Origin of the sequence: Amycolatopsis sp. NPDC001319 (assembly GCF_042896185.1) — a bacterium.
In the GTDB taxonomy this organism is placed as follows: Bacteria; Actinomycetota; Actinomycetes; order Mycobacteriales; family Pseudonocardiaceae; genus Amycolatopsis.
Map to the genome: position 1 here is coordinate 66,492 of NZ_JBIAWY010000020.1, position 56,728 is coordinate 123,219.

Here is a 56,728-nt window from a genome sequence, read left to right on the forward strand (position 1 = left end):
CTGGTGGAGAACAGCCACGCGTCCACCGCGCTGTCCTATGTGGACGGCCTGGCGAAGGCGTTCGAGCTGTCCGGCGGCGCCCCGCGCCACGCCGTGGCGGTGGTCGGCGACGGCGCGCTGACCGGCGGCATGTGCTGGGAGGCGCTCAACAACATCGCGGCGAACCGGGACCGGCCGGTCGTGATCGTGATCAACGACAACGGCCGTTCCTACTCGCCGACCATCGGCGGGCTCGCCGACCACCTCGCGGCGCTGCGGCTGCAGCCCGGCTACGAGCGCCTGCTCGACGGCGGGCGCGAGATCCTGCGCAACACCCCCGTGGTGGGCAAGCCGATCTACGCCGCGTTGCACGCAGCGAAGGCCGGCATCAAGGACGCGCTGAGCCCGCAGGTGATGTTCTCCGACCTGGGCCTGAAGTACCTCGGCCCGGTCGACGGCCACGACCTGGTGGCGCTGGAGAAGGCGTTGCAGAGCGCCCGCGCGTTCGGCGGCGCGGTGATCGTGCACGTCGTCACCGAGAAGGGCCACGGCTACGCGCCCGCGGTGAACCACCAGGCCGACCAGATGCACCAGACCGACCCGATCGACCCGGAGACCGGCCTGCCGCCGGTGAAGGGCCCCAGCTGGACCGGCGTGTTCGGCGACGAGCTGGCGAAGATCGGCGCCGAACACGAGGACGTGGTGGCGATCACCGCGGCGATGCTGCGGTCCACCGGCCTGGAGAAGTTCTCCGAGAAGTTCCCGGACCGCTGGTTCGACGTCGGCATCGCCGAGCAGCACGCCGTGACGTCGGCGGCGGGCCTGGCGATGGGCGGCTTCCACCCGGTGGTGGCGGTCTACTCCACGTTCCTCAACCGCGCGTTCGACCAGGTCCTGATGGACGTCGCCCTGCACCGCCAGCCGGTGACGTTCGTGCTCGACCGCGCCGGCATCACCGGCCCCGACGGCCCCAGCCACCACGGCATGTGGGACCTGTCGCTGCTCGGCATGGTGCCCGGCATGCGCGTGGCCGCGCCCCGCGACCCGGGCACGCTGCGCGAGGAGCTGCGCGAGGCCGTGGCCATCTCCGACGGCCCCACCGCCCTGCGCTTCTCGAAGGGCACCGTCGGCGCCGACCTGCCCGCCGTCGAACGCCTCGGCACGGTCGACGTGCTGCGCCGCCCACGCGAGTCCTGCACCCCGGACGTGCTGCTGGTCGCCGTCGGCTCGTTCGGCAAGCTGGGCCTCGCGGCCGCCGACCGCCTGGCCGACCAGGGCATCGGCGTCACGGTCGTCGACCCGCGCTGGGTCGTCCCCGTCCCGGCCGAACTGGTCGCCCTCGCGGACCAGCACAAGCTCGTGGTGACCGTCGAAGACAGCGGCCGCCACGGCGGCTTCGGCTCCGCCCTGGCCGCAGTCCTCCGCGACGCCGACTGCGACGTCCCGCTGCGCGACCTGGCCGTCCCGCAGACCTTCCACGAACACGGCTCGCGCGACGAGGTCCTGGACCGCGTCGGACTCACCGCGCAGGACGTGGCGCGCCGGATCACGGAGTGGGCGTCGGGCCGGTTGGGCGTGGCGCAGGATGTACCGGCGGAGAATCCGCGGGGCTGAGTTTCTCGTTTTCACCACGGCGGGTCTCTTTGTGAAGAGGCCCGCCGTTTTGTTGTCGTCATGACAAACGGTTCGCCTCCCGGTCGCGCGAAACCCAAGCCGCCCGGGCGACGTCGCGCGTCCACACCGAGGACGCGAGCCCGTACGGCACGCCGTTGGCCAGCTCCACAGCCTGCTCTTCGGAATCGAACGCCTGCACGGTGATCACCGGCGCGAACACCTCCTCCTGCACCAGTGAGCTGCGCGCGGCTGTCGAGCGGGCCGTAGTCCACCCCGGACACCCGCGCGGCGGCCACCTTGGTCAGCCCGGCGACGAACTCGTCGTGCACGTCCGCGTGCAGCAGCACCCGGCTGCCATCGCTTTGTCGACTTCGGACTGTCCGGAGAGGACGCTCGTGCCGAGCGCCTCCCCGGTGGCCGGGTCGGTGAGGGTGAGCGTGTCCTAGGCCGCACCAAAAGCGCCGTCGGCGAAGTTCAGGACGTGGGTCACCGCTTCTCCAGGTGGGTCGGGGCGAACATCTTCAGCACGGCCGGCAGCACGACCACCGACGGTCCCGGCGTGCGCAGGGCCTTCGCCACGTCCGCGCCCACCGAACCGAGCGTGGACCGCACGGCCGGAACCCCGAACGACTCCGCCAGCGCCACGAAGTCGGGCCGCGCCAGTTCGGTCGCGGTGGTCTCGCCGAACGCGCCGGTGAGGTACTCGCGCAGGATGCCGTAGCCGCCGTCGTCGATCACGAGCCATGTGACGTCGAGACCGTGCTGTTTGGCGGTGGCCAGCTCGGCCAGGCCGTACATCGCGCCGCCGTCGCCGGAGACGGCCAGCGTGGGGATGCCGGTCGCGGCCGCGCCGAGCGCGCCGGGCAGCCCGTAACCGAGGCCGCCCGCACCCTGCGCGGTGTGGATCGGCGCGCCGTCCGGCTGCCACGCCGACCACGCCCAGTAGGCGGCGATCGTCATGTCCCAGAACGTCTGCGCACCCTGCGGCACCGCAGCGCGGAGATCGTCGACGAGCTTGCGTTCCGTGGCCAGGTCCTGACTGTCCAATCGCGACTCGACGCGCGCGAGCAAATCGGCCACGGCGGCTTCGGCACGCCCGTCCGCGGTCCGCGCCGGAAGGTCCAGCGCCCCCAGGAACAGCCGCACGTCGGCGTGGAGGCCCAGCGCGGGATAGTTCGACTCCAGCTTCCCGAGGTCGGCCTCCACCTGGATCACGCGCCCGCGCGGCGCGAACTCGCGGTAGTTGCTCGACAGCTCGCCGAGCCCCGACCCGAGCACCAGCAGCACGTCCGCGCCGGCCAGGAACTCGGTGGTGTGCCAGTCCTCCAGCCACGAGCGCGCGGACAGCTCGTGATCCCACGGGAACACGCCCTTGCCGCCGAACGTCGACACCACCGGCGCCCGCAGCGCTTCGGCCACCGCAAGAAGCTCCGCCTGCGCACCCGACCGCAGCGCTCCGCCGCCGGCGAGAATCACGGGGTTCTCCGCCGCGGCCAGCAGCTTCGACGCTTCCGCCGCCAGCTCCGGCAACGGTTCCAGCAGCACCGGCGTCGCGGTCACGTCGCGCAGGGGCGGCAAGGAGGCCGGCGCCATCAGCACGTCCTGCGGGATCTCCACCCACACCGGCCCGTACGGCGCGGTCGCCGCCGACGTCCACGCTTCCCGCAGCGCCGTCGGGATCTGGCTGACGCTCCGCACCACGTGCACTGATTTCACGACGTCGCGGAAACTCGCCTGCTGGTCGGGCAGCTCGTGCAGGTATCCGTGCCGCCCGCCGCCGAGCCCGGCGGCGGGGATCTGGCTGGAGATCCCGAGCACCGGCACCGACGCGGCCCGCGACTCCTGCAGCGAAGCCAGCGTCAGCAAGGCACCCGGGCCCGTCGACACGATCATCGGCGTGACCGGAACCGGGCCTCCCGAAACGGCGGCCAGCCGGGCGCGGGCGAACCCGTCGGCGGCGAACGCGAGGTTGTTCTCCACCCGCGAGCTCACCACGCGCACGTCGTCCGCGCGCCGCAGCGCCTCGAACAGCCCCAGCGCGTGCTGGCCCGGCAGCCCGAACACCGTGTCCGCGCCGAGCGCGCGCAGCGTCTCGACGACGACGTCGCCCCCGATGCGCGTCATTCGCACTTCCCCAGCGCCAGCAGGCTCACGAGGTCGTAGGCCACGTGCGAGGCGGCGATGGCCGTGATCTCGGCGTGGTCGTAGGCCGGGGACAGCTCGACGACGTCGGCGCCCACCAGGTGCAGGTCGCGCAGCCCGCGCAGGATCTCCAGCAGCTCGCGGCTCGTCATCCCGCCCGCCTCGGGCGTGCCGGTGCCGGGCGCGTGCGCGGGGTCGAGCACGTCGATGTCCACCGAGACGTACAGCGGCCGGTCGCCGATCCGCTGGCGCAGCGCGTCGACGGTCTCGTCGATGCCCCGGCGCAGCACGTCGCCGGAGGTGACGATGCCGAAGCCGAGCCGGCGGTCCTCCTCCAGGTCGCGCTTGCCGTACAGCGGTCCGCGCGTGCCGACGTGCGAAAGCGCTGCGGTGTCGAGGATTCCTTCCTCGACGGCGCGGCGGAACGGCGTGCCGTGCGTGTAGGGCTCGCCGAAGTAGGTGTCCCACGTGTCGAGGTGCGCGTCGAAGTGCAGCAGCGCGACGGGGCCGTGCTTCTTCGCCGTGGCGCGCAGCAGCGGCAACGCGATGGTGTGGTCGCCGCCGACCGTCACCAGCCTCGTGCCGCCGGCCATGAGCGCTTCGGCGTCCTGCTGCACCTTCTCGATGGCTTCGCCGATGTGGAACGGGTTCGCCGCGATGTCCCCCGCGTCCACGACCTGCCGCTCGGCGAACGGCGACACGTCCAGCGCCGGGTGGTACGGCCGCAGCAGCCGGCTCGCCTCGCGCACGGCGGCGGGGCCGAAGCGCGCGCCCGGCCGGTAGGACACGCCGGAGTCGAACGGGACGCCGACCACGGCGACGTCGGCGTGGTCCACCTCGTCGATCCGCGGCAGCCGCGCGAAGGTCGCGAAGCCGGCGAAGCGCGGGACGCGCGACGAGTCGAGCGGGCCGATCGGGGGCAGGTCACTCACTGCGGTGTGCTCCTCGTGGTTGGGGTGTTCAGGCCTGCGCGGCGGCCGGGGTCTCCGGCACCGCTTTCTCTTCCTCTGCCGCGGACCCGTTCAGGCGCCGCGTCCACACGGAAAGGATGCTTTCGGGGGTGCGCGGCGTCGCGAGGCTCACCGCGACGTACACGACCAGGCTCGCGCCGAGGCCCCAGTAGATCGGGCTGTTGGCCGCGACGCCGTCGATGATCATGAACGCGACCACGAACACCGTGCCGGCCACCATCGACGCGTAGGCGCCCTGGCGCGTGCCGCGCTTCCAGAACAACGCGCCGAGGATCGTCACCAGCAGGCCGCCGACCAGGATGTCGTAGGCGATGGTGAGCGCGTTGACGACGTCGTCCACGACCATCGCGATGCCGATGGCGACGACGCCCAGGACCAGCGTGGTCACGCGGTTGCGCAGCACCTCGCCGCCCTTGAGGCCGATCTTGCGCAGCAGGTCCGACGTCGTGGTGGTGGCGCACGCGATCAGCGCGCCGCTGGAGGTCGACATGAGCGCCGACAGCGCGGCGGCCAGCACCAGCCCGCGCACCCCGGTGGGCAGCAGGCGTTCGGCGATCGTGGCGAACGCGTCCTGCGCGCTGCCGAGGTCGGGGTAGAGCACCTTCGCGGCCGTGCCGATGAGCGCGCCGGCCACGCCGTAGACGAGGCAGTAGACACCGGAGATGATGCCGCCGCCGGTCGCGACGCGCGGGGTGCGGGCGGTGAACACGCGCTGCCAGATGTCCTGCCCGATGAGCAGGCCGAAGGTGTAGATCAGGAAGTACGTGAGGATCGTTTCGCCGCCGATCGAGGTGAACTCGAAGTAGGTGGCGTCGAGCTTCTCGGCCATCCCGCCGAAGCCGCCGGCGGACACGAGCGCGATCGGCAGCAGCACGAACAGGATGCCGATCGTCTTGATCACGAACTGCGCGATGTCGGTGAGCGTGATCGACCACATGCCGCCCAGCACCGAGTAGAGCACCACGATCGAGCCGCCGATCGCGATGCCGGCCCAGCTCGGGATCGAGAACAGGACCTTGAAGATCGACGCGAACGCCAGCGTCGAGGTCACGGTGAGCATGAGCGTGTAGCCCCACATGACGACCCCGGACACGGCGCTGGTGCGGCCGCCGTAGCGCAGGTCCAGCATCTCGCCGACGGTGTACACGCGCAGCTTCACCAGCCGCCGCGCGAACACCGCGTGCAGCACGAGGATGCCGACGCCGATGGTGACCACGAGCCACGCGCCCGAGACGCCGTAGGTGTAGCCGAGCTTCACGCCGCCGACGGTCGACGCGCCGCCGAGCACGACGGCCGACATCGTGCCGGAGTACATGAACCAGCCCAGCCGCCGGCCCGCCACGAGGTAGTCGGACTTGGTCTTCGCGAGGCGCAAGCCGATCCAGCCCACTCCGATCATGCCCGCGATGTACAGCGCGATCACCGCGTAGTCGCCGCCCACGGGGTCCTCCTCGGTTCTCTGCGGGGTTGTTCGGGCCACCGTAGGTTCGTGCGCCACCACTGCGGCATGGGACGATCCGTCCAGGAACCGTCGAAAGCCGGGATGGAATGACCCAGAACCTCGAGCACGAGTCCGCGGAAGTGAATGTTCCGTTACGGACGGTCGTCGGCAACCCGGAGCTCGCGCTCGACCTCGTGCGGGAGACGCTGCGGCCGGGCGCGCTCGACGCGCCTGTGCGCTGGGCCCACGTGAGCGAGCTCGATGATCCCGCGCCCTACCTGCTCGGTGCCGAGCTGGTGCTCACCGCCGGGGTCAACCTGCCGCGCGAACCGGAGCACTACGTCCGCCGCCTGCGCGACGCCGGCGTGACCGCGCTGGGTTTCGGCCTCACCCCGACGGTGTCGGAGACCCTGCCCGAGCCGCTGCGCGACGCGTGCGTGCGCCACGGATTGCCGCTCCTGGTCGTGCCGCCGCGCACGCCGTTCCTCGCGATCAGCCGGGCCGTCGCCGTCGCGCTCGCCGAGGCGGGGCAACGCGAACAGCGCCGGACGGCGGCCGCGCGGGAGGCCCTCACGCGCGCCGCGGGCGACGGCATGGGGGCGCTCGTGACGGCGCTGGCCGAGCGGCTGCGGGGCTGGGTGGCGCTCGTCGGGCCCGCCGACGCGCTCGTGGCCGGGCACGACGCGCCGCAGCCGTTGCCGCCGGAAGTCGCCGACCTGCTCACGACGGTGCGTGCGGGCACCGGCATCCGCAGCGCGACCACCGAGCTGCCGGACGGGACGTACGTGGTGGCGCAGCCGGTGTACCCGCAGGCGACGGCGGCGCACCTGCTCGTGCTCGGGCGTCGCCGCCGGTTCGACGGCGGGGACCGCGCGATCCTCGCCGTCGGCGCGGCTTTGCTCGGGCTCGTCGGCCGCGCCGGCTCCGACACGGCGGAGCTCGGCGCGGCGGCCACCGGTCTGCTGCTGGGCCGGGGTGGCGCGGGCGTGCTGACGACGTTGCTGGGCACGGCGGAGGGCCGGCTCGTGGCCGGGGTCGCGCACCGCCGGGGCCCGGACGAGGTCGCCGTGCGCCACGACTGGCTGCGCGCACGGCTCGACACTCCGCTCGTGCAGGTGCTGCCCGGCCCGCGGTTCCTCGCGGTGGTGGGTGCGCCGCCGGAGCTCGACGGGCTGCGCGAACACGGCTGGCTCGCGGTGGCCGGCTCGCCCGTGACCGCGGACGGGCTGCCGGGCGCGCTCGCGGAGGCGGAGCTGCTGCTGGCCCGCGCCCAGGCCCTCGGACGACCGGTGGTGGCCGCGGACCCGCTGGGTTTCGACGCGCTCGTCGCGCCCGGTGCCGCGGCGGGGTTCGCCGAGCGGGTGCTGGCGCCGTTGCGGGAGCTGGACCGCGCGCACGACCGGGAGCTGGTGCCGACGCTGCGGACCTGGCTCGCGCACCACGGCGGCTGGGACCGCACGGCCGCCGAGCTCGGGGTGCACCGCAACAGCGTGCGGCACCGGATCGGGCAGGCCGAACGGGCGCTGGGCGTGGATCTTTCGGACCCCGAGACGCGGATGCGGCTGTGGTTCGCGCTGCGCTGGTCGTGAGCTGCGCGTGAGGTGGCCCGGAGTGTCCATTCAGGTCTCTCAGGTGCTCTCAGGAAACTGTGGGATTGTGGTCTGGTGCGTGTTCTGGTAGTCGAAGACGAAGAGCCCTTGGCCGACGCGATCGCCCGCGGCCTGCGCCGCGAGGGCATGGCGGTGGACGTCGCGTTGACCGGTGACGACGGGCACGAGAAGTCGTCCGTCACCCGGTACGACGTGGTGCTGCTCGACCGCGACCTGCCCGGGATGTCGGGCGATGAGCTGTGCCGCGAGATCGTCGCGTCGGGCGAGCTCACGCGGGTGCTCATGCTCACCGCGAGCAGTTCCGTCTCCGACCGGGTCGACGGGCTGTCGCTCGGTGCGGACGACTACCTCGCGAAGCCGTTCGCGTTCCCCGAGCTGGTCGCCCGCGTGCGTGCCCTCGGCCGCCGCGCGACGCCGGCCGCGCCGCCGCTGCTCACGGCGGGCGACGTGGAGCTGGACCCGGCGAAGCGCATCGTGCGCCGCGCGAGCGGGCCGATCGACCTGACGCGCAAGGAGTTCGGCGTGCTCGAGGTCCTGCTGTCGGCCTCGGGTTCCGTGGTCAGCAGCGAGGAGCTGCTGGAGCGCGTGTGGGACGAGAACGCCGACCCGTTCACCACGACGGTGCGGGTGACCGTGATGACCTTGCGCAAGAAGCTGGGTGAACCGGGGATCATCGAGACCGTGGTGGGCTCGGGCTACCGGGTGCCGGTCGCGGAGGCCGGCGCGTAGTGAACCTGCCCGGCACACGCAGCCTGCGGGCCCGGGTCACGATCCTCGCGACCGTGCTGGTGGCCGCGGCCGGGCTCCTCCTGCTGTGGCTGGCGTGGTCGCTCGTGGGCGACGCGGTGGACGCCGTGCCGCACATGCCGCCCGGCACGATCGTGCGCGTGGACGGGGTCGACGTCGACGCGTCCACGCTCGCGCAGCACCTGCGGACGCACGCGGTGAACCGGGTGCTGATCTTCGGCTCGCTGGCGTTCTGCTTCGTCGTGGCCGCGGCGGCGATCCTCGCGTGGACCTTCACCTCGCGCGTGCTGCTGCCGCTGCGCGAGATCACCGGCACCGCGCGGCGGCTCTCGGTGGAGTCGATGGGCGAGCGCATCGGCGAGGTCCGCTCGCGCGACGAGCTGGCCGAGCTTGCCCAGACCTTCGACGACATGCTCGACCGCCTGCAGGCCGCGTTCGACGCGCAGCGCCACTTCGTCGCCAACGCGAGCCACGAGCTGCGCACGCCCCTTTCGGTCATCCGCACCGAGCTCGATGTCACGCTGTCCGACGAGGAGGCCGACGAGGCCGAGCTGCGGCGCATGGGCGGTGTGGTCCGCGACGCGACGGAACGCGCCGGCCAGCTCGTGAACTCCCTGCTGCTCCTGGCCCGCACCGACGGCGCCGGCCTGGTGCTGCGCGAGCCGGTGGACCTGGCGGTGCTCGTCGGGCGCGCGTGGGCGGCCGTGCGCGCGGAGGCTTCGGCGCGGGGCCTGCGCGCCGAGTTCGCCACCGTCGCCGCGCCCGCGTTCGGTGACCCCGCGCTGCTCGAACGCATCGCCGGCAACCTCGTCGAGAACGCCGTGCGCCACAACGTCGACGGCGGCTGGGTCGAGGTCACCACGACACCGGGCCCCCAGTGGTCCACGCTGCGCGTGCGCTCGTCGGGCGGCCTGCTCGACCCGGCGGCCGTGCCGGAGCTGTTCGAGCCCTTCCGCCGCGCCGGCGTCGCCCGCACCGCCCGCTCGGGAGCGGGCCTGGGGTTGTCGATCGTGCGCGCCGCGGTCCAGGCCCACGGCGGTGCCATCTCCGCGGAGCCGGTGGTGGGCGGCGGGTTGACCGTCACGGTTCATCTGCCGGCCGGACCGCACGGCGTCCCCACCCGGTAACGTTCCCGCCCCGCCGGATGATGATCGTGCGTGGGGATGCGAATGTGGCGCTGGCTCGCGCCGGTCCTGGTGGTCGCGCTCGGTGTGGGCGCCGGATTGGCCTTCGTGGTCGGGACGGCCGTGCGGCCGGCCCCGTTGCCGGTCGACCGCACGCCGGTGCCGCTGGCCGCGCACCAGCCGTGCCGGGACGTGCAGGCGTATTTCGACACCGACGAGCAGATGCGGCGCGCCGCCGCCACGTTCCACGACGACCCCGACGCGCGGCTCGTCTTCGTCGAGACCAAACACGAGTCCTTCCTTTCGCTGCGCGACGGCTTCAAGGACCACCCGGAGATGCTGAACGGCCTGGGCGGCGAGGAGAGCTCGCCCGCGGTGGTCACCGTCGTACCGCCGCCCACCACCGACCTCGTGGCTTACACCGCCCGGCTGAAGACCCGCTTCCCGGACGCGCAGGAGATCTACTCCATGGACGTCAACGCCTTCAACAAGCTGTTCGGCAAACCCCGCGACGGCCGGACGTGCCCGCGTGCGGGCGAGTACTGAGCGCGTGATGGGGATTCGCTTGTGGCGCTGGCTCGCCCCGGTGCTGGTCGTCGCGCTGAGCGCGGGGGCCGGGCCGGCGTTGCTCGCCGGGGCTGCGGTGCGGCCGGCCCGCTGCCGGTCGACCGGACACCCGTGCCGCTGGCCGGGCACAAGCCGTGCGCGGCCGTGCAGGTGTTCTTCGACGCCGGGGTCGGGCGCGATCTCGATGGCGAAATGCGCCGGGTGGCCGCGGCGCTCGCTGACGACCCGAAGGCGCGGCGGGTGTACACCCAGACCCAGGCTGAGGCGTGGGTGCAGTTCAAGGAGCTCTTCAGGGACGACCCGAACCTCGTCGCACAGGCGAAGCCGACGGACATGCCGGCGGTGATCACCGTGATCCCGGTTCCGCGCACCGACTTGAGCGCGTATGCCGCCGAACTGAAACAGCGGTTCCCGAGCGCAGCCGACGCAAACCGGTTCGACGTCGACTCGTTCGCGAAAACCCTGCCGGGGGACCAACGCGGGCCCGCCTGCCCTCCGGCCGGCGAACGTTGACCCCGGCATCCGGGGTGAGAGGAAAGACCGTGGGGATTCGCTTGTGGCGCTGGCTCGCGCCGGTTCTGGTGGTCGCGCTCGGGGTGGGCGCCGGGGCCGCCTTCCTGGTCGCCGGGTCGGTGCGGGCTGTGGCGTCGTCGGCGGCTCGGACGCCGGCGCCGTCGGCCGGGCACCAGCCGTGTGTGGTTGTGCAGGTCTTCTTCCGTGACGACGATTCGATGCGCCGCGCCGCCGCCGCGCTGGGTGAGGACCCGCGGGCTCGTCGGGTCTTCCTCGACACCCAGGCGATGACCTGGATGGAGTTCAAGAAGATCTACAAGCAGGACCCGGCGAAAATCGCCGCCGCGAGTGAAAGCGCCATGCCGGCGACGGTGGGCGTGCTTCCGGTTCCGGGTGTCGACCTCACCGCGTACGGCGCCGAGTTGAAGCAGCGGTTCCCGGACGGGCAGAAGGTCCAGCAGCTCGACCTCGAGGCCGTCTGGAAGAAGTACCACTCAGGGCTCCAGGGCTTCGTCTGCGCTTAGCCGCACCGCGAACGCTGACCGGGACCACTCCCGGCTCGGTGTGTGATGATCTTTTCATGGGGATTCGCATCTGGCGCTGGCTCGTCCCGGTGCTGGTCGTCGCACTGGGCGCAGGGGTCGGGCTGGCGTTTGTCGTCGGCGCGGCCGTGCGGCCGGATCCGTTGCCGGTGGATCGCACGCCGGTGCCGCTGGCCGGGCACCGGCCGTGCGCGGCCGTGGACGTGTACTTCGACGACGACCAGGCGATGCGGTTCGCGGCCGATCAGCTGCGCGACGACCCGAAGGCCCGGCGCGTGTACACCGAGACGAAGGCCGAAGCCTGGGTGCGCTTCAAGGAGATCTTCAAGGACGAGCCCGACCTGCTGGCGACCACGGATCCGAGCGCCATCCCCGGCTCGGTGACCGTGATCCCGCTTCCGGGCACGGACTTGAAGGCGTATGCGGCCGAGCTCGGGCGGCGGTTCCCGAACGCGCGGCGGGCCGAGGACTTCGACGTCAACGCCGTGCGCGAGAAGCTCCCCCAGGACAAGCGCGGTCCGGTCTGCCCGCGCGCGGGGGAGTTCTGATCAGGTGAGGCGAATGTGGCGCTGGCTCGCCCCCGTGCTCGTGCTCGCCCTCGCTGCGGGTGTCGGCTTGGCCTTCGTCGTCGGCGGCGCCGTGCACTCCGACGCCGTGCGCCGGCATCAGGCCGCGCCGTCGGGTGAACGCGGGGGCTGCACCGCCGTGCAACTCGCCTTCGACAAGGATGACGAGATGCAGCTCGCGGCGCAGGCGCTGCAGGACGACCCCGACGTGGCCGAGGTGTTCACCGAGACCCGGGCCCAGACTTACGCCCGGCTCAAGGAAGTTTTCAAGGACGACCCGGACCTGCGGCAGGCGATGGGCCCGGAAGACGTGCCGCCGATGATCACCGCATTCGGGCGACCGGGCACCGACGCGACCGCACTGGCCGCGAAACTGCGGCAGCGGACCCTGGGCGCGGGAGGCGTGAACCCGTTGACCCAGGACCAGGTGCGAGAGTACTTTCCGCCCGGCACCCGCGCCCCGTCCTGCCCGTAACCCGGAACCGGGAAGCGGGGCGGCCGTCCACAGAGGACAGCCGCCCCGGAAAACTCAAGCCACCGGAACCGAAGCGACACCCGGCGCCAGGAACGGCTTCCCGTTCACCCGCTCGGAGACCCCCGCGCGGTCCAGGTACGGCGTGATGCCGCCGTTCCAGAACGGCCAGCCCGCGCCCAGCAGCAGGCACAGGTCGATGTCCTGTGCCTCCGCGACCACGCCCTCGTCGAGCATGAGGCGGATCTCCTCGGCGATGGCGTTCAGCGCGCGGTCGCGCACCTGCTCCGCCGTGGACGGGTTGTCGCCGCGGGTCCACAGCGCGTCGACCTCCGGGTCGACGGACGCGTTGCCCGACGAGTCCCAGGTCCACACGCCCTTCTTGCCCGCCTTCACGAACTTGGCGAGGTTCTCGCTCACCGTGAAGCGGTCCGGGAACGAGCCGTGCAGCGTCTCGCCCACGTGCAGCGCGATGGCCGGGCCCACGAGCTGCATCAGGTTCAGCGGAGACATCGGCAGGCCCAGCGGCTCCAGCGCCGAGTCCGCGACCTCGAACGGCGTGCCCTCGTCCACGGACACCAGCACCTCGCCGAGGAAACGCAACAGCAGCCGGTTGACGACGAACGCCGTGGCGTCCTTCACCAGCACGCTCGACTTCTTCAGCTGCTTGCCGACCGAGAACGCCGTGGCGAGCGTGGCGTCGTCGGTCTTCTCGCCGCGCACGATCTCCAGCAGCGGCAGCACGGCCACCGGGTTGAAGAAGTGGAAACCCACCACGCGCTCGGGGTGCTGCAGCTTCGAGGCCATCGCGCTGATCGACAGCGACGACGTGTTCGTCGCCAGGATCGCCTCGGGCGACACGTGCTGTTCCAGCTCGGCGAACACCGCCTGCTTCACGCCCAGCTCTTCGAACACGGCCTCGATCACGAAGTCGGCGTCGGAGAACGCGGCCTTGTCCAGCGACCCGGTCACCAGCGCCTTGAGCCGGTTGGCGCCGTCGGGGGACACGCGCTTGCGGGCCAGCAGCTTGTCGATCTCGTCGTGGACGTACCCCACGCCCTTGTCGACGCGCTCCTGGTCGACGTCGGTGAGCACCACCGGCACCTTGAGGCGCCGCACGAACAGCAGCGCCAGCTGGCTGGCCATCAGGCCCGCGCCCACGATGCCGACCTTGTTCACCTTGCGCGCCAGCGACTTGTCCGGCGCGCCGGCCGGGCGCTTCGCGCGCTTGTTCACGAGGTTGAACGAGTACAGCCCGGCGCGCAGCACGTCGGACATCAGCAGCTCGGCCAGGCCGTCCGTCTCGGCCGCGTAGCCGCGGTCGAGATCGTTCTCCCGCGCCAGCTCCAGCAGCTCCACGGCCTTGGTCGCGCCCGGCGAAGCGCCGTGCGTGCGACCGTCCACGATGGACTTCGCGCGGGCGATCGCCGCGTCCCAGCCGGCGCCGCGGTCGATCTCGCGGCGCGCGGGGGTGACTTCGCCGTTGACGACCTTCGCGAGCCACAGCAGCGACTGTTCGAGGTAGTCGGCCGAGCCGAACACCTCGTCGACGATGCCCAGCTCCGCCGCCTGCTTGACGTTGAGCATCTTGTTCTGCGCCAGCGCGTTCTCGATGATCACCGTGACGGCGGCGTCGGCCCCGATGAGGTTCGGCAGCAGCTGCGTGCCGCCCCAGCCCGGGAACAGGCCGAGGAACACCTCGGGGAACGCGATCGCGGCCGTGTTCTCCGAGAGCGTGCGGTAGTGGCACGACAGCGCGAGTTCCAGCCCGCCGCCCATCACCGCGCCGTTGACGAATCCGAACGTCGGGATCGTCGATTCGGTGAGCCGGCGGAACACGTCGTGGCCGGTCTGCGCGATCTTGCGCGCCAGCGCCGGGTCGGACACGGCCTCCACACCGGACAGATTTGCGCCGACCGCGAAGATGAACGGTTTGCCGGTGACCGCGATCGCCGCGGGCTCGGCCGCGAACGCCACGTCCAGCGCCGCGTTCAGCGACACCAGCCCCTGCGGGCCGAATGTGCTCGGGCGGGTGTGGTCGTGGCCGTTGTCGAGCGTGATCAGCGCGACGGGTTTGGCCAGCCCCGGCACCTTCACCAGGCGGGTGACGGCGGTGGTCACGACCTCGTCGGGGAACGCGGCCTTGGCCTCTTCAGCGGTGAAAGTCATTTACTTCGCCCCCTCGAACGCTGGGTTCTCCCAGATCACGGTGCCGCCCATGCCGATCCCGATGCACATGGTGGTCATGCCGTAGCGCACGTCGGGGCGCTCGGCGAACTGGCGCGCCAGCTGCGTCATCAGCCGCACGCCGGACGAGGCCAGCGGGTGGCCGCACGCGATCGCGCCGCCCCACTGGTTCACGCGCGGGTCGTCGTCGGCGATGCCGAAGTGGTCGAGGAAGGCCAGCACCTGCACGGCGAAGGCCTCGTTGATCTCGAACAGGCCGATGTCGTCGATCGACAGGCCGGTGCGCTTGAACAGCTTCTCCGTGGCCGGGATCGGGCCGATGCCCATGACCTCCGGCTCGACGCCGGCGAACGAGTAGCCGACCAGCCGCATCGCGGCGGGCAGGCCCAGCTCGCGGGCGGTTTCCTCGTCGGCGAGGATCGACGCGGTGGCGCCGTCGTTGAGGCCCGCCGCGTTGCCCGCGGTGATGCGGCCGTGGGGCCGGAACGGCGTCTTCAGCTTCGCCAGCTGCTCCACGGTCGTGCCCGGGCGCGGCGGCTCGTCCTCGGTCGCCAGCCCCCAGCCGAGTTCCTTCGAGCGGATGGCGACGGGCACCAGCTCGGGGCCGATCTTGCCGGTCTTCACGGCCTCGGCGTAGCGCTCCTGGCTGCGCGCGGCGTAGGCGTCGGTGCGCTCCTTGGTGATCTCCGGGAACCGGTCGTGCAGGTTCTCCGCGGTCTGGCCCATGACGAGTGCGGTCGGGTCCACGAGCTTGTCGGCAATGATGCGCGGGTTGGGGTCCACGCCCTCGCCCATCGGGTGGCGGCCCATGTGCTCGACGCCGCCGGCGATGGCGATGTCGTACGCGCCGAAGCCGATGCCGCTCGCGACTGTGGTCACGGCCGTCATCGCGCCGGCACACATGCGGTCGATCGCGAAGCCCGGCACGGACTTCGGCAGCCCGGCCAGCAGGGCGGCGGTGCGGCCGATGGTGAGGCCCTGGTCGCCGATCTGGGTCGTCGCGGCGATGGCGACGTCGTCCACCCGCTCGGGCGGCAGCTCGGGGTGCCGCCGCAGCAGCTCACGGATGGCGTTGACGACCAGGTCGTCCGCGCGGGTCCCGGCGTAGATGCCCTTGTCGCCCGCCTTGCCGAAGGGGGTGCGTACCCCTTCGACGAACACGACGTTGCGCACCCCACGCGCGGTCGGCGCAAGGGGCGGCGTTGCTGGTGCGGCCACGAATGCTCCTGAAGTAGACAGAAATCCTGTCCGCACGATAGCCCTTGTTACCGGTGGGTAACCAGGGGAGTGGCCCGGACGAGTGGGCGACGGCACACTCCCGGGCGGCCCCCGCCCTCAGGACCGCAGGTGGGCGAGCCAGCCACCCTTCGCCGAGATGTCCTCCGCGGCGGCGAGCGCCGCCGGCTCGCACAGGAACCCCGAGACCTCCGAGCCGTCGGCCAGGCGCACCCGCCCGATCGCCAGCGGCGCCGGTACCGCCGCCACGAACGCGCCGAAGCCGGCCACCGGCAGCTCCCACACCTCCGCCGCGATCGCGACGCCGTCCTCGGCCACACGCACGAGCCCCGGTTTCGGCGGGGTCGTGGCCAGCGCGTGCAGCCGGTATTCGGGCGCGGTCTCGGTCTCGGCGACGAACCGGCCACCGCGCGAGGTCAGCTCGTGGTTGAGCGGCTGCCCCCGCAGGTGCGCTCCGACGACGACGAGGCGCACGCGCTCCTCGACGCCACGGGCCAGCGCGGCCAGCTTCGCGTCCGCGCCGGGCGGGCCGACGAGCATCACCCCGAACGGCCGTCCGCCGACGGTCCCGGCGGGCACGGCGAGCGCGGACAGGCCGAGCAGGTTGGCGAAGTTCGTGAAGCGGCCGAGGGCGGCGTTCGCGCCGACCGGGTCCGCAGCCACCTCGGCGAGCGTCGGGTGCCCGGTGGTGGTCGGCAGCAGCAGGGCGTCCACTGTGGAGAGCACGGCGTCGGCCTCGCGCTTGAGCTCGGCCAGCGTGGCCTGGTCGGCGAACACCCGGTGCGCGGGCAGGTCGCGAGCGGCGGTGATGATGCCCGCGACAGTCGGGTCGACGTCGTCGCGGTGCTTCTCGACGAACTCGCCGACGGCGGTGTAGCGCTCGGCGACGAACGAGCCCTCGTACAGCAGCCGCGCCGCGGCGAGAAAAGGCGACAAGTCCACGGTGGTCACCGCCGCCCCGGCCGCGGCGTAGTCCGCCACCGCGGCGGTGTAGGCCTCGGTCCAGCCGTCCTGCAGCGGGCCCAGGGCGGCCGGGACGCCGATCCGGAAGGCGCCCTCGTCCGAGAGACACCGCAACGCGAGTTCCGCCTCGCCCACCGTGCGCGCGAAGACCGACACGCAGTCGATGCTCGCGCACGCCGGCACGACGCCGTCCGTGGGCACCAGGCCTGGCGCCGGCTTCAGCCCGACGATCCCGTTGAACGCCGCCGGCACCCGGCCCGAGCCCGCCGTGTCCGTCCCGAGCGCGAGATCGGCGATCCCCAGCGCGACGGCGACTGCGGACCCCGAGCTGGACCCGCCGGACACGTACGCCGGATCGACGGCGTTGCGCACCGCACCGTACGGGCTGCGCGTGCCGACCAGCCCCGTGGCGAACTGGTCGAGGTTCGTCGTGCCGAGCACCAGCGCCCCGGCCGCCTTCAGCCGGGCGACCACGGGGGCGTCGGCCTCGGGCTCGTAGGCGTAGGCCGGGCACCCGGCGGTGGTCGGCAGCCCGGCGACGTCGATGTTGCCCTTGACCGCGGCGAGCCGTCCGTACAGGGGGAGTGGTTCCCCGGTCGTGTACCGCTCTTCGAGCGCTGCGGCCTCGGCCAGCAGCTCGGCCTCCGAACGCAGGTCGACCCAGATCTCGGGGCGGTCGACCTGCTCCATGCGCCGGTACGCGGCGCGCACGCGTTCGCGGATCATCCGAGCACCACCAGCGGGGTGCCGGGCGCGACCTGGTCGCCGGGGGACACGAGCACCTCGAGCACCTTTCCGTCCGCGGGCGCGGGGATGCGCGCCTCGGTTTTCATGGCTTCCAGCGTGACCAGCGACTGCTTGTGGTCCACCCGCGTGCCCGCCTCGACGTCCACGCGCCAGACGGTGGCGGCGAACGGGGCCTCGACGACGTGGCCGCCCGGCGGCGCCTGCACGCGGGCCGGCGGCCTCGTGACCGGCTCCGGCTTCGGGTCGAACTCGCCCGCGGCCGCCCAGGCGCGGCGTTCCGCCTCGAACGCCGCCGACTGCGTGGCGCGGAACCCGGCGATGCTCTCGGCGTTGTCGGCGAGGAACCGCTGGTAGTCGGCGAGGCGGAACTCCCCGTCGGTGATGTCGAGCTCCAGCTGCCCGGCCGAGCCGCGCGCCCGCAGGTCCAGCAGCTCGTCGGCCGACACCGGGTACCAGGAGATCCGGTCGAAGAACCGCAGCAGCCACGGCGAACCCGGCTCGAACGCGCCGCGCTGGTGCCAGCCGCTCCACACCTGCACGGTGCGGCCGACGAACTGGTAACCGCCCGGCCCTTCCATCCCGTAGATGCACAGGTATGCACCGCCGATGCCGACCGAGTTCTCGGCCGTCCACGTCCGCGCCGGGTTGTACTTCGTGGTCACCAGGCGGTGGCGCGGGTCCAGCGGCGTCGCGACGGGCGCGCCGAGGTAGACGTCGCCCAGGCCGAGCACGAGGTACTCGGCGTCGAACACCGTGCGGTAGACGTCGTCCACAGTAGACAGACCGTTGACGCGGCGGATGAACTCGATGTTCCAGGGGCACCAGGGAGCGTCGTCGCGCACGCCCGTCATGTACCGCTCGATCGCCTCACGCGTCGCCGGGTCGTCCCACGACAGCGGCAGCCGTACGCCGCGGCTGGGCACCACCAGGTCCGCGGTGCCCGGGAGATCGCCCTCCAGTTCACGCACGAGGCCGAGGGCCTTGCCGACCGGCAGCGCGTCCGGGTCGACGTGCACCTGCAGCGACCGGATGCCCGGCGTGAGGTCGACGATCCCCGGTACGCCTTCGGCGGCGAGCCGCTCGGCCAGCGCGTGGACGCGCATCCGCAGCGCGAGGTCGAGGGTCATGTCGCCGTACTCGACGAGCAGGTTGTCGTCGCCGCTGCGCCGGTAGGTCACCGACGGCTCGCCGTCGGCCGCGGGCCGCCGGGCGAGCACACCGCCGTCGTCGAGGACACCGCGGCTGGCGAGCAGTGGCACCGCCGGGCGCCGGCGCAGGGCCGCGGCGTGGTCGGTGTCGATCGGGACGAACCGCACGGTGTCGCCCGGGCGCAACTGGCCCAGCTTCCAGCGTTCGCCGGTGGCCACCGTCGCGGGGCAGACGAACCCGCCGAGGCTCGGGCCGTCGGGGCCGAGCAGGATCGGCAGGTCGCCGGTGTAGTCGACGGCGCCGATCGAGTACGGCGTGTCGTGGATGTTGGACGGGTGCAGCCCGGCCTCGCCGCCGTCCTCGCGAGCCCACTCCGGGCGTGGCCCGACGAGCCGGACGCCGGTGCGCGCGGAGTTGAAGTGCACCTGCCAGTCGGTGCGGTAGAAGGTCTCGATGTCGGCCGGCGTGAAGAACTCCGGTGCGGCGTGCGGTCCTTCCAGCGCGCCGATCGTCCACTGTGTACTCATCGGGGGCCGGTCCGCGACGGCGCCGGCGACCGGGTCCGCGGGCTCCGGGCCGGGCGTGAGCACGTCGCCCGCGGCGAGCGCGCGGCCGCCGTGCCCGCCGAACCGGCCGAGCGTGAACGTCGCCGCGCTGCCGAGGAACTCCGGCACGGCGAGGCCGCCGCGCACGAGCACATAGCTGCGGAGGCCGGCCGTGCCCGCGCCCACGTCGAGCGTGCCGCCGGCCGGGACCTCGAACGGCGTCCACGCGGGAACGGGGGCGCCGTCGAGGAGCACGGGCGCGTCGGCGCCGGTGACGCAGACGGTGGTGGCGGCCGAGAACCGCAGGGTGACACCGTCCACAGTGCACTCGAGGCCGGCCGCGCCCTCGGGGTTGCCGAGCGCGAGGTTGCCGAGCCGCAAGGACAGGTCGTCCATCGGGCCGGACGGCGGGACCCCGACGTGCCAGAATCCGGTGCGGCCCGGCCACTCCTGCACGGTGGTCATCGTGCCGCCGCGCACGACGTCGATCCGCGGCTCGTCGTCGGTGACGCCGTCGAGCGTCGCGGTGTCGTGAGTGGCGCTCGTGAACGCGGGATCGACGGCCGCGGCGCGAAGCTGGCCGAGGTTGGTGCGCAGCCCGTCGACCGCCGTGGCCGCGAGGGCCGCGCGCAGGTTCGCCAGCGCGTCCGCCCGGTCGGTTCCGGTGCAGATCACCTTGGCCAGCAAGGGATCGTAATGCGTGGTGACGGTCGTGCCGGCCTCGATCCACGTGTCGACCCGGACGTCCGGCAGCGTCACACCGGTGACCAGGCCGGCGCTCGGACGGTGGTTCGCGCTCGGGTCCTCGGCGTAGACGCGGGCCTCGAACGCGTGCCCGCGCGGCTCGGGGACCGCGTCGAACATCCCGCGATCGCCCTGCGCGAGCCGCAGCATCCAGCCCACCAGGTCGACGCCGTACACCGCCTCCGTCACCGGGTGCTCGACCTGCAGCCGCGTGTTGACCTCGAGGAACGCGGCCTCCTCGCGGACGGGGTCGTAGACGAACTCGACCGTGCCGGCCGAGCGGTAGCGCACCGACGAGCACAGCGCCACCGCCGCGTCGGCCAGCTGCCGCCGCACCGCGTCCGGCAGGTCCGGCGCCGGGCACTCCTCGACGACCTTCTGGTTGCGCCGCTGCAGCGAGCAGTCGCGTGTGCCCAGCGCGAGGACCGCGCCGGCGCCGTCGCCGAACACCTGCACCTCGACGTGCCGCGCGCTCGTCACCAGCCGCTCCAGGAACACGCCGGAGCTGGTGAAACTCTTGGCCGCGACGCTGCGCACGGTCTCCCACGCGGCGGACAGTTCCTCGGCCGATGCGCACGCGCGCATCCCGATCCCGCCGCCGCCCCCGGTCGCCTTGAGCATCACCGGGTAGCCGATCCCGGCCGCTGCCGCCAGGGCTTCGTCGAGGTCGGCCAGCAACCCGGTTCCCGGCAGCAGCGGCACGCCGGCGGCGATCGCGGCCTCGCGCGCGGTGTGCTTGCTGCCGAACACCTCCAGGTGCTCCGGCGCCGGGCCGACGAACGCGATCCCGGCGTTCTCGCAGGCCCGGGCGAACGCGGTGTCCTCGCTGAGGAAGCCGTACCCCGGGTGGATCGCGTCCGCGCCGGTGTCGAGCGCGGCCCGGATGATCGCGTCGGCCCGCAGGTAGCTCTCGGCGGCGGGCGCCGGCCCGAGCCGTACGGCCTCGTTGGCCAGCCGGACGTGCGGCGCGGTGCGGTCGGCGTCGGAGTACACGGCGACGGTCGGGATGCCCAGCTCCCGCGCGCCGCGCAGCAGGCGGACGGCGATCTCGCCGCGGTTGGCGACCAGGAGTTTCACGCCGCACGCTCCGGCTCGGTCACGACCATCCGCACCGGCGTCGGGTCGAAGCCGTTGCAGGGGTTGTTGATCTGCGGGCAGTTGGACACGAGCACGAGGACGTCGGTCTCGGCACGCAGCCGGACTTCCAGGCCCGGCGCGGAGATGCCGTCGACGATGCCGAGCGTGCCGTCGGCCTCGACGGGCACGTTCATGTACCAGTTGACGTTGCTCACCAGGTCGCGTTTGCCGAGGCCCCACTTGCTGCCCTCGATGAGGAAGTTGTCGGCGCACGCGTGCTGGAACCGGGTGTGCTGGCCGTAGCGGAGGCTGTTGGACTCCTTGCTGCACGCGCCGCCGAGCGTGTCGTGGCGGCCGCACGTGTCGGCGACGACGGTGACGAGCGGGGCGCCCTCACCGGTGCGCAGCACGCTGCCGGTGGTGAGGAAGATGTTCCGCTGCGCCGAGATCGTCGTGGCGGCGCTGTAGCGGCGGGAGGTGTCGTTCGCGTCGTAGCAGAGGAAGTCGACGGCCTGGTTGCCGCCGAGGTCGATGATCGCGAGCTCCTGGCCGCGGCGCAGCACCGTGGAGAACGGCGCCCGCGCGGGGACTTCGACGTCGAGCACGGTCGTGGTCATGCGAGCCCCCGGGCGGTGAGGTAGTCGGCGGTGTTCTCGAACGCCCGCTGCGCTTCCGGCGTGTGGGTCCACTCCGGACTGTCCGGAGTGGTCGGCCGGTCGCGCCAGGCGAGGACGCGCAGCGGGCTCACGGTGTAGTCCTTGCGCGGGTCGAGCGGGTGTGCGGTGTTGGCCAGGAGCACGACTACCGGCAGCTCGATCCGCAAGTCCACCGACGCGCCGGGGCCTGCGGAGCCGGTGAACTCGAGCCCGCCCTCCGCGTCGACCCGCACGCCCTGGAAGAACGACAGGCTGGGCGGCAGATCCCGGGGCCCCAGGCCGTTTTTCGCCGCCGCCAGCGTGAACAGGGGCAGCCCGGCCGGCGAGGGCCCCTCGGGTGCGCCGTCGCCGTAGCGCTCGGTGTTGCCGTCCACAGTGGACGTGCCGCACAACGCGTCGTGCCGGCCGCTGGTGTCGGCCACGACGGTCGCGAGCACCCGCGCCTGGTCCGAGAGCAGTGCGACGGACTCGCCGAGGTAGGCGTTCCACTGCACCTTCACGGTGTCGGCCACGTTGAGCCGTTCCCACGGCGCGTCGGCGTTGAACAGCAGCAGGTGGGCGCAGGCGTCCCCATCGAGGTCGGTGAGCCGCAGCCGGGTGCCGCGGGCGAGGACCTTGTGCGTGTAGCCGCCGCCGGCCACGGTCTCGGCCCAGGTCAGCGTGGCGGGATCGACGCCGGGCGGTGCCGGTGATCCCGTGGCCGGGATCGTCGGCATGGTGTCGACGACCGTGCCGGCCTGGGCGCGGGCGTGGTCGCGCGCGCCGTACGTGGTTGCCGTGGTGCTCATGGACGTCCTCTCAGACCGCGGGTTCGAGGGCGGGGGCGGTGGACCGGCGCAGCCGCAGCCAGCAGAACCAGCCGATCAGCAGGGCGGCGCCGACGAACTCGACGGGGAACAGCAGCAGCCAGGGCGAACCCGAGCCGGCGAGGTCGTAGATCTCCGCGCGGGGCCAGGCGATGTTGACGATCATCACCACGCCGTAGGCGACCGCGGCGACGTTCACCGGGAGCGCCCAGCGCCCCAGCGAGAACAGGCCCGGCTGGGCTGGGAACCGCCCGCGCAGCCGGCGCACCAGCAGCGGGCCGGTGACCAGCAGGTACGCGAGGTAGACCACGACGACCGAGGTGCCGGTGATCGTGCTGAACAGGGTCGGGTTGCCGACGTTCACCCCGAGCAGCGCGATCGCCAGCGCACCGGAGACGACGGCGGGCCAGAGCGGGGTGCCGGTGCGCGGGTTGACGCCGGACAGGCGCGCGGAGAACGGCAGCGCGTTGTCGCGGGCCATCGCGTAGATCAGCCGGATCGTGCCGGTCTGGATGGTGAGCGTGCAGACGATCACGGCGATCGCGACGTCGGCGAGGAAGATCCGGCCGAAGGTGTCGCCGAAGACGGCCGTGATCACGTAGGGCAGGCCGTGCCCGGCGAGTTCGCCGTCGGTGAGGCTCGGCGCGGCCATCAGCGCGGTGAGCACCACGGCGAGGCCGCCGATCCCGGACACCAGCACCGCGCGCAGTACGGCTCGCGGCGCGGCCCGGCGGGCGTCGCGCGTCTCCTCCGCGACCGACGCCGCGGTGTCGAACCCGTACAGCACGTACGCGGCCATCAGTGCCGAAGCGAGCACACCGCCGATCCCGGCCGCGGAGGCGCCGTCGCTCACCGGGACGCTGTGCACCACGACCTGCGGCCCGCGCACGGCGAACAGCGCGAGGCCACCGATGAGCACGACGACGCCGATCAGCTCCGCGGCGACGCCGACGTCGTTGATCCGGGCCATCACGCGCACGCCGGCGGCGTTGACCACCGTGGTGAACACGATCAGCAGCGTGCCGAGCAGCACGGCGTTCGTGGCGCCGGTCGGTGAGGTGACCGACGGGTCGCCGCCGACGAGCTGGAACCCGCTCCACACCGAGGGGAGCACGATCTGCAGCGCGATCGCCGCGGCGGCGAGCGCGACCACGCAGCCGAGCAGCATCATCCAGCCCGCGAGCCAGCCGGCGAACCCACGCGCGAGCTGCTTGGCCCACTGGTAGACCGATCCGGCGAGCGGGTAGCGGGCGGCCAGCTCCGCGAACACGAGCGCGACGAGGACCTGCCCGGCGAGCACGAACGGCCACGACCAGAAGAACAGCGGGCCGCCGAAGGTGTAGCCGAAGCCGAAGAGCTGGAACACGGTGGTGAGGATCGAGACGAAGGAGAAGCCGGCCGCGAAGGCGGAAAAGCCGCCCAAGCTGCGGCGGAGCTCCTGGCGGTAGCCGAACTGGGTGAGGTCGTCGGAGGGGACCGGTGGCGCGGGCATGCGGGGCTCCCGTCTGCTGGCGGGGATTTCGATCGGTTGACCGAAATTAAGCCGCCGGTGGGTCGGTGCCGTCTCGCCCGCGTAAGGCGAGTGTTAACGCGTGTTTCGGGAGGGGGCTGCGGCGCGTAACACGGCCGGGCGCCTGGCAGGATCGGCCGCGTGGACGGGAAGGCGACGGGAGTGGGGCGACCGCGCGCGAGCGGCGCGGCGGCGAGCCGTCAGGACGCGCGCGAAGCGCTGCTCGACGCAGCGGGCGAGCTGTTCACCGGCGCGGGGTACGCGGCGACCACGACCCGCGCGATCGCCGAGCGGGCGGGCCTGCGCCAAGCGTCGCTGTACTACCACTTCCCGGCCAAGGAGGACATCCTCGCCGAGCTGCTGGCGGCCACCGTCCGGCCGTCGCTGGCGGTCGCGGTCGGCCTGGTCTCCTCGCCGGCGCCGGCGAGCGTGCGGTTGTGGGCGCTGGCCTACGCGGACGTCCGGCTGCTGGGCGGGGCGCGGCACAACATCGGCGCGCTGTACCTGCTGCCCGAGGTGTCGTCGCCGAACCTCGCGGGGTTCCGCGCGGAGCGGGCCGAGCTCAAGGCCGCGTACGGCACGCTCGTGGCCGCCGCCCGGCCGGGCGTTTCGGAGATCCGCACGGACCTCGTGTTCGGCCTGGTGGAGAGCACCGCGATCACCCGCCGCGACGATCCCGCGCTCGACGTCGAAGCCCACGCCCGCGAAGCGGCCGACGCCGTCGTCCGCCTGGCGGGCCTCGGCGAACCGGACGACCCGCTGCGGGCGGCGGCCCGCGCGCTACTGGAGGGGGCTGGTCGGACATAATGCACATTGTGGACAGGTCGTTGCGGTGGTGCCGGTGAAGTTCTTCCGCTCGCGACCCTTCGACGAGGCTGCCGCGCTGCGCGGCTCGGCGGAGTGGTCGCGCGGCCGCGAAGGCGCGCGTGACCTCTTGGAGCGCTTCGCGGTCGCCTCGCGCCTCGGCGAGCTGGGCGAATGGCGTGACGCCGAGCCGGTGTTTCGCGAGCTCGTGCCGCCCATGACCCGCGAGTTCGGCCCGCGCAGCAAGGAGACGCTGAACGTGTGGGTGCAGCTCGCGATGTCGTGGTCCGGGCAGGGCCGCCCCGACGAGGCCGTACCGCTGCTGGCCGAGACCGAGGACGTGTACGAGCGGACCTGGGGTGCCGAGGCCGCCACGATCTGGTGCCGCCGCATGCTCGTCGAGGCCCTGAGCGTCGCCAACCGGATCGACGAGCGCGTCGCCGCGTCGGCCTCCCTGGTCCGCTACTGCGCCTCCGAACTCGGCGACGCCGACCCCCTGACCCGCGAAGTCCGCTTCGGCGACCTCATCGCCTTGTGCGACGCCGACCGCCAGGACGAGGCCCTGCGCGAGCTCGCGGACCACATCGTCCCGTTTCTGCGCAAACCCTTCGACCTCGACTGGGCGGAAGCCGCTCGCCTGGAGATCACCGCCGAGACGGCTGACCCCGCCCTCGCCGTGCCACCCTTGCGCGAACTCGCCACCCGGCACCCCCGCCACGGCTTCTTCCGCCAGTCCCTCGCCGACGTCCTGGTCCTGACCGGCGACCACCCCGAGGCGGCCTCCCTGCTGACCACCCTGGTCACCGAGTCGTGGAGCGGCTGGCGCCAGACGCTGCGCAACCGCGGCACCCTGGCCCAGATCCACCCGGACCCGGACGTGGCGGCCTTCCACGCCCGCGCCGTGCTGGCGGCGGTGGCCTGGCCGGTCGGCCACCCGGAAGTGCTTGCGGCGCAAGAGGTCCTGGACCGCCTCGGCTGAAGTCAGGCTGCTGCGGTGCTGGGGTCGCCCGGGGGTCTTGGCCCGGATGTGGCCGATCGGCACGCGGAAGTGCTTGCTGTGCAGAAGGTCCTGGACTGCCTCGGCTGAGCGCGGCAGACTGCTGCGATGCCCAGATCGAGCGGCGGCCGCCCGTGAAGCTGTTTCGCGCCAGGCCCGCGCTCGCGCCGGCCGACGAGGTGACAAGGCTGCGCGCCGCGCCGGCGAAGACCCGTAAACCGGAAAGCCTGGACGGCCTGCGGCGCCGGCATGAGCTGGGATGCGCGCTGATGAAGGCGGGGGACTGGCCGGCCGCTGAGGTGTTGTTCGCCGAGCTGGCGCCGGCGCAGGCGCGGGTGGTGGGTGCGCGGCACCCGAACACGCTGGCCGCCTGGACGAACCTCGCGCTCAGCCTGGCCGAGCAGGGCCGGCCGGACGAGGCCGTGCCGGTGCTGGAGCAGACTGCCGAGGTCTACGAGCGGACGTGGGGCGCGAAGGAGCCCGGCACCTTCCAGACCCGGCTCAACCTCGCGCTGGTGCTCAGCGTGGCCGGGCGCTACGCCGAGGCACTCGACGTGCTCGAAACCCACCGGCGCTCGTGCGCGGCCGAGGTCGGGCCGGCCCACATGGCGACGCGGGTGGCCGGCTATCGCCAGCTCACGGTGCTGCGTGTGCTCGAACGGTTCGACGAGGCCGAGCGGTTGCTTGCCGAGCTGGCATCGCTGGCCACCACCGATCGCTCGCGCGACAGTGCCGCCGGGGTCGGCCTGCTGATCCGCGCGGAGCGGGGCGATCCGCAGCCGGCCGTCGCGCCGCTGCGCGAGCTCGTCGCCCGGCACGGCACCGGGGGGTTTCGCGAGCTGCTCGCCGCGGTGCTGCTGCGTGCCGGGGAAGCCCGGGAAGCCGCCGAGCTACTGGGTTCGATCCTGGCCGCCCTCCCGGACCACAGGCGCGAGTCCCTCCTGATCCGCGGCTTGCTGGCGCACGCGTACCTGGAGATGGGCGACCTCGACCGCGCGGAGCGGGAAGCCGGAGCCCTCCTCGCCGCCGGGGCTTGGCCGTCGGGCCACCCCACTCCCGTTGCGGCCCAGGTGACTCTCGCGCGTGTCGCCGCGCGCCGGCGACACCGTGAGGAGGCTCGCCGTGGGCTGGAGGCCGCGGTCGTCGCCCTCAACGCTGCGCTCGGGCCCACCCACTCGCGCACCCTCGAGACCGCCGCGTGGCTCAGCGAAGTGTGATCTGCCGAGCGAAGCGCGGGAACGGTCCGCACCAAGCCGTGGCAGCTGCCCGCTCACGCAGGATCCAGCCACCACCAGAGCCGTCAGGCAGCAGCCGTCGAATGCAGCGCCTTGCTCAGCGCCCCCACCGTCAGCTCCACCTGCCACGGCCGGGCCCCACCGGCCCGCAGCACCGCCGCCACCCCGTCTTCCGACAGGTCCGCCGGCGGGCGCCAGCAGGTGCGGCGCACGAGGTCGGGCAGCATGAGGTTCTCCACGGGCAGCCGGCGGTCCTCGGCGATGGCGGCGAGGGCTGCGCGGGCCGCGGAGAGGCGGGCGGCGGCGTCGGGGTCCTTGTCGGCCCAGCGGTTGACCGGGGGTGGGCCGTCGGAGGGCTGGGTGGGGCTGGGGAGCTCGCTCGCGGGTAGCGCCTTGGCCGCCTGCAGGTGCCGCAGCCAGCTGGCCGTGTACTTGCGTTGCACGCGGCCGCTGAAAACCGGCAGGGCCTGGAGCTCCTCGACGGTTTTCGGGTCCGCCGTGACCGCGTTGACGATCGCGCTGTCGGGCAGGATGCGGCTGGGTGCGCGGTCGCGTTTGCGGGCGAGCTCGTCGCGGGCCTGCCACAGCTCGCGCACGGCGGCCAGGCCGCGCGGGCTGCGGATCTTGTGCACGCCCGACGTGCGGCGCCACGGCTCGGCGCGCGGGGCGGGCGGCGGCGCGGTGCGCACGGCCTCGAACTCCTGGCGCGCCCACTCCAGCTTGCCCTGGGCCTCCAGCTCGACTTCGAGCTTGACCCGCAGCTCGTTGAGCAGCTCGACGTCCAGCGCCGCGTAGTTGAGCCAGTCGACGGGCAGCGGCCGCTTCGACCAGTCGGCGGCGCTGTGGCCCTTCTCGAGCGTGTAGCCGAGCAGCAGCTCGACGAGCGTGCCCAGCGCCACGCGCTCGTAGCCCGCCAGCCGGCCGGCCAGCTCGGTGTCGAAGAGGGATTTGGGGTGCAGGTCCAGCTCGGCCAGGCACGGCAGGTCCTGGCTGGCGGCGTGGAGCACCCACTCGGTGTCGTTGAGGACTTCGCGCAGGGGCGCGAGGTCGTCGGCCAGCGCGATCGGGTCGATCAGCACCGTGCCGGAGCCTTCGCGGCGCAGCTGCACGAGGTAGGCCTTGGGCCAGTAGCGGTAGCCGGACGCCCGCTCGGTGTCCACGGCCACGGCGCCGGTTCCCGCGGCGAGCCGCGCGCACGCCTCGGCGAGCGCCGCCGGATCGGTCACCACGGGGGGTGTGCCTTCGGCGGGCTCGCGTAGCAGCACGGGCGTTCCGGCGTCCTCGGTGGTGGTCTCTCCGGTCCGGGCGCCGTCCGCCTGTGCACTTCCCATAGCTGACGACCCTACGGGACGGGCGTACCGCGCCTGGTCCGCCCGCCCCGCAGGGCCTCTGTCTGCCTTCGTCAGCGGATCACACCGGCGCGCATAGCCAATGCGACCATCTGTGCCCGGTCACCCGTGCCGAGCTTGCGCCCGATGCGGGAGAGGTGCGACTTCACGGTGAGCGCGGAGAGGGAAAGCTCCTCCCCGATCTCCTTGTTCGACTGTCCGTCGGCGACGAGCTGGAGCACCTCGACCTCACGGGCGGAGAGCTCCCGCGGGGTGTTGTCGGTGCCCGCCACCCGCGTGCCGGTCGCCAGGACCGGGGCCACGCTCGGGTCGGCGTACACGCCGCCTTCCAGGACCCTGCGCACGCCGTCGGTGACAACCACCGGCGACGCGGACTTCAGCAGGTACGCCTGGGCACCGGCCTGGAACGCCGACCGAACCGCGTACGGGTCGTCGGACGATGCGAGCACCACCACGCGCGGCCATCCGTGGCTACGGAGTTCCGTAACCAGCTCGATGCCGCTGCCGTCCGGCAGTCCGAGATCGAGGATCGCCAGGTCGCACGGGCCGGTGGCCTGTGCTCGCGCCCTCGCCTCGGCCACCGTGGCGGCCTCGTGAACCGTGCCCGCACCCATCTGTGCGAGTCGTGCTGCGATTGCCTCCCTCAACAGCGGGTGGTCATCGACCACCAACACGGAAAAAAGCTCTTCCCGCGGGTGCGGAACCATGCTCGCCGGCAAAGCACCGGCTGGCGTGGATCGAACGGCCTGAGATAAGCCGACGGTAGCCACGTCACTACCTCCCTGGAGTCGGTCGTGCCCCCCGACCGGCACCGGGACCTTCGGCCGTTCAGCCGCGCCAGCTTTAGACCGAAAGTGGTGTCGTCGAAGGCACTGTAGCCGCCCGGAGGCCATTACGGGGGGATCGAATGGGTATCTATCTGAAACGACTCGTCACTCAGGGCGTTCACCGTCACACGATCGGGCTAGTGCTGAGCCCGTTGTTAACGGAACGGCTTCCGGAGGCGATGCAACAGAGTTACCGAACCCCAAACGCCCGTGCAGGTGGGCCGTGCACCTGCGGGTGCTTCCGCCCGGACGTCTCGTGAGCAGTCCACCAGACGTCGGAAATCGGCCTCGGCCGGGGCAAGATCAACTTTCTTCACGTTTGCACAGAGTGGTTTCGCGGGGGTCTCCGCGGGACCCGCCGAGGTGCCCTGGGGGCTTCGGGCGGCTTTGCGGGCGTGACCAGGGCATGACAGCCCGTGATCATGGGGTCTTCACGAACGTGGGCATCCGTGCGTGCTAGCGCGTGCGGTCCCAGGTGGACGGACGTGAACGGCGCTCAGAATCGCGTTCGGTCGGCCGCCGGTGTCGACGGTTGTCCAGACCACGCCGGGCGCTCCTGGACGTTCTGAGGGCGCGCGAGAGCCCCGGACGGGCGGCCTGTCCGGGTGAACTTCGGGGGATCAGGAGCTCTGGCGCTGTTCGAACAGCGTGACGCCCACCGGCGGCAGCCCCACGACGCTCGCCATCACCTGGCAGAACGCGTAGCCGTGGGCGCGCAGCGCGGCGTCCGTGGGCGTCCAGGACGCCCGCAGCTCGAGGTCGTCGGTGCGCGTGGGCCCGGAGATGTCGCCGAACCGCGCCGAAGAGGTCTCGGTGACCGTGCCGCCCAGCGCCGTCCACGAGGCGCCGGACGCTTCGAGCGCGTCGGTGAGCCACGACCAGCCGACGGCCGGCAGGAACGGATCGGTGGCCAGCTCGCGGTCGAGCTCGGCCCGCACGTACATGACCAGCCGCAGGACGCCGTCCCAGCCTTCCTGCCCGTCGGGGTCGTGCAGCAGCACCAGCCGCCCCGACGCCAGCACGTCCGCCGGTCCGGCCACCTCACAACTCACCGCGAACGACCACGGCGCCAGCCGCTGCGGCGCCCGCATGGTCTCCAGCCGCACCTCGGGACGCGGCCGCACGGACTTCAGCGCCGCGACGGCTTCGCGGAACAGCTCGGGCACTGGCGTCATCGCGGTCACCCAACGACTGTAGGGCGGCGACGCCCCGTTGCGGACGCAGGCGCGCCGAGGGACGCTCCGACCGGCCCCGCCACCCACCGGCGCGGCTGCCGGCCCGGGCGAACCGGACGCGGAGGCTTGATCAGGCCTGCTGTGGCGGCGGTGCTGGTCGAGGCTTCGGCGGTTGCGCCGACGTGGCGGGCGCCGGGGCCACCGAGCGCCCGGGCGGCAGACCCAGCGGGCTTGAGTCGCTGTCCGTCGAGGGGGAAGAGGGGGAGTGGATCTGGCGCGGTCGGAACGGAGCTGGGCCATCGGATCCGAAGTGATGGGCCCCGAGATCACCGCGACGGCCGCCCACGGGCCCGCCGAATCGGACCTCTCGGGCCACTCCACCCCACCCGGTGCCCACGAGATCGGAATCGCCGGTACCTCCGGCCACTACCCGTGGCCTACGCGAGTGGTCTCCGCGACCGGGTGGGACGATGGGCTTCGTGCCTGAGCTTTCGTCTGTGTCTGAGTCCGCCGCGTCCGAAACCGCCCCGTCGAGCCCCTCCGCGCGGCGGGTGCTGGCGGAGTCGCCGTTCCTGGCGGCGGCGCGCGGGGAGAAGCCCGTGCGCACGCCCGTGTGGTTCATGCGCCAGGCCGGGCGGTCGCTGCCGGAGTACCGGAAGCTGCGCGAGGGCGTCCCGATGCTCGACGCGTGTTTCGACCCCGAGATGCTCGCCGAGATCACGCTGCAGCCGGTGCGCCGGCACGGTGTGGACGCGGCGATCCTGTTCAGCGACATCGTGGTGCCGCTGAAGGCGGCGGGGCTGGACATCGACATCGTGCCCGGCACGGGGCCCGTGGTGGCCGAGCCGGTGCGCGACCTCAAGGCAGTGCGAGCGATCCCGCTGCTGGAGGCCGAGCAGGTCGCGCGCGTGGCCGAGGGTGTGGGGCTGCTGGTGGAACGCCTGGGCGACACGCCGTTGATCGGCTTCGCCGGGGCGCCCTTCACACTGGCCAGCTACCTGATCGAGGGCGGCCCGAGCCGCAACCACGAGCACACCAAGGCGCTCATGCACGGCGAACCCGAGCTCTGGCACGAGCTCGCCGGCCGCCTCGCCGACATCGCGCTCACGTTCCTGCGCGCGCAGCTCGACGCGGGCGCCGACGCCATCCAGCTGTTCGACTCGTGGGCCGGCGCGCTGTCCGAGCGCGACTACCGCGAGTTCGTCCAGCCGCACTCGGCGAAGGTGCTGGCCGGCGTCGCGGACTATGGCGTGCCGCGGATCCACTTCGGCGTCGGCACGGGCGAGCTGCTCGTGGCGATGCGCGACGCGGGCGCCGACGTCGTCGGGGTCGACTGGCGCGTGCCGCTCGACGAGGCCGTGCGCCGGCTCGGCGGCAAGGCCGTGGTGCAGGGCAACCTCGACCCGGCGCTGCTCTACGCGGGCTGGCCCGTGATCGAGGCCGAGGTCCGCCGGATCGTCGACGAGGGCCGCGCGGCCGACGGGCACATCTTCAACCTCGGCCACGGCGTGCTGCCGAGCGTCGAGCCCGAGGTGCTCACCCGCGTCGTCGAGCTGGTGCATTCGCTGTGAAGCACGTCGCCGTCGTCGGCGGCGGCATCTCCGGCCTGACCGCGGCCTACCGCCTGCGGACGCTGCTCGGCGACGCCGTCGCGATCACCGTCTTCGAAGCCACCCCCGCGGTCGGCGGCAAGCTCCGCACGGCCGAGGTCGGCGGCGTGCCCTACGACGTCGGCGCCGAGGCCTTCCTCGCCCGCCGGCCCGAGGTCACGGCGCTGGTCGCCGAGGTCGGGCTGGGCGAGCACCTGGTGCACCCGACGAAGGCGCGCGCCAAGATCCACGCCGGCGGCACCGTCACCGGCCTCCCGCCCGGCACGGTCATGGGCGTCCCCGCCTCCGCCGACGCCGTGGCTGGCGTGCTCTCGGAAGACGGCCGCCTCGCCGTCGAGAAGGAACGCTCGCTCGGCCCCGTCGAGCTCACCGCCGCCGACACCCCGCTGGGGCCGCTGCTGCGCGCCCGCTTCGGCGACGAGCTCGTCGACCGGCTCGTCGACCCGCTGCTCGGCGGCGTCTACGCGGGCGGTGCCGACGGCCTCGGCCTGCGCGCGACCATGCCCGGCCTGGCCAAGGCCGTCGCCGACGGCGCCGGCTCGCTCACCGACGCCGCGGCCTCCCTGCTGCCGAAGACCCCCGGCACCGCGCCCGTGTTCGGCACGCTGACGGGCGGCCTGACCACATTGCTGGACCGGCTGCAGACGCTGTCGAAAGCAACGGTGCGCACCTCCGCCACCGTCCGCGCGCTTACCCGCACCGCGGACGGCTGGCGCCTCGACGTCGGTGCCGCCGCCCCGGCCCACGCCCCCGACGACACCCCGGTCGACGTCGACGCCGTCGTCCTCGCCGTGCCCGCGCCCGCCGCGCGCAAGCTGCTCGCCGACGTCGCCCCGGCCGCGTCGCAGGCGTTCGGCGAGGTCGAGCTGGCCTCGATGGCCGTGGTCGCGCTCGCGCTGCCGCCCGGCACCGAACTGCCCGACGCGTCGGGGATCCTCATCGGCGCGGGCGAGAAGGACGCCGAGGGCGTGCCCTACGCGTCGAAGGCCTTCACCTTCTCCGCCAACAAGTGGGCCCACTACGGCGCCGCCGGACCGGTGCTCGTCCGCGGCTCCGTCGGCCGCTTCCGCGAACCGGGCGCGCTGAACGGCGACGACGAAGCCCTGGTGCACGCCGTCCGCGACGACCTCGCCCGCCTCACCGGCGTCACCGCCGAACCGCTCGACACGCTGGTCACCCGCTGGGGCGGCGGCCTGCCGCAGTACGGCGCCGGGCACCTCGAGCGCGTGACACGCATCGAAACCGCCGTCGACGAGCTCCCCGGCCTCGCCGTGGCGGGCGCGACGCTGCACGGCGTCGGCCTGCCCGCGTGCGTCGCCACCGCCGATGCCGCCGCGAAGCGGATCGCGGCGAGCTTCACAGTGTGACGTGACGGAGGCGCTTGGCGCCCGAAAGCCGTGCGGTGCGAGGATGGAGGCATGGCGCGGCTGAACTACAACGAGCTCAACGACACCATCCGCTACACCGCCTGGTCGGTCTTCCGGGTCGAGCCCGGCCGGCTCGGCGAGGACCGCGGCACCGCGGGCCAGGAGACGGCGGAGTTCCTCGACGGGCTCGCCGACAAGGGTGTGGTGGTGCGCGGGGTCTACGACCTGTCCGTGCTCCGGGCCGACGCCGACTACCTGGTCTGGTGGCACGCCGAGGAGATCGAGCAGGTCCAGGCCGCCTACAACGGCTTCCGGCGCACACCGCTGGGCCGCGCGTCGACCCCGGTGTGGAGCCAGGTCGCGCTGCACCGCCCGGCGGAGTTCAACAAGAGCCACATCCCGGCGTTCCTCGCCGGTGAGGAAGCGCGAAAGTACATCTGCGTGTACCCGTTCGTCCGCTCCTACGAGTGGTACCTGCTGCCGGACGAGGATCGGCGCAAGATGCTCGCCGACCACGGCAAGGAAGCCCGCGACTACCCCGACGTGCGCGCCAACACCGTGGCGTCGTTCGCGCTCGGCGACTACGAGTGGATCCTCGCGTTCGAGGCCGACGAGCTGCACCGCATCGTCGACCTGATGCGCCACCTGCGTGGCACGGAGGCCCGCCGCCACGTGCGCGAGGAGATCCCGTTCTACACCGGCACGCGCGTGGCGCCCGCCGAGCTCGTCGCGGCACTGCCGTAACCGCCGTGCAGGACGTGCTGGCCGGGGTGTGGCGGACGCTCACCGGCGAATCCCTCCCGCCCGTGTCCCTGACCGGCGACGAATCCTTGCTGCCCGGCACTTTCCGGGTCGAGGCCGCCGCGACGGCGGGCATCGCGGCCGCCACGCTGGCGGCCGGTGAGCTGCTGCGGCTGCGCGGCATCGACCCGGGCACGGTCTCCGTCGACACGCGCCACGCCGCGGCCGCCGTGCGCAGCGAGATGTTCCTGCGGGTGAACGGCGAGCTGCCGCCGAGCCCGTGGGGACCGATCGCCGGCGACTACCTCGCGTCCGACGGCTGGGTCAAGCTCCACGCGAACTACCCCCGCCACGAGGCCGCCATTTGCTGGTCGCTCGGCGTGCCCGCGCAGCGCGACGCCGTGGCGAAGACCGTGGCCGCGAAGACGGCCGCCGAGGTCGAGTCGGCAGTGGTGACGGCGGGCGGCGCGGCCGCGCTCATGCGCTCCCGCGACGAGTGGCTCGCGCACCCGCAGGGCCAGGCCGTCGCGGGCCTGCCCCTCGCCGAGATCCGGCAGAGCGGCGACGCGCCGAAGAACACGCTCTTCGACTCCGACCGGCCGCTGGGCGGGGTGCGCGTGCTGGAGCTGACGCACGTGCTGGCCGGGCCGGTCGCCGGCCGCGTGCTCGCGGCCCACGGCGCGAACGTGCTCCACGTCGGCGCCGCGCACCTGCCGCGCATCCCGGCGCTCACGATGGACACCGGCCACGGCAAGCGTTCGGGGTTCGTCGCGCTCGACACCGAGGGCGGCCGCGCGCGGCTGAAGAAGCTCATCGCGCGGGCCGACGTGGTGCTGCAGTCGTTCCGTCCCGGCGCGCTGGAGCGAATCGGATTCGGTCCGGAGGAGATGGCCGAGCTGCGCCCGGGTCTCGTCACGGCCGACTTGTCGGCCTACGGCTGGGCCGGCCCGTGGGCCCGCCGCCGCGGCTTCGACAGCCTGGTGCAGATGGCTTCGGGCATCGCCGAGGAAGGCGCTCGCGTCGCCGGCACCGACCGCCCGACGCCGCTGCCCGCGCAGGCACTCGACCACACCACGGGCTGGCTCGCCGCCGCGGCGATCATGACGGCGGTGCGCCGCACGGTCGTGGAGGGCGGCAGCTGGAACGTCCGGCTGTCGCTCGCGAGTACGGGCCGGTGGCTGGATTCCTTGGGCCGCAAGGAACCGGGATCGTCCGAAGTGGACTACAGCGACCTCGTCGAGGAAGTCGACAGCGACTTCGGCAAGCTCACGCGCGTGAAGATGGCCGGCGATCTGCCGGGCGCCCAGTCGCACTGGGACCACGCGTCGCACCTGCCGGGCGCCGACAGCGCGGTGTGGCACCCGGTCAACTCCTGAACCAGCGCCGCCGCCTCGCGGGTTCCCGGTCGGCGACCCAGGCGGCGAACGCGTCGGCGTACTCGCGCGCCCGGATCGCGTCCGTCTTCGGGTGCGCGGCGGCATAGGCGGCGAAGAGCGGGCCGAAGCGCTCGCCCAGGCGTTCGGCCACGTCGGGTCGCAGATACGCGATGAGCCGGCGCCGTTTGGCGAGCAGCACGTCGGCTTCGACGCGCAGCCGGTCGGGCGCGAAGCCCGGCGGGGGAGGGGCGCCCGTGAGCAGCGCGTCGAGCAACGCCGCCTGCCGCGCAGCGAGCTCTTCGCGGCTCACGCCGTCACCGTCGCGCGCAGGGCCGCGAGCTCGGCGGCCAGCTCGGTGTCGGTGGGGTAGTCGTCGTCGCGCTCCAGCAGCACGCCCGGCGGGTCGGTGCGGCGGCGCAGCTCGGCGAGCAGGTCGAGCACCTCGGGCAGCACCGGGTGTGCGTGCGTGTCGTGGTAGACGCCGTCGCGCTCGACCCCGCCGGCCATGTGCACGTAGGCCAGGCGCTCCCAGGGGATTCCGTCGAGGAACGCCACCGGGTCGGTGCCGACGTTGCGCGCGTTGGCGTACAGGTTCGCCACGTCGACGATCAGCAGGCAGCCCGTGCGCTCGGTCAGCTCGGTGAGGAACTGCTCCTCCGACAACGTGTTCTCCGGCCATTCCAGCACGGCCGCGATGTTCTCCAGTGCCAACGGGAAGTCCACAATGGACTGCGCAAGGCGGACGTTGGCCACGAGCACGTCGAGCGCTTCGCGCGTGCGGGGCAGCGGCATGAGGTGCCCGGAGTCGAGCCCGCCCGCGCGGACGAAGCACACGTGGTCGCTCGCGAGCGGCGCGTCGAGCGCCCGGGCCAGCTCGGCGAGGTGCTCGACGCGCTGGGTGTCCAGCGGCTCGGCCCCACCGAGAGAGAGCGACACGGCGTGCGGGAGCACGGGCATGCCGCGCTCCCGCAACGCCAGCAGGCTCTCGGGCAGGTGCGGCGCGTGGAGGTTCTCGGCGACGACCTCGACCCAGTCGACGCCCGGCAGCCGCGCGATCGACAGGTCCAGCTCGGCCCGCCAGCCGATGCCGACACCCAGCCGGTCAACCACCGCAACCCCCGCCACCGCACGAAGAACCGCAGGAGGACCCGCTGCTGCACGAAGACCCGCTGCTGCACGACGAGCCGCTGCTGCAGGAAGAACCACCGCCCGACGAACCACCGCCGGCCCCGGCGAACGGCTGGAACGGTGGGATCAGCGCCGCGCTCAGCTCGTCGTCCGGGTACATCGCGAGCCCGCCGAGCGCCACCGCGCCGGCCGCCCCGGCGAGCAGCACGGCCGGCTGAGCCGGGCCCTGGCTCGCGGAACGGGCGCGAGCCAGAGCCCCTTGGCCCCTCGGCGTGATCCGCACGCGCCTGCGGCCGCGGATGACGGAGGCGACGATCGTCAGCACGAGGGCCACCACGAGCAACAGGAAGAACCAGCCGACGGGCCGGTCGTTCGCCGCGCCCGTCACGAACCGCACGGCGCCGACCGCCAGGAGGACCAGGTAGGCCAGCAAGACCGCGGTGTGGAACGGCTGCGCTTCAGTGCCGGAGGTCAGCAGGCCGGCGCGCTGCATCTCGGCCTCGAGGTCGCTCATCGCCTTCGACCGCGTGGCCCTGGCCCGCAGGCTGCGCGTGGTGCCGCCGGTGACGCCCTTGGCACCTTCGTGCACCGAGCGTTCGATCTTGTGCCACGGGCGTTTGCCCGCCGCCGTCGCGAGCCCCTCGCTGTTCACGCGCAGCAGCCCGCGGTCCACCAGCGCCGCGATCGCCGTGTCGGCCACGCGCTCGGGCCCGCCGGCGAGGTACGCGAGGTGGTAGACGTCCGGTAGGTCCCCTCCGCCCTCGACACCTCGCGGGCGCGCCACCCGCGGCCACCCCACCTGCACCACGACCACCACCGCCAGCGCGATCCCGTACCACGCCAGGAACTGCGGTCCCGAAATCCCCCACGTCCCGCCCACGGCCCACCTCCCTCGCAATCGCCGGACGCTACCCACCCCGTCCCACCGGTCGGGTCGGCACAACTGACGCCGTCCGCAACGCCGTGGTTCCGGTCAGCAGCTGCCGGAGCCGCCGCCGCATCCCCATCCGACACAGCTCGAACCATTGCCACAGCTCGACCCGGGGTAAAGCTGCCGCTGCTGAGAAAGACGCCACCCTGGTATTCGGGTGACCATGCCGGGTTGTCTCGAATCAGCCGTCGGCGGTGGGTCTGTCGCGGGCGGCGTGGTTCCGTTCAGCAAGTGCCGGAGCCGCCGCCACATCCCGAACCACCGCCACCGCACCCCGATCCGCCACCGCAGCTCGACCCGCCACCGCAGCTCGACCCGAGATAGAACCCGCCGCCGAGAAAGGCGCCGCCGCCGCGAGAGGTGCCTCCTTGGTACCCGGGGTGACCGCGCCGGGTTGCCCCGACTCGGCTGAAGACGGCCCGCGTCTCGCGGTCCGGGTGGTTGGCCAGCCCGCCGACCGCCACGGCGCCCGCGGCTCCCGTCACGAGGCTGCGATCCGCCCAGGCCGCACGCACCGCTTCGTAACCCGCGTTGGTGCGACCGGCCGGCTGCCACGAGCAGATGAGAGCAACGACCCCGAGCACCGAGATGAGGACCACGGCCGCGGCGACGAACCAGCTCGTGGACGCCACACCCACGACCAGGCCCCCGACCGCGAACACGGCTTCCGCGGCGGCCACCGACCACCACCCGCGGCGCCGCTGGGCGGCGTCGACCACGAGTCCCCGCGCCGCGAGGTCGCCGGCGAGCGCGGCCATCGCGTCGGTCGTGACCAGCCGCCCGATGACGTCGGGGAAGGTCGGTGCGCCGGCACCGACGAGCTCGGCCGTGGCCACGCCCAGCGCGTCGACGGGCGCCAGCGGGGTGCGGTGGAGCCGCCCGTTGCTGTCGAGCCGCAGCTGTTCGCGTTCGATCATCGCCGCCACCACGGTTTCACCGGTGCGGTTCGGGCCGGCGGTGAGGAATGCGATCTCCGCGAGGGAGCCGAGGCCGGTCGCGCTGCGGGAGCCGGCCCGGATTCGCCGGTCGTGGCGGAGTCCGCCGAGGAACGCGAATATGCCGAGCAGTGTCAAGGCGATGGTGGCGATGAGTGTCATGGCGCCTCCCCGGTGCGTCGTGTTTCGTAGCACGCGCAGGAAGACACCGTGGTTGCCCCGGGTTTCCCTAAGCCTTCCTCAAGAAAAAAGCGCCCTCCCGGTGGGGGAGGGCGCTTTTCGGTGATCGTCGGTGTTACTCGGTCTCGGGGACGAGCTTCAGCGAGATCGAGTTGATGCAGTAGCGCTGGTCGGTCGGGGTGTCGTAGCCCTCGCCCTCGAAGACGTGGCCGAGGTGGCTGTGGCACGAGGCGCAGAGCACCTCGATGCGCTTCATGCCGAGCGTGCGGTCTTCGCGCAGCAGCACGGCGTCGGAGTCCGCCGGGTCGAAGAACGACGGCCAGCCGCAGTGGCTTTCGAACTTCGTGTCGCTGCGGAACAGTTCGGCACCGCAAGCCCGGCACTCGTACGCGCCGGTGGTCTTGGTGTCGGTGTACTCGCCGACGAACGGCCGCTCGGTGCCGGCCTGGCGAAGCACCGCGTACTCCTCGGGGCTGAGCTGCTCGCGCCACTCCTGCTCGGACTTCACCACACGGGGCGTGGTGCCGACGACGGGTTTCATACCTTTCACTTCGTCCACGTTACCCCGCCAGGAAAGCGATCGCGTGGGTCACGATCTGCCATGCGGTCACGATCACCCCGAGCACGATCAACGCCGCGATGAGCGCCGAAACCCAGTACCGCAGCCCACCCGCGCGGCTGCTGGAATCGGCGAAGTCGGAGACCTGGTCGAGGCACGCTTCGACGGTGAACGTCGGGCCCGTGCGCTCCATCCGGTCGAGGTGCGCGGCGAACGCGCGCGCCTCCGGGTCGTACGGATCCAGCCCGACGAGATCCTCGTGGAACCGAGGATTCCAGCCTGGCTGTACAGCTCCGCTCTCGGCCATGGCTCCACGGTAGGCCATCACCCCTGCTCACCACACTCCCCGCGCGGCGAGTCTCACTGCTTCGCAACAGTGACGTAGCTCCAGGTGACGGCGGGTGGGGGAGCGGCTACTGGCTCGCTCCGCCGTCCGGCCGGGTGTCGCCGTTGAGCATCAGCCCACCGCCCTGCACCGCGATCACCTGCACGACCTTCGACACGGTGCCGCCGTCCGTCGTCAGGCTGATCTGGATGTCGACCGAGCCGTCCGGGTTGTTGCGCTTCAGGTAGGCCGACGCGCCCCCGAAACGCTTGAGCGAGTGCTGGCTCCAGTACGAGGTGAAGGCGTCGACGCTGCCGTACGGCGCCTGCGCGGCGGAGGTCAGCATGCCCCACGCCGCCCCCGGATTGTCACCGACCGCCGTGTAGAACTGCACGACGGCGTTGCCCGCGGGTTGCCACTGAACGTTGCCGTTCGACGCGACCGGCGGGGGCGCCGAGCTGCTCGACGGCGCGCTGGAACTCGGCGCGGGCGCCGAACTCGACTGCTGGGGCTGCTGGCCCGCCTGCGAGGACGTGCCCTTGCCCCCGCCATCGCCGCCGGAGCTCAGCACCAGGAACACCACGACCGCGATCACCACCACGGCCGCCGCGCCACCTGCGAGCAGGGCGAACTTGCGCTTGTTGTCGGCAGGCGGCGGCGTGCTCGACGCGTTGCGGTAGTTCGGCGCCGCGGCCGTCGGGGCCGGGCGGGGCTGCTGCTGCGTGGGCCGGACCGGGGGTGCGGGCTGGGGCCGCGGCGGGGTGTTGGGCGGTGCGGCGGGTGAGCGCATCGGCATGAACGCCGCCGTCGGGGTGCGGGGCGGGTTCGACGGGGCCTTCTGCGTGGGCACCGGCGCGCTGGGCTTCGGGCCGTCGACGCGCTGCCAGGGCGGGCGGGAGCCGCCGCGGTCGAGGCGTTCGGTGGGGCCGGACGACAGGAGTTCCGGGCCCACGGCGGGTTCGCCCGCTGCGAGCTTCGCCAGGCCTTCGCGGGCCTCGGCCATGCTGGGGCGCTCGCCGGGCTCGCTGCGCAGCAGGCTCATCAGCAGTGCGGTGGCCGGGCCGGCCTGGGTCGGCGGGTTGATCTGGCCGTTGGCGGCCGCGTAGAGCAGCGCGAGCTGGTTGGTGGTGTTGCCGTAAGGCGTCTGGCCCTCGATGGCCTGGTAGAGCGTCGCGCCGAGGGCGAACACGTCGGAGCTGGGCACCGGGTCGGCGCCGCGGGCCAGCTCGGGGGCGAGGTACGCGGGCGTGCCGCCGATGAGGCCGGTCTGCGTGAGCGTCATGTCGCCGGCCGCGCGCGAGATGCCGAAGTCGGTGATCTTCGCGGTGCCGGTCTCGTCGATGAGGATGTTGCCGGGCTTCACGTCGCGGTGGACGATCCCGGAGCGGTGCGCGGCGACGAGCGCGGCGGCCACCTGCTCCCCGATCCGCGCGACCTGGCCGACGGGCAGCGTGCCCTGCTCGGCCAGCACGGCCGAGAGGCTCGGGCCGTCGAGGAACTCCATCACCAGGCAGGGATCGCCGCCGTGTTCGGCGATGTCGAACACCACGATCGCGTTCGGGTGCTGGAAGCGGGCCGCGTTCTTGGCCTCGCGCATGGCGCGCTGGCGCATGTTGTCGCGTTCGGCCTCGGAGACGCCCGGCTGGGGGAGGATCTGCTTGATCGCCACCGACCGTTCCAGGCGCACGTCGACGGCGCGCCACACCACACCCATGGCACCGCTACCAATGTGCTCGACGAGGCGGTAGTGCCCCGCGATCAGCTGACCGGTGTCGATGGCGACCGCTCCTGACGAAATCCCGGTGATCGTGGCCTTACTCAGCGCGGATACCCCTCGCGCACCCGAACGAGTGTAGCGGTCGGGTGGATGTTGCCGCCGTCAGCCAGCCGGTGCGGAGGCGGCGGGCTCTTCCTCCTCGACGGCGGGAGTGCGCTTCTTCAGCACCCTGACCAGGCCGACGGCTCCGGCAACGGCGAAAACGGCGTAACAAGCCAGGAGCGCGGGCGGCGTGTCGCCGGTCAGCGCGTCGGCCAGCACCACCACCGCGACCGTGCCGGGGACGCTCCCCAGCAGCGTGCCGACCAGGTACGGCACCGGTTTGACCGTCGAAACCCCGCACAGGTAGCTCAGCGGCGCGAAGGGGACCACGGGGATCAGCCGCAGCGAGGTGATCGCGAGCACACCGCCGCCGGACAGCCGTTCGTTCACGATGCGCACGGGTGCGCGGTGCAGGTGGCGCGGCACGAGGTCGCGGCCCAGCAGCCGCGCGAGCCCGAAAGACAGGCCCGCTGCGATCGTCGTCGCCACCAGGCCGATCGCGATCCCCGCGACGCTGCCGACGAGCAGCCCCGCCGCGAGGTTGAACACGGTGCGCGGAATGGGCGCCACGGTGAGCAACGAATACGCGACCAGCAGCACCAGTGGCGTCGCGGGACCGGTCGCCTGCGCCCAGTGGCGCAGGTCCGCCGGGCCGGGGATCGGCAGGAACACCGCGGCCGCCGCGAGGAGGGCGAGCACGACGAGCGCGAGGATCAGCTTGGTTCTGCCGGACACGCTTTCCACGGTAGGGCACGGCGTGATCGGCGGGCGATCGGCGTGGATCCGGCTACGGTGGGCCCATGCCCAAGAACGGCGATCCGGTCGAGTACCAGGTGGGGGAGCGCACCGTCAGGGTCACGAGCCCGGACAAGGTGTACTTCCCGGAGCGCGGCATCACGAAGCGGCAGGTGGTGGAGCACTACCTCGCCGTGGGCGAGCCGCTGCTGCGGGCGATCGGCGAGCGGCCCACCACGCTCAAACGCTACGTCGACGGCGTGGCGGGCGAGTGGTTCTACGCCAAACGCGTGCCCAAGGGTGCGCCCGAATGGGTCCAGACCGCGCGGATCACGTTCCCGTCCGGGCGCACGGCCGACGAGGTCTGCCCGACCGAGCCGGCCGTGTTCGCGTGGGCGGCGAACCTCGGCACGTTCGACTTCCACCCGTGGCCCGTCCGGCGGTCCGATGTGGACCATCCGGACGAGCTGCGCATCGACGTCGACCCGCCGGACTCGGCCGGCTTCGACGACGCCGTCGCGGTGGCGCGCGTGGTCCGCGAGGTGCTGGCCGACGCCGGGCTCACCGGCTACCCCAAGACGTCCGGCGGCCGCGGGGTCCACGTCCTCGTGCGCATCCGGCCGGAGTGGGACTTCATCGCCGTGCGCCACGCGGTGATCGCGCTCGGGCGCGAGGTCGAACGCCGCATCCCGGACAAGGCCACCGTTTCCTGGTGGAAGGAGGAACGCGGCGGCCGCGTGTTCCTCGACTACAACCAGGCGGCGCGCGACCGCACCGTCGCGTCCACGTGGTCGGTCCGCGGCACGCAGCGCGCGACCGTGTCCACGCCCCTGACCTGGGCGATGCTCGACGACGTGCACCCGGACGACTTCGACGTGCTCACCGTCCCGGCGTTCCTGGCCGAGCACGGCGACCTCCACGCGCCGATGGACGAAACGGCGTTCGGCCTCGAAACCCTCCTGGAGTGGTACGACCGCGACGATCGCGACCTCGGCGGCGCGGAGCTGCCGTACCCGCCGGACTATCCCAAAATGCCGGGCGAGCCCAAGCGCGTGCAGCCGAGCAAGGCGCGGTCCGACACCGAGTGATCGCCTCGTCGCCGCGGGTGCTCACCGTCCGTGATCAACTTCGGCGAACACGAAAAATTCCCACCTTTACGGCTGCGTAACGTTCCCGCAGGTCAGACTGGGAGTGGAGTAGCGTGCTGCGGGCTCGGGATACCCCCGGTGACGGATCCGGCGCGTAACGCCCCGGCGCCGCGTGGCGACTATCCCGCGCCGGAGGAGCCCGGCTCGAGGAGGGAGGCCTTTCGTGGACGACCTGATCGCGTTCCTCGCCGCGCGGGTGGGTCAGCGGCAGGCGCTGATCATGCAGGCGGTGCAGAAGGCGAAAACCGGCGAGGCGCTCAACCGCGGCGAGACGAAGGTTGCGGTCGAACAGCGCGTGCGCGCCCTGGGCGACATCGAGCTCGACGTCGTGAACCAGATGATCAACGAGGTCGAGGTCACGCGCCGCATCATGCTCGCCCACCGCACCACCGTGTCCGAAAAGGTCCCCGGTTTTCCTTTGTACGGCAGCGAATACTGGTGCGAGACCTGCCACGTCCCGGCCGACGAGGCGGGGTCGAACTGGTGCCTGACGCTGCGGCTGCTCGCCCTGCCGTACGCGGACCACCCGGACTACAGCGAACGCTGGCGCCCGTAGCCCGTCACACCGGGGAATCCGCGGCCACGCGCCCGTGTTGATCCAGGCGTGACGTTCCGGATCTCCGTGCTCGACCGGTCGCCCGCCAGTCGCGGGCGGGGCAGTGCGCAGGCGCTGCGGGACACCGTCGCGTTCGCGCGGGACATCGAGGGGCTGGGGTATCACCGGTTCTGGGTGTCGGAGCACCACAGCGTGCCCGGGGTGGCCGGGTCGGCGCCGACGGTGCTGGCGGCGGCGGTCGCGTCGGTGACGTCGCGGATCCGCGTGGGCACGGGCGGCGTGATGCTGCCGAACCACCGGCCGCTGGTGGTGGCGGAGCAGTTCGGGGTGCTGGAGTCGCTGTTCCCGGGCCGGATCGATCTGGGGCTGGGCCGCTCGGTGGGCTTCACCGACGGCGTGCGGCAGGCGCTCGGCCAGGGGCGCGAGGCGGCCGAGGACTTCGGCGCCCAGGTGCGAGAGCTGCTCGCCTTCTTCAGCGGCGACCAGACGGCCTACCCCGGCGTGCACGCGATCCCGGCCGAAGGGCTGAGCCTGCCCACGTTCCTGCTGGCCACCGGCTCCGGTGCCGGCCTCGCCGCCGAGCTGGGCCTCCCGCTGGTGATCGCGCCGGCGCGCGGGCAGCGGGCGATGGTCGAGGCCATCCACCGGTACCGCGACACGTTCACCGGAGCCCAGCCGTATGTCGTCGTATCGACATCGGTCGCCGTCGCCGATACCCACGAAGCGGCGCGCCGGCTGCTGGTGCCCGAGGCGTGGTCGACGGTGTACTCGCGCAGCCACGGCGTCTTCCCGGCGCTCTCGCCCGTCGACGAGATCCTGGCCCTGCCCAAGACCGACCGCGAACGCACGCGCCTCGACGACATCGTCGCGAGCCAGATCGGCGGCACCCCCGCCGAGGTGACCGACCGGCTCGGCGAACTGGTCGAGGCCACCGGCGCCGACGAGCTCCTGGTCAGTACGAGCACCTACGACCAGTCCGCCCGCGTCGAGTCCTTCGCCGCGCTCGCGGAGCTGGCCGGGCTTTCGGTCTCGGCCTAAGACCGCTTACGCGCCGCGGACCTCACTGCTACGGTGAACGCATGACTGCCGGGTCGGCCGAGAGCCGTGAGCAGACGGGGTACCCGGCCTTGCCGTGACCCCCCGGCGGGCCCGTGGCCCGCCCCTCCCCAGCGAACTCCGAGGACATTCCTGCGGTTCGCGAAGGGAGGTGAAATCGTTTGTCCACATCGGAATCCAGCACGGCGGAAACCGCTTGGCGCGCTTGGCTGTCCGAGCACGCGACGGGCGGAGTGCTCGACGGCGTGGTCGTGCAGCAGCTGCCGTTCGGTGCGTTCGTCGAGGTGGCGCCCGGCATCCAGGGCCTGCTCGTGACCGACCGCGGCGCGGCCCCTGAAGTCGGCGCCCGCCTGTCGGTGCGCATCGAGCAGATCGACGTCGAACGCCGCCGGTTCAGCCTCGCGACGGCGTGATGCGCGGGGGTTGGGGCAGAAGCGCTGCTGCCCCAACCCTCAGCTCACCACGGCCACAATCGTGCGCGCGACCTCGGCCGGCGGCGTGCCCAGCACTGTGCCCGATTTCCCAAGTCACGACGGGGTTTTCTGATCCGCGCCGAGGTGATCGAGCCGCCACTGCCGAACACCCGGCCCCAGGCGCCGCGCGGTCGTGGTCTTGCCGGAGCCGAGCGTGCCGTTCATCCGGCCGATCATCCCAGCGCCACCGGGGCGAACCCCGCCGGAGCGGGCAGCCGTCCGGTCGCGAGCAGCAGTGCCTCCCGGTCGTCCCTCGACGGCAGCGGCCGCCCGGCAACGCCCTCCACGATCGCCCGCGTCGCCGCGAGTGTCGACGCGGGCGGACCGTCCACACCGGACACGTGCAGGGTCAGGTCCAGGTGGTGCAGCGTCGCTTCGACCACATACGTCGTGAGGAAGTCCGCGACCGTCAGCACCTGGTCGCGAGTTTCCACGCGGGCGGCGGGATCCGCGGCCGCCGCGGCCCGCCCCGCGGCGACGGCCAGGTCGTCGAAGTGGTGCTTCACCGAGGCCGGCCCGGAATACGCCGCGGCGCCGCGGCGGACGAACGCCGACTCCGCGTCAACGCCGTCACCCGGTTCCCCGGGCTCCCAGTAGGTGACGGCGTCGCGCGTCGCGGGCGCGTCGGTGGTCGTCACGAGCGTGATGAGGATGTCCTGCGCCCCGATGATCAGGTGGAACACGAGGTCCTGCACCAGCCATCCGGCGCAGCCGGACGGCGCGACCCACTGCGCGTCGTCGAGGGAGTGGACGGCTTCCTGCAGGGCGCCCCAGGCCCGGGGGAAAAGATCCATGCCGCACCCTAGCGAGGCCGCACTCCGGCCCGCACAAGGTTTCTACCGCGTTTCTACAGCCGCAGCTGCAGCTGCGTGAGCAGCCGCTGGGCCGGATCCCCGAGATCGACGCCGGACACCTCCGCGGCCCGCCGCACGCGGTACCGCACGGTGTTCGGGTGGATGTTCAGCGCCTTCGCGGCCGCGCGGGCGTCCCCGAACGCATCGAGGTACGCCAGCACCGCCGGCACGAGGATCCCGCCGTGGTCGGCGTCGTGCGCCAGCAGCTCGGTCAGCCGCGGATCGCGGATGCGGGGCTGGTCCGCGAGGTACGCCAGCACCTCCGACAGCAGCACGTCGGCGCGGACGTCCGCCAGCGACGCGACGGCCTCAGGCCAGCGACCACGCGCCATCGCCAGCAGCACCCGGTCCGCGTCGCCCCGCGAAGCCGCGGCGTCGGACAACCGGGGGACCACCCCGCCGAGCGCCGCGCGCACCGGCACGTCGAGGTGCCGCTCCGCCGCCGTCACGATTTCCTTGGCCAGAGCCAGAACCGCCGCGTCCGAATGCTCGGGCAGATCCGGTAGCAACGCGTAGACGCGTCCGCCCAGCACGCTCACCAGGGCACTGCGCCGGTACGCGGCGGTGTGCACCGCGATCAGGTGCACCAGCTCCGCGCGCCGCAGCAGCCGGTCCGACGCGGCGGGACCGGCCGACGACAGCGCGAACGTCAGCACCTGGGCGGGCCGCGTGGGGTCGGCGCCGATGTCGTCGGCCACCGACTCGGCGTCGACGCGGCCCTCCAGCAGACCGGCCAGTAGATCTTCCCGCAGCCGCAGCTGGGGGCTGGGCAGCGTGCGAGCGCGGATGAGCTGCGGCGCCAGCGTGCGGCTCGCGCCGAGCAGCGCCACCTCGGCCTGTTCGGTCAGCGGCGTGGCGCCCTCCTGCACCCAGATCGTGCCCAGCGGCTGCGACCCCGCGTGGATGCCGGCCGCGATGCGCCGGCGGATGCCCAGCTCCGGCCGTTCGTCGATCCGCACGATGCCCTCGCCCGCGCGCAGCCGCTGGTAGACGCCCCATTCCCGCAGCATCGCCAGGTACCGCTCGGGTCCCTCGCGGCCGAGGATCGACAGCCGGCGCAGCTCGTCGACCTCGTCCGACGAGCGCGAGTACGCCAGCACGCGGCTCGCGGTGTCCTCGATGCTGACCAGCCCGCCGGTGAGGGTCGCGACGGTCTGGGCCAGGGCGAACAGGTCGCCCAGCACCTCGCCGGTCTCCGCCTCGCCGCCGGCGCGGGCCGCGTCGACGACCCCGCGTGCCAGCGCCTCCACCTGCTCCCACCGCGCCTCGGCCCCCACCGTGAGCAGCGCGACCCCCGCGTCGGCCGCCACGTCCGTGCCGCCTTCGCCCTTCACCGCCACCGCCGCCGCGCCGCCGCGCCCGGCCGCCCGGATGGCCGCGGCCGCCGCCCGGCCGCGCGCGCCGATCACCAGCACGAGGTCACCCGGGTGCGCCTCCGGCGGGTCTTCGGGGTCGAGGATCACCACGTCGTCGACCCGCACGCCCAGCCCTTGCGGCGCCACCAGCACGCGCACGAGCGGCTCGCCCAGTGTCGCCAGCACGTGGCGCAACGAGGTGGCGGGAAGGCCGTCGGACGCTTCGGCGGTCACCGGATCACCTTCATCCGATCGGACAAGTTCATCACCACGATTCTAGCCGGTCGGACAAACCTGCCGGCGCTTCCCGGAGTTACGGTTCGGGCATCTCAAGCAGTAGTGCACGTGAAAGACCCGAGGGAGCCGCCGTGGACGCCGTGACCCAGACACCCGCCCCGAAGAACGAGCCGGTGTACACTTACGCACCGGGCAGCGCCGAGCGCGCCGAGCTGGAAGGGGCGCTGAAGAAACTGGGTCAGGCCGGTCCGGTCGACCTGACCGTGACCGTCGGCGGCGAGCAGCGCGCCGGGGGCGGCGAGAAGATCGACGTCGTCGAGCCGCACAACCACGGCCACGTCCTCGGCACCATCTCCAGCGCCTCCCAGCAGGACACGAAGGACGCGATCGCGGCCGCCGGCAAGGCCGCGCCGGAGTGGCGCGCGCTGTCCTTCGACGACCGCGCCGCCGTGCTGCTGCGTGCCGCCGACCTGCTCACCGGCCCGTGGCGCGCCACGCTCAACGCCGCCACCATGCTCGGCCAGTCGAAGACCGCGACGCAGGCCGAGATCGACTCCGCGTGCGAGCTGGCCGACTTCTGGCGCTTCAACGTCGAGTTCGGCCGTCGCATCCTCGCCGAGCAGCCCGCCAGCTCGCCCGGCGTGTGGAACCGCATGGAGCACCGCCCGCTCGAGGGCTTCGTCTACGCGATCACGCCGTTCAACTTCACCGCGATCTCCGGCAACCTGCCCACCGCGCCCGCGCTGATGGGCAACACCGTGCTGTGGAAGCCGTCGCCGACGCAAAGCTTCGCCGCGCACCTGACGATGCGGCTGCTCGAAGAGGCCGGCATGCCGCCGGGCGTGATCAACCTGCTCCCGGGCGACGGCAAGGCCGTGTCCGAGGTGGCGCTCACGCACCGCGACCTCGCGGGCATCCACTTCACCGGCTCCACCGCGACGTTCCAGCACCTGTGGGGCACGGTCGGCGCGAACATCGCCGGCTACCGCAGCTACCCGCGGCTCGTGGGCGAGACCGGCGGCAAGGACTTCGTGCTCGCGCACCCGTCGGCCGACCTCGACGTGCTGCGCACCGCGCTGGTCCGCGGCGCCTTCGAGTACCAGGGCCAGAAGTGCTCCGCGGCTTCGCGTGCGTACGTGCCGCGCAGCCTGTGGGAGCAGCTGAAGGACGGCCTGGTCAGCGAGACCGAGGCCATCACCTACGGCGACGTCAGCGACCTGTCGCACTTCGGTGGCGCCGTGATCGACCGCCGCGCGTTCGACAAGCACGCGTCGCTGTTCGAGCGCGTGAAGGGCGACGCCGAGGTCGAGATCCTCACCGGCGGCACCGCCGACGACAGCGTGGGCTACTTCGTGCAGCCGACCATCCTCGTGTCGGGCAACCCGAAGCACGAGATCTTCAGCACCGAGTACTTCGGCCCGATCCTGTCCGTCCACGTGTACGAGGACGCGCAGTTCGACGAGCTGCTGAAGGTCATCGACGAGACCGCGGCCTACGCGCTCACCGGTTCCGTGATCGCCAACGACCGCGCTGCCGTCGCCAAGGCTTCGCAGGCGCTGCGCTACACGGCGGGCAACTTCTACGTCAACGACAAGCCGACCGGTGCCGTCGTCGGGCAGCAGCCGTTCGGCGGGGCCCGCGCTTCGGGCACCAACGACAAGGCCGGTTCGATCTTCAACCTGCTCCGCTGGACGAGCCCGCGCTCGATCAAGGAGACGTTCGTGCCGCCGACCACCGTGCGCTACCCGCACCAGGGCTGAGGGAGAGACCGCCATGTTGCGTGCCCCGTTGCTCGCCGCCGCCCGATCGAAGCGGATGCGCGCGTTGATCGAAGCCGTGCCCGCGACGCGATCCGTCGTGCGCCGCTTCGTCTCCGGGTCCACGACCGCCGACGCCGTGCGCGCTGCGCGCGAGCTGGCCGCCGACGGCCGGTCGATCACCATCGACCACCTCGGCGAGGACACGACCGACGCCACCCAGGCGGCCGGCACCGTGCGGGCGTACGAGGAACTGCTCTCGGCACTCGCCGAGCAGGGCCTCGCCGCCGGCGCGGACGTCTCGGTGAAGCTCTCGGCCGTCGGGCAGTTCCTGCCCGGCGACGGCGAGGGCGTGGCGCTGGAGAACGCACGCAAGATCTGCGCGGCGGCCGAGGCCGTCGGCGCGACGGTGACGCTCGACATGGAGGACCACACCACCACGGACTCGACGCTCGCGATCCTGCGTGAGCTGCGCGGCGAGTACCCGTGGGTGGGGGCGGTGCTGCAGGCGTATCTGCGCCGCACCGAGCAGGACTGCCGTGAGCTGTCCGGCCCGGGGTCGCGGGTGCGGTTGTGCAAGGGCGCTTATGCGGAGCCTTCGTCGGTGGCGTTCGAGGACAAGGCCGAGGTCGACCAGTCCTACGTGCGCTGCCTGCGCGTGCTGATGGCGGGCGAGGGCTACCCGATGGTGGCCTCGCACGACCCGCGGATGATCGCCATCGCGAAGCGCTTGGCCGCCGACAACGGCCGCAAGCCCGGCGACCACGAGTTCCAGATGCTCTACGGCATCCGCCCGGAGGAGCAGAAGAACCTCGCGGCCGAGGGCCGCACGATGCGCGTGTACGTGCCGTGCGGCGACGAGTGGTACGGCTACTTCATGCGCCGGCTCGCCGAGCGTCCGGCCAACCTGGCGTTCTTCCTGCGGGGGCTCGTCACCCGGTCCTGAGAACCTGCGAAGGCCCCCTCGACCACGTCATCCGTGGTTGAGGGGGCCTTCGTCGTCGGTCCTGCCCCTGCTCGGGGTCGGTGCGTCAGGCCTGCTCCTGGGCGGCCTGCTCGGCGGCCTTCTTGACCTCGTCCATGTCGACCTCACGGGCCTGGCGGATGAGGTCCTCCAGCGCCGACTCCGGCAGCGCGCCCGGCTGCGCGTAGATCAGCGTCTTGTCGCGGATCACGGCGAGCGTCGGGATGGACCGGATGTCGAACGCGGCGGCGAGCTGCTGCTCGGCCTCCGTGTCGACCTTGGCGAAGACGATGTCGGAGTGCTTCTCCGACGACTTGTCGTACACCGGCGCGAACTGGCGACACGGCCCGCACCAGCTCGCCCAGAAGTCGATCAGGACGAAGTCGTTGTCGGTCACGGTCTGGTCGAAGTTGGCGGTGGTCAGCTCAACGGTGCTCATGGTGGCTTCAACGGACGGCGCCGGGCGGGAATTCCCCGGCGCCGGGTAGCGTCATGGGCCGGAAGTACGAGGTGAGGAGGACCACCCATGGCGAACGGCGAGATCCTGGGCCGCATCGACGAGCTCATCGCGGAGGAGCACCAGCTGCGGTCGCAATCGGTCGGCACCGGGCTGTCCGGGGATGATCAGGCGAAGCTGACGAAGGTCGAGCAGGAGCTCGATCAGTGCTGGGACCTGTTGAGGCAGCGGCGCGCTCGGGCGGAGTTCCATGAGAACCCGGATGAGGCGAAGGTGCGGTCTGTGGGTGAGGTTGAGGGGTATCGGCAGTAGGGGCTTTTGGGTTGTTCGGCTCGGCGTGCTGCGCACACCATTGCCGGATATAGGGGTGGGTGGCGGGCACCCCGATTTTTGATTGTCACTACGGTCTGGGTCGGTTTGTCAAGGCGGGAAAGCGTGCCTTGACAAACCGACCCAGACCGTGTTGGGGAAAAGAATCGGGGGCCGGCCGGGGGAAGGTTGCGGGGAGGGGAATGTGGGTGGTGAGTCGCGTTGCAGGCTGTGGGTTGTGTGGTGGCAAGAGCGGCGCGGTTAGGGTAGGTGGTTGGGTTGGGAATCGCCCGCGCCGTTGGCAATCCTGGTTCGCTTAACTTCGAGTGTTTCGTGCCTGCCGCAGGTAACGTCCCCTTCGGCCGGCTGGGGGTAGCCCCGCCTCACTGAGCCCCGACTCCTCGCCCGCGCCCCAATGCGGCGTTGGTTGCGCTGACCGCCATCTCGCCCCCAAAAATCCGGCAATGGTGCGCTCCGCGCGCCGAGCCGCCGCCACCCCACTCAAACCCGACGACCAACCATCTCCGCAATCCAAACCGGCGCATAAGGCGACGTACAACCCTTCGGCGTCGGATAATCCTTCAAAACCCCCAACCGCTCCCCAATACCCACCGCCCGCTCCCGCAACTCCGCATGCTCAATCCCGATCTCAGCCAGACAATGATTCATCGCCCACTGAAGCCGCTCGGGCGCATCCTTCATCTCGGCCTCGATCACATCCAGCAACCCACCCAGATCCAGCCCCTCCGAAGCCTTCCCCACCCGATCAGTCGTCAGCGCCCACCCAGCACTGGCCACAACCGGATCGGCATCGGCGAACCAAGCCACCCGCAACTCCTCGACATGCGGGCTCTTCTTCACCACATACCCCACCAACCAGTCATGCACCTTAGGCGTCCGAGCCTCACGCACCATGACGTCCAACTCACCACGCTCGAACGCCTTGGACCGGCAAATCAACACCGCCACCAGCCGCGCCGCGCTGTCCCCAGTGCCCCACAACTCGACCGCAAGCTCGTGCTGCGTCTTCAACCTCTTGGCCAGCGCCCGCAGCTTCCCGAGATTCACCCCGTGGTCATCACCATGCTTCTCGTTCACCGCACGAGACCTGGGATCCTCCAGCGCGGCCAACTCAGCCAGCACCTCGGCACTACCGGTCACACCGAACCCCCCCGTCAAGCCGGGCACAGAGTCCCGTCAGTAGGAACCTTGCCGTCGATCAAGAACGCCTGAACCGCCGACGTCACGCACGGCGACTGCCCCACGGCGCCATGCCCAGCACCCTGCCACGAAAGCGCCACGGCGCTCGGCATCTGGTCCGCCGCCCGCGTGGTCCCGATCTCCGGCGTCACCGGGTCGGCAGCTGTCGCCACCACCAGAATCGGCGGTGCACCAGGCGCACCAGCGGCAGGCAACGGCTCCCGACGCACTGGCCAAGCCCCACACCACGCCAGCTCCTGCGCCACCGCCGACCCGAACTGCGGATACTTCGCCCGCATCCCCTGATCGACCTTGTTGATCTGATCGGCAGGCAACCGCGTAGACGCGTCATTGCACCGAGTCGCCATCACACCGCCGATCCGCGACGTCCGGCCCTGCGCGTCCACGATCACCGGATCCGCGAAAGACTCCAGCGCCGTCACGTCACCGGACTTCGCCGCGGTCAACGCATCGGCCAGCGCCGGCCACCGCGTCCGGTCGGCCAACCCCACGTACACCGCGTACGTAGCGATACCGGGCGTCACCGTGACCCCGTCCGGAGTCGTTTCCGGCGCCGCGCGCAACCGGTCGGTTACCGCCTTCAACGCCGCTTTCGGGTCGCCCATCGCACACCCGCGAGCCGCACAATCCGCCCCGAACGCGTCCAACGTCGCCTGCGCGCCGGCCGCGACCGCGTCCAGCACCGCGGCGCGATCCTCACCCGGGTCCGGCAAGCCGTCCAGAACCATCCGCCCCACCTGCGCCGGATAGCGCACGGCGTACTCCGACAGCACCTTCGAGCCGTCGCCCCGCCCGAGCGCGTTGAGGTGCGGCACGCCGAGCTGGGTGCGCAGCTCCTCCAGGTCCCCGGCGGTGCGCCAGCTGTCCAGCGCGGTCTGGGCCGTGTCGAGGTCGATGGCGCACTGCTGGCCGGCGCGCCGCGAGGCGTCGAGGACGTCGGACAGGTCGCCCTGGGCCGGGTCGGCGCCGAGCAGCGCTTCGCGGGCCTCCGGGGGCACGCACTGCACGCCGCCCGACAAACCGGTGCCGCGGCGGTCCACGCCGATCAACGAGAACTTCTGCAGGAACGCGGGCGGCAGCTGCGAGGCCAGGCGCGCCGCGAAAACAGAGCCGGGTTCGCCGCCGACGTCGTTCACGACCACCAGCGGGATGGGGCCGTCGCCGGCCTTGAGCACGAGGATGCGCGCGAGCAGGTGCTGCGTGTCGTCGGGCGCGTCCAGCGGGCTGGTCAGGCGCGCGCACGTGAAGTGCAGCGAGTCCGGCGCGGCGGGGGAGCCCATGCGCTGGCGGGTGTCCTCGTCGCAGTCGGTCCAACGCAGGCTGGGTGACTGCGGCTGCGTGAGCGGCGGCAGCGGCACGGGCGCGGCGCTCGACGCCGGCGCCTGCGTGACCCCGCCGTCGTTGTCCACCACCGCCGGGCGCACCGACGGGCCCGTGGTGCAGCCCGCGACGGTCAACGCACCCGCCAGCACCGCCACCAGGGCACGCAGGCGGGGGCGGCTGGTGGAACGGCGGCGCACGGGCTGGTCCTCACGTGGTGTCGGTGGAGCTGTCCGACGAGCTTGGCACGCCGGGTGTGACGCGGAAGTTAGCGGGTCCGCACGACCTCGCCGCGGAACACGGCCGACAGGTCGTAGCGCGCCGGTTCGTCCAGCTGCGCGTAGCCGCACGACGCCGGTTCCCGGTCCGGGCGCCACCGCTTGAACTGCGCGGTGTGCCGGAACCGCGCGGGCTCGCCGCCCTCGGTGTGCTCGTAGCCGACCTCGACGACGCGCTCCAGCTTCAGCGGCACCCACGCGTGCTCGGTCGAACGCCAGCGCGTGATGCCGCCCGGGATGCGCTGGCCCTCGCGCACGGCGTCGCCCACCCACGGGTGGCCTTCGCCGTCGGTGATCAGCGGGGCCAGCTCCTCGGCCAGCTCACGGCGCCGCTTCACCGGGAACGACCCGACCACGCCGACGTGGTGCAGCAGCCCGTCGGCGTCGTACAGGCCGAGCAGGAACGACCCGACGGCCTCACCCGGCTCGCCGTCGACGTGCCAGCGCAGCCCGGCCAGCACGCAGTCGGCCGTGCGGGAGTGCTTGTACTTGAACAGCACGCGCTTGCCCGGCGAGTACGGCTCGTCGAGCGGCTTGCCGATCACGCCGTCGAGCCCGGCGCCCTCGAACAGCTCGAACCAGTGCCGCGCGGTGTCCGGGTCGGTCGTCGCCGGCGTGAGGTGCACGCCGTCGCCCGCGATGCCCTCCAGCCGCGCGCGCCGCGCCGACGTCGGTTCGTCCACGAAGGACTCCGAGCCCAGCGCCAGCACGTCGAACGCCACGAACTCCGCGGGCGTCTCCTTCGCCAGCAGCTGCACGCGGGAGTCGGCCGGGTGGATGCGCTCGGTCAGCGCGTCGAAGTCGAGCTTGCCGCCGCGGCCCACGACCAGCTCGCCGTCGAGCACGACCTGCTCGGGCAGCGTCGCCAGCAGCCGCTCCACCACCTCGGGGAAGTAGCGGTTGAGCGGCTTTTCGGCGCGCGACTGCAGGGTGAGCTCGTCGCCGTCGCGGAAGACCAGGCAGCGGAACCCATCCCACTTGGGCTCGAACAGCAGCCCGCCGGAGTCGGGGATCGCCTTCGCCGGCTTGGCGAGCATGGGCTTGATCGGAGCCTGCACGGGGAGGGCCATGCGGGCATTCTGTGCGAAACACGCGGTCAGCGCACGCGTGCCGGGCCCGTCGTGTCGAGTTCGAGCCGCACGGCCGTGGGCAGCGAGTCGAGCCCGAGCGCCTCGCGGGCACGCGTGAGCACGTAGGTGTCGAGGTCGGTCCAGATGCGCCGGACGTCGGTGCCTTCGCTCAGCCACAGCGTCACGCGCAGCGCCGGCTCGGCCGCCGTGCCGACCGCGCGCGCCCGCGCCCGGGTGACGCCGGCGATGGCCTCGGCGTCGGTCTGCACCGCGCCGGCGAGCGCGCCGGCGGTCACCGTGAGCTCGGCGCCCGGCGTCTCGTCGAGGGCCAGGTCGGGACGGCGTTCGGGGCGCAGCGAACGGAAGAACCACCACAGCCCCAGCACGAACAGCAGCACGCCGAGCACGACGGCGCCGATCCGCGCGTACAGCTGATGGTCGGCCAGCCAGCTCACGGCCATCGGGTCGAGCAGCGGCCGCCGCGCGCGGAACTCGCCGAGCCAGCCCTGCCCGACCACCAGCGCGGCCGCGCCCGCGAGGACCGCGACCAGCCCGGTCAGGAACGTCAGCGTGCGCTCGGCCCCGTGGGAACGGCCCAGGGCGCGGGAGGCGGTGGAGCGGCTCATCGGCGGTCCTTCGGTGAGTCGACGACCACGGACACCTTGGGCCGGCGTTCGAGCGGGACGTCGTCCAGCACCGTCGCGACGGTCTCCAGCAGCCGCGGCCGCAGCTGTTCCTCGTTCTCCAGCCGGCTGGTCGCGCGCACGCGCACCTTGCGGGCGCTCGCCGTCACGCTCGCGCCGGTCACGTTGGCCTGCGCGCGCACGGCGAGCCCGACCAGCCGCGCGAGTGCCCGCGGCGACGTGCTCACGCAGATCCCGTCGGCCGGGTCGGCCATCCGCACGGCGCGGCTGCCCGCGGTGAGGGCGAACAACACGAACAGCAGCCCGGCCACGAGCACGATCGCCGCCGTGACCCGCACGGACGTGCTGGTCCACGGCAGCCCGGCGAGGTCTTCACGCCAGCGTTCCCACGGCACGATCAGCGGCGCGCGGTCCGGCTGCCACCAGCGCCACCCGACCTCGATCGCCAGCAGCGCCCCGCCGGCCGCGACGGCCAGACCGAGCACAGTGGACAGGAACCGCACGAGGATCCGCATCAGCGCACCCTCGGCCGGACGTCGGGCAGCAGCGCGGAAACCGTCACGGCGATCGACCGCACGTGGTACGCCGTGATCCGCTCGACCTCCTCGGTCACCTTCGCGCGCACGTCACCCGTCACGGCCCGGACCGGCGCCGGATACCGCAACGCCAGCTCCAGGGCCAGGTCCACGTCGTTGTCCTCGCCGCCGACCTTCGCGCTCGCGCCGGAGCGGCCGCGCGTGAGACCGGCGACGCGGCGCTCGGTCTGCACGGTGCCGGGCACGAGATCCGCGGCGTGCTGCGCGACCTTGCGCACCACGGCGTGGGCGATGGTCAGGCTGCCGCGCTCCTCGGGTTCGGCCAGGGCACCGCGCGGCAGGTCGACCTGGAGCGGCCGGCCGGTCACTTGTCGCGGCCCCGGCCGAACAGGTCGCCGAGGTCGAGCTCACCGTCGACGACCCGGCCGATGACCAGCCCCACGACCCCCACGGCGAACGTGACCAGGAAGGCGGTGAACCCCTGGGTCGCGG

The 56,728-nt window shown here is 72.5% G+C and carries 55 protein-coding genes (2 of these 55 only partly in view); 23 read left to right on the forward strand and 32 right to left on the reverse strand.

Annotated elements, in window-relative coordinates; translation table 11 throughout:
- A protein-coding gene (gene dxs, locus ACFY1H_RS45440; protein ID WP_386956256.1) for a 1-deoxy-D-xylulose-5-phosphate synthase crosses the window boundary here: on the forward strand, positions 1 to 1,593 show its 3' portion. 327 nt of this gene lie to the left of the window's left edge; 1,593 of the gene's 1,920 nt are visible here — the last part of the coding sequence; its start codon lies off the left edge, out of view; its stop codon occupies positions 1,591 to 1,593.
- A gap of 58 nt (positions 1,594 to 1,651) precedes the next feature.
- Here the strand turns inward: dxs and ACFY1H_RS45445 are convergent, their stop codons facing one another.
- From ACFY1H_RS45445 to ACFY1H_RS45460, 4 genes are all read right to left on the reverse strand, one after another.
- The gene (locus ACFY1H_RS45445; protein WP_386956257.1) at positions 1,652 to 1,825 is read right to left on the reverse strand and encodes an aldehyde dehydrogenase family protein; all 174 of its coding nucleotides are present in this window, start codon (positions 1,823 to 1,825) and stop codon (positions 1,652 to 1,654) included.
- Between the two features lie 254 nt (positions 1,826 to 2,079).
- On the reverse strand, positions 2,080 to 3,717 hold the full coding sequence (locus ACFY1H_RS45450; RefSeq protein WP_386956258.1) for a thiamine pyrophosphate-binding protein: 1,638 nt from the start codon (positions 3,715 to 3,717) through the stop codon (positions 2,080 to 2,082).
- Positions 3,714 to 4,658, reverse strand: coding sequence for an agmatinase (speB, locus tag ACFY1H_RS45455; RefSeq protein WP_386956288.1), 945 nt, complete (start codon positions 4,656 to 4,658; stop codon positions 3,714 to 3,716). Before speB ends, ACFY1H_RS45450 begins: the two co-directional genes overlap by 4 nt.
- Before the next feature lie 37 nt (positions 4,659 to 4,695).
- Entirely contained in the window at positions 4,696 to 6,147 is a 1,452-nt protein-coding gene (locus tag ACFY1H_RS45460) for a sodium:solute symporter (protein WP_386956259.1), read from the reverse strand.
- A 107-nt stretch (positions 6,148 to 6,254) separates the two neighbouring features.
- Between ACFY1H_RS45460 and ACFY1H_RS45465 the strand changes: the two genes are divergently transcribed.
- The 8 genes from ACFY1H_RS45465 to ACFY1H_RS45500 all read left to right on the forward strand — a co-directional run bounded on the left by ACFY1H_RS45465 (position 6,255) and on the right by ACFY1H_RS45500 (position 12,291).
- Positions 6,255 to 7,736, forward strand: a complete 1,482-nt coding sequence (locus ACFY1H_RS45465; RefSeq protein WP_366588051.1) for a PucR family transcriptional regulator — start codon at positions 6,255 to 6,257, stop codon at positions 7,734 to 7,736.
- A gap of 75 nt (positions 7,737 to 7,811) precedes the next feature.
- Positions 7,812 to 8,486: a response regulator transcription factor gene (locus ACFY1H_RS45470; RefSeq protein ID WP_220238356.1), complete on the forward strand. Its 675-nt coding sequence runs from the start codon at positions 7,812 to 7,814 to the stop codon at positions 8,484 to 8,486.
- The gene (locus ACFY1H_RS45475; RefSeq protein WP_366588054.1) at positions 8,486 to 9,631 is read left to right on the forward strand and encodes a HAMP domain-containing sensor histidine kinase; all 1,146 of its coding nucleotides are present in this window, start codon (positions 8,486 to 8,488) and stop codon (positions 9,629 to 9,631) included. The genes ACFY1H_RS45470 and ACFY1H_RS45475 overlap by 1 nt, the downstream gene beginning before the upstream one ends.
- A 30-nt stretch (positions 9,632 to 9,661) precedes the next feature.
- Entirely contained in the window at positions 9,662 to 10,174 is a 513-nt protein-coding gene (locus tag ACFY1H_RS45480; protein ID WP_366588056.1) for a hypothetical protein, read from the forward strand.
- 132 nt (positions 10,175 to 10,306) lie between these two features.
- Positions 10,307 to 10,708 carry a permease-like cell division protein FtsX gene (locus tag ACFY1H_RS45485; protein WP_366588058.1) on the forward strand — a complete coding sequence of 134 codons (402 nt, stop codon included), beginning with the start codon at positions 10,307 to 10,309 and terminating at the stop codon, positions 10,706 to 10,708.
- A gap of 29 nt (positions 10,709 to 10,737) precedes the next feature.
- Positions 10,738 to 11,232: a hypothetical protein gene (locus ACFY1H_RS45490; protein ID WP_366588061.1), complete on the forward strand. Its 495-nt coding sequence runs from the start codon at positions 10,738 to 10,740 to the stop codon at positions 11,230 to 11,232.
- Between the two features lie 56 nt (positions 11,233 to 11,288).
- Positions 11,289 to 11,798: a permease-like cell division protein FtsX gene (locus ACFY1H_RS45495; protein WP_386956260.1), complete on the forward strand. Its 510-nt coding sequence runs from the start codon at positions 11,289 to 11,291 to the stop codon at positions 11,796 to 11,798.
- A gap of 13 nt (positions 11,799 to 11,811) precedes the next feature.
- Positions 11,812 to 12,291, forward strand: coding sequence for a hypothetical protein (locus ACFY1H_RS45500; RefSeq protein WP_386956261.1), 480 nt, complete (start codon positions 11,812 to 11,814; stop codon positions 12,289 to 12,291).
- A 54-nt stretch (positions 12,292 to 12,345) separates the two neighbouring features.
- Here ACFY1H_RS45500 and ACFY1H_RS45505 read toward each other — a convergent pair whose 3' ends face one another.
- From ACFY1H_RS45505 to ACFY1H_RS45535, 7 genes are all read right to left on the reverse strand, one after another.
- Positions 12,346 to 14,457 carry a 3-hydroxyacyl-CoA dehydrogenase NAD-binding domain-containing protein gene (locus ACFY1H_RS45505; RefSeq protein WP_386956262.1) on the reverse strand — a complete coding sequence of 704 codons (2,112 nt, stop codon included), beginning with the start codon at positions 14,455 to 14,457 and terminating at the stop codon, positions 12,346 to 12,348.
- Complete coding sequence (locus ACFY1H_RS45510; protein WP_386956289.1) at positions 14,458 to 15,648, reverse strand: thiolase family protein; 1,191 nt, start codon at positions 15,646 to 15,648, stop codon at positions 14,458 to 14,460.
- 162 nt (positions 15,649 to 15,810) lie between these two features.
- On the reverse strand, positions 15,811 to 17,400 hold the full coding sequence (locus ACFY1H_RS45515) for an allophanate hydrolase (protein ID WP_366588069.1): 1,590 nt from the start codon (positions 17,398 to 17,400) through the stop codon (positions 15,811 to 15,813).
- Complete coding sequence (uca, locus tag ACFY1H_RS45520) at positions 17,397 to 20,936, reverse strand: urea carboxylase (protein WP_386956263.1); 3,540 nt, start codon at positions 20,934 to 20,936, stop codon at positions 17,397 to 17,399. The genes ACFY1H_RS45515 and uca overlap by 4 nt, the downstream gene beginning before the upstream one ends.
- Complete coding sequence (locus ACFY1H_RS45525; RefSeq protein ID WP_386956264.1) at positions 20,933 to 21,553, reverse strand: urea amidolyase associated protein UAAP2; 621 nt, start codon at positions 21,551 to 21,553, stop codon at positions 20,933 to 20,935. Before ACFY1H_RS45525 ends, uca begins: the two co-directional genes overlap by 4 nt.
- A complete protein-coding gene (locus ACFY1H_RS45530; protein ID WP_386956265.1) occupies positions 21,550 to 22,380 on the reverse strand; it encodes an urea amidolyase associated protein UAAP1 in 831 nt (276 codons plus the stop codon). Before ACFY1H_RS45530 ends, ACFY1H_RS45525 begins: the two co-directional genes overlap by 4 nt.
- Positions 22,381 to 22,390: 10 nt before the next feature.
- A complete protein-coding gene (locus tag ACFY1H_RS45535; protein WP_386956266.1) occupies positions 22,391 to 23,890 on the reverse strand; it encodes an amino acid permease in 1,500 nt (499 codons plus the stop codon).
- Between the two features lie 159 nt (positions 23,891 to 24,049).
- Between ACFY1H_RS45535 and ACFY1H_RS45540 the strand changes: the two genes are divergently transcribed.
- The 3 genes from ACFY1H_RS45540 (at position 24,050) to ACFY1H_RS45550 (ending at position 26,926) form a co-directional block, all read left to right on the forward strand.
- A complete protein-coding gene (locus ACFY1H_RS45540) occupies positions 24,050 to 24,715 on the forward strand; it encodes a TetR/AcrR family transcriptional regulator (protein ID WP_386956267.1) in 666 nt (221 codons plus the stop codon).
- Positions 24,716 to 24,749: 34 nt separating this feature from the next.
- Entirely contained in the window at positions 24,750 to 25,691 is a 942-nt protein-coding gene (locus ACFY1H_RS45545) for a hypothetical protein (protein WP_386956268.1), read from the forward strand.
- Positions 25,692 to 25,843: 152 nt separating this feature from the next.
- The gene (locus tag ACFY1H_RS45550) at positions 25,844 to 26,926 is read left to right on the forward strand and encodes a tetratricopeptide repeat protein (RefSeq protein WP_386956269.1); all 1,083 of its coding nucleotides are present in this window, start codon (positions 25,844 to 25,846) and stop codon (positions 26,924 to 26,926) included.
- Between the two features lie 83 nt (positions 26,927 to 27,009).
- On the opposite strand, the gene ACFY1H_RS45555 is transcribed toward ACFY1H_RS45550, so the two are convergent.
- The 3 genes from ACFY1H_RS45555 to ACFY1H_RS45565 all read right to left on the reverse strand — a co-directional run bounded on the left by ACFY1H_RS45555 (position 27,010) and on the right by ACFY1H_RS45565 (position 30,304).
- Complete coding sequence (locus ACFY1H_RS45555) at positions 27,010 to 28,275, reverse strand: HRDC domain-containing protein (protein ID WP_386956270.1); 1,266 nt, start codon at positions 28,273 to 28,275, stop codon at positions 27,010 to 27,012.
- 71 nt (positions 28,276 to 28,346) lie between these two features.
- The gene (locus ACFY1H_RS45560; protein WP_033291604.1) at positions 28,347 to 29,063 is read right to left on the reverse strand and encodes a response regulator transcription factor; all 717 of its coding nucleotides are present in this window, start codon (positions 29,061 to 29,063) and stop codon (positions 28,347 to 28,349) included.
- A 677-nt stretch (positions 29,064 to 29,740) separates the two neighbouring features.
- Positions 29,741 to 30,304, reverse strand: coding sequence for a DUF3000 domain-containing protein (locus tag ACFY1H_RS45565; protein WP_366588088.1), 564 nt, complete (start codon positions 30,302 to 30,304; stop codon positions 29,741 to 29,743).
- A gap of 461 nt (positions 30,305 to 30,765) precedes the next feature.
- On the opposite strand from ACFY1H_RS45565, the gene hemE reads away from it, so the two are divergent.
- Genes hemE through ACFY1H_RS45585 form a run of 4 tightly spaced genes read left to right on the forward strand, consistent with a single transcriptional unit; the run spans position 30,766 to position 35,389 of the window.
- Positions 30,766 to 31,866, forward strand: a complete 1,101-nt coding sequence (gene hemE / locus ACFY1H_RS45570) for a uroporphyrinogen decarboxylase (RefSeq protein WP_386956271.1) — start codon at positions 30,766 to 30,768, stop codon at positions 31,864 to 31,866.
- Complete coding sequence (hemG, locus tag ACFY1H_RS45575) at positions 31,863 to 33,272, forward strand: protoporphyrinogen oxidase (RefSeq protein WP_366588092.1); 1,410 nt, start codon at positions 31,863 to 31,865, stop codon at positions 33,270 to 33,272. Before hemE ends, hemG begins: the two co-directional genes overlap by 4 nt.
- 51 nt (positions 33,273 to 33,323) lie before the next feature.
- On the forward strand, positions 33,324 to 34,016 hold the full coding sequence (gene hemQ / locus ACFY1H_RS45580; RefSeq protein ID WP_366588094.1) for a hydrogen peroxide-dependent heme synthase: 693 nt from the start codon (positions 33,324 to 33,326) through the stop codon (positions 34,014 to 34,016).
- A 5-nt stretch (positions 34,017 to 34,021) separates the two neighbouring features.
- Entirely contained in the window at positions 34,022 to 35,389 is a 1,368-nt protein-coding gene (locus ACFY1H_RS45585) for a CoA transferase (RefSeq protein WP_366588096.1), read from the forward strand.
- Here ACFY1H_RS45585 and ACFY1H_RS45590 read toward each other — a convergent pair.
- From ACFY1H_RS45590 to ACFY1H_RS45625, 8 genes are all read right to left on the reverse strand, one after another.
- Positions 35,379 to 35,699 (reverse strand): hypothetical protein, encoded by a 321-nt coding sequence (locus ACFY1H_RS45590; protein WP_366588098.1) that lies wholly within the window; start codon positions 35,697 to 35,699, stop codon positions 35,379 to 35,381. The genes ACFY1H_RS45585 and ACFY1H_RS45590 overlap by 11 nt on opposite strands.
- Positions 35,696 to 36,499 (reverse strand): DUF692 domain-containing protein, encoded by an 804-nt coding sequence (locus tag ACFY1H_RS45595; RefSeq protein WP_366588100.1) that lies wholly within the window; start codon positions 36,497 to 36,499, stop codon positions 35,696 to 35,698. Before ACFY1H_RS45595 ends, ACFY1H_RS45590 begins: the two co-directional genes overlap by 4 nt.
- A complete protein-coding gene (locus tag ACFY1H_RS45600) occupies positions 36,492 to 37,397 on the reverse strand; it encodes a TIGR04222 domain-containing membrane protein (protein ID WP_366588102.1) in 906 nt (301 codons plus the stop codon). The genes ACFY1H_RS45595 and ACFY1H_RS45600 overlap by 8 nt, the downstream gene beginning before the upstream one ends.
- Positions 37,398 to 37,672: 275 nt before the next feature.
- Positions 37,673 to 38,545, reverse strand: coding sequence for a TIGR04222 domain-containing membrane protein (locus ACFY1H_RS45605; RefSeq protein WP_366588104.1), 873 nt, complete (start codon positions 38,543 to 38,545; stop codon positions 37,673 to 37,675).
- A 133-nt stretch (positions 38,546 to 38,678) separates the two neighbouring features.
- Entirely contained in the window at positions 38,679 to 39,104 is a 426-nt protein-coding gene (gene msrB, locus ACFY1H_RS45610) for a peptide-methionine (R)-S-oxide reductase MsrB (RefSeq protein WP_366588107.1), read from the reverse strand.
- A gap of 19 nt (positions 39,105 to 39,123) precedes the next feature.
- A complete protein-coding gene (locus ACFY1H_RS45615) occupies positions 39,124 to 39,429 on the reverse strand; it encodes a hypothetical protein (protein WP_220238380.1) in 306 nt (101 codons plus the stop codon).
- Between the two features lie 106 nt (positions 39,430 to 39,535).
- A complete protein-coding gene (locus ACFY1H_RS45620) occupies positions 39,536 to 41,209 on the reverse strand; it encodes a serine/threonine-protein kinase (RefSeq protein ID WP_366588141.1) in 1,674 nt (557 codons plus the stop codon).
- Between the two features lie 117 nt (positions 41,210 to 41,326).
- Positions 41,327 to 42,001, reverse strand: coding sequence for a TVP38/TMEM64 family protein (locus tag ACFY1H_RS45625; protein ID WP_366588109.1), 675 nt, complete (start codon positions 41,999 to 42,001; stop codon positions 41,327 to 41,329).
- A 65-nt stretch (positions 42,002 to 42,066) separates the two neighbouring features.
- Here ACFY1H_RS45625 and ACFY1H_RS45630 point away from each other — a divergent pair, with 65 nt between their 5' ends.
- The 4 genes from ACFY1H_RS45630 to ACFY1H_RS45645 all read left to right on the forward strand — a co-directional run bounded on the left by ACFY1H_RS45630 (position 42,067) and on the right by ACFY1H_RS45645 (position 45,174).
- Positions 42,067 to 43,089: a DNA polymerase domain-containing protein gene (locus ACFY1H_RS45630; protein WP_366588111.1), complete on the forward strand. Its 1,023-nt coding sequence runs from the start codon at positions 42,067 to 42,069 to the stop codon at positions 43,087 to 43,089.
- A 223-nt stretch (positions 43,090 to 43,312) separates the two neighbouring features.
- Positions 43,313 to 43,705, forward strand: coding sequence for a DUF6221 family protein (locus tag ACFY1H_RS45635; RefSeq protein ID WP_386956272.1), 393 nt, complete (start codon positions 43,313 to 43,315; stop codon positions 43,703 to 43,705).
- Between the two features lie 48 nt (positions 43,706 to 43,753).
- The gene (locus ACFY1H_RS45640; protein WP_386956273.1) at positions 43,754 to 44,743 is read left to right on the forward strand and encodes an LLM class flavin-dependent oxidoreductase; all 990 of its coding nucleotides are present in this window, start codon (positions 43,754 to 43,756) and stop codon (positions 44,741 to 44,743) included.
- Between the two features lie 179 nt (positions 44,744 to 44,922).
- Complete coding sequence (locus ACFY1H_RS45645; RefSeq protein WP_366588117.1) at positions 44,923 to 45,174, forward strand: S1 RNA-binding domain-containing protein; 252 nt, start codon at positions 44,923 to 44,925, stop codon at positions 45,172 to 45,174.
- Between the two features lie 233 nt (positions 45,175 to 45,407).
- On the opposite strand, the gene ACFY1H_RS45650 is transcribed toward ACFY1H_RS45645, so the two are convergent.
- Complete coding sequence (locus ACFY1H_RS45650) at positions 45,408 to 46,028, reverse strand: maleylpyruvate isomerase N-terminal domain-containing protein (RefSeq protein ID WP_386956274.1); 621 nt, start codon at positions 46,026 to 46,028, stop codon at positions 45,408 to 45,410.
- Positions 46,029 to 46,081: 53 nt separating this feature from the next.
- A complete protein-coding gene (locus ACFY1H_RS45655) occupies positions 46,082 to 47,677 on the reverse strand; it encodes a PucR family transcriptional regulator (RefSeq protein WP_386956275.1) in 1,596 nt (531 codons plus the stop codon).
- 134 nt (positions 47,678 to 47,811) lie between these two features.
- Here ACFY1H_RS45655 and pruA point away from each other — a divergent pair, with 134 nt between their 5' ends.
- Positions 47,812 to 49,440: an L-glutamate gamma-semialdehyde dehydrogenase gene (pruA, locus tag ACFY1H_RS45660; protein WP_366588127.1), complete on the forward strand. Its 1,629-nt coding sequence runs from the start codon at positions 47,812 to 47,814 to the stop codon at positions 49,438 to 49,440.
- 13 nt (positions 49,441 to 49,453) lie between these two features.
- Positions 49,454 to 50,383: a proline dehydrogenase family protein gene (locus ACFY1H_RS45665; RefSeq protein ID WP_386956276.1), complete on the forward strand. Its 930-nt coding sequence runs from the start codon at positions 49,454 to 49,456 to the stop codon at positions 50,381 to 50,383.
- Between the two features lie 85 nt (positions 50,384 to 50,468).
- On the opposite strand, the gene trxA is transcribed toward ACFY1H_RS45665, so the two are convergent.
- Positions 50,469 to 50,840, reverse strand: coding sequence for a thioredoxin (trxA, locus tag ACFY1H_RS45670; RefSeq protein ID WP_366588133.1), 372 nt, complete (start codon positions 50,838 to 50,840; stop codon positions 50,469 to 50,471).
- 87 nt (positions 50,841 to 50,927) lie between these two features.
- Here trxA and ACFY1H_RS45675 point away from each other — a divergent pair, with 87 nt between their 5' ends.
- Positions 50,928 to 51,170: a DUF2630 family protein gene (locus ACFY1H_RS45675; RefSeq protein WP_366588135.1), complete on the forward strand. Its 243-nt coding sequence runs from the start codon at positions 50,928 to 50,930 to the stop codon at positions 51,168 to 51,170.
- 498 nt (positions 51,171 to 51,668) lie between these two features.
- On the opposite strand, the gene ACFY1H_RS45680 is transcribed toward ACFY1H_RS45675, so the two are convergent.
- The 7 genes from ACFY1H_RS45680 to ACFY1H_RS45710 all read right to left on the reverse strand — a co-directional run.
- Complete coding sequence (locus ACFY1H_RS45680) at positions 51,669 to 52,298, reverse strand: DNA alkylation repair protein (protein WP_386956277.1); 630 nt, start codon at positions 52,296 to 52,298, stop codon at positions 51,669 to 51,671.
- Between the two features lie 44 nt (positions 52,299 to 52,342).
- Positions 52,343 to 53,908 (reverse strand): alpha/beta hydrolase, encoded by a 1,566-nt coding sequence (locus tag ACFY1H_RS45685; protein ID WP_366583181.1) that lies wholly within the window; start codon positions 53,906 to 53,908, stop codon positions 52,343 to 52,345.
- 68 nt (positions 53,909 to 53,976) lie between these two features.
- Positions 53,977 to 55,056: an ATP-dependent DNA ligase gene (locus ACFY1H_RS45690; protein ID WP_366583182.1), complete on the reverse strand. Its 1,080-nt coding sequence runs from the start codon at positions 55,054 to 55,056 to the stop codon at positions 53,977 to 53,979.
- A 26-nt stretch (positions 55,057 to 55,082) separates the two neighbouring features.
- Positions 55,083 to 55,682, reverse strand: coding sequence for an alkaline shock response membrane anchor protein AmaP (locus tag ACFY1H_RS45695; RefSeq protein WP_366583183.1), 600 nt, complete (start codon positions 55,680 to 55,682; stop codon positions 55,083 to 55,085).
- Positions 55,679 to 56,215, reverse strand: a complete 537-nt coding sequence (locus ACFY1H_RS45700) for a DUF6286 domain-containing protein (RefSeq protein ID WP_386956278.1) — start codon at positions 56,213 to 56,215, stop codon at positions 55,679 to 55,681. The genes ACFY1H_RS45695 and ACFY1H_RS45700 overlap by 4 nt, the downstream gene beginning before the upstream one ends.
- Positions 56,215 to 56,604 carry an Asp23/Gls24 family envelope stress response protein gene (locus ACFY1H_RS45705; protein ID WP_386956279.1) on the reverse strand — a complete coding sequence of 130 codons (390 nt, stop codon included), beginning with the start codon at positions 56,602 to 56,604 and terminating at the stop codon, positions 56,215 to 56,217. Before ACFY1H_RS45705 ends, ACFY1H_RS45700 begins: the two co-directional genes overlap by 1 nt.
- Positions 56,601 to 56,728: the 3' portion of a hypothetical protein gene (locus ACFY1H_RS45710; protein WP_220238397.1), read on the reverse strand. It continues 49 nt past the right edge of the window; the window shows 128 of its 177 coding nt (coding positions 50-177); its start codon lies off the right edge, out of view — the gene reads right to left on this strand; its stop codon occupies positions 56,601 to 56,603. The genes ACFY1H_RS45705 and ACFY1H_RS45710 overlap by 4 nt, the downstream gene beginning before the upstream one ends.

Bases quoted from the DNA above. Each gene is read 5' to 3' on its own strand.
- ACFY1H_RS45450 (WP_386956258.1), bottom strand. From the start codon at position 3,717: ATGACGCGCATCGGGGGCGACGTCGTCGTCGAGACGCTGCGCGCGCTC.
- ACFY1H_RS45465 (WP_366588051.1), top strand. From the start codon at position 6,255: ATGACCCAGAACCTCGAGCACGAGTCCGCGGAAGTGAATGTTCCGTTA.
- ACFY1H_RS45495 (WP_386956260.1), top strand. From the start codon at position 11,289: ATGGGGATTCGCATCTGGCGCTGGCTCGTCCCGGTGCTGGTCGTCGCA.
- ACFY1H_RS45500 (WP_386956261.1), top strand. From the start codon at position 11,812: ATGTGGCGCTGGCTCGCCCCCGTGCTCGTGCTCGCCCTCGCTGCGGGT.
- ACFY1H_RS45505 (WP_386956262.1), bottom strand. From the start codon at position 14,457: ATGACTTTCACCGCTGAAGAGGCCAAGGCCGCGTTCCCCGACGAGGTC.
- ACFY1H_RS45515 (WP_366588069.1), bottom strand. From the start codon at position 17,400: ATGATCCGCGAACGCGTGCGCGCCGCGTACCGGCGCATGGAGCAGGTC.
- ACFY1H_RS45525 (WP_386956264.1), bottom strand. From the start codon at position 21,553: ATGACCACGACCGTGCTCGACGTCGAAGTCCCCGCGCGGGCGCCGTTC.
- ACFY1H_RS45530 (WP_386956265.1), bottom strand. From the start codon at position 22,380: ATGAGCACCACGGCAACCACGTACGGCGCGCGCGACCACGCCCGCGCC.
- ACFY1H_RS45535 (WP_386956266.1), bottom strand. From the start codon at position 23,890: ATGCCCGCGCCACCGGTCCCCTCCGACGACCTCACCCAGTTCGGCTAC.
- ACFY1H_RS45555 (WP_386956270.1), bottom strand. From the start codon at position 28,275: ATGGGAAGTGCACAGGCGGACGGCGCCCGGACCGGAGAGACCACCACC.
- hemE (WP_386956271.1), top strand. From the start codon at position 30,766: ATGGGCTTCGTGCCTGAGCTTTCGTCTGTGTCTGAGTCCGCCGCGTCC.
- hemQ (WP_366588094.1), top strand. From the start codon at position 33,324: ATGGCGCGGCTGAACTACAACGAGCTCAACGACACCATCCGCTACACC.
- ACFY1H_RS45605 (WP_366588104.1), bottom strand. From the start codon at position 38,545: ATGACACTCATCGCCACCATCGCCTTGACACTGCTCGGCATATTCGCG.
- msrB (WP_366588107.1), bottom strand. From the start codon at position 39,104: ATGAAACCCGTCGTCGGCACCACGCCCCGTGTGGTGAAGTCCGAGCAG.
- ACFY1H_RS45615 (WP_220238380.1), bottom strand. From the start codon at position 39,429: ATGGCCGAGAGCGGAGCTGTACAGCCAGGCTGGAATCCTCGGTTCCAC.
- ACFY1H_RS45630 (WP_366588111.1), top strand. From the start codon at position 42,067: ATGCCCAAGAACGGCGATCCGGTCGAGTACCAGGTGGGGGAGCGCACC.
- ACFY1H_RS45650 (WP_386956274.1), bottom strand. From the start codon at position 46,028: ATGGATCTTTTCCCCCGGGCCTGGGGCGCCCTGCAGGAAGCCGTCCAC.
- ACFY1H_RS45665 (WP_386956276.1), top strand. From the start codon at position 49,454: ATGTTGCGTGCCCCGTTGCTCGCCGCCGCCCGATCGAAGCGGATGCGC.
- trxA (WP_366588133.1), bottom strand. From the start codon at position 50,840: ATGAGCACCGTTGAGCTGACCACCGCCAACTTCGACCAGACCGTGACC.
- ACFY1H_RS45675 (WP_366588135.1), top strand. From the start codon at position 50,928: ATGGCGAACGGCGAGATCCTGGGCCGCATCGACGAGCTCATCGCGGAG.
- ACFY1H_RS45690 (WP_366583182.1), bottom strand. From the start codon at position 55,056: ATGGCCCTCCCCGTGCAGGCTCCGATCAAGCCCATGCTCGCCAAGCCG.
- ACFY1H_RS45695 (WP_366583183.1), bottom strand. From the start codon at position 55,682: ATGAGCCGCTCCACCGCCTCCCGCGCCCTGGGCCGTTCCCACGGGGCC.
- ACFY1H_RS45700 (WP_386956278.1), bottom strand. From the start codon at position 56,215: ATGCGGATCCTCGTGCGGTTCCTGTCCACTGTGCTCGGTCTGGCCGTC.